This is a genomic window from Microvirga sp. 2YAF29, assembly GCF_052114605.1.
GTDB lineage: Bacteria > Pseudomonadota > Alphaproteobacteria > Rhizobiales > Beijerinckiaceae > Microvirga.
This window is the reverse complement of the sequence record NZ_JBFRFB010000016.1, coordinates 1-52,871: the sequence shown is the minus strand read 5'-3', so window position 1 is coordinate 52,871 and position 52,871 is coordinate 1. Positions and strand designations below refer to the sequence as shown.

The 52,871-nt window shown below is 63.0% G+C and carries 57 protein-coding genes and 1 tRNA gene; 35 read left to right on the top strand and 23 right to left on the bottom strand.

Translation table 11 applies throughout. The features are described from left to right. Positions 1-579: 579 nt before the first annotated feature. Complete coding sequence (locus AB4Y85_RS17330) at positions 580-2,319, top strand: cadherin domain-containing protein (protein WP_441986166.1); 1,740 nt, start codon at positions 580-582, stop codon at positions 2,317-2,319. Between the two features lie 96 nt (positions 2,320-2,415). On the opposite strand, the gene acnA is transcribed toward AB4Y85_RS17330, so the two are convergent. After that, on the bottom strand, positions 2,416-5,121 hold the full coding sequence (gene acnA / locus AB4Y85_RS17325) for an aconitate hydratase AcnA (protein WP_441986165.1): 2,706 nt from the start codon (positions 5,119-5,121) through the stop codon (positions 2,416-2,418). Between the two features lie 223 nt (positions 5,122-5,344). Here acnA and ccmA point away from each other — a divergent pair, with 223 nt between their 5' ends. From ccmA to AB4Y85_RS17310, 3 genes are read left to right on the top strand one after another with little or no spacing between them, the layout of a single operon-like run. Further along, positions 5,345-5,980: a heme ABC exporter ATP-binding protein CcmA gene (ccmA, locus tag AB4Y85_RS17320; RefSeq protein ID WP_441986164.1), complete on the top strand. Its 636-nt coding sequence runs from the start codon at positions 5,345-5,347 to the stop codon at positions 5,978-5,980. Next, positions 5,974-6,642, top strand: a complete 669-nt coding sequence (ccmB, locus tag AB4Y85_RS17315) for a heme exporter protein CcmB (protein WP_441986163.1) — start codon at positions 5,974-5,976, stop codon at positions 6,640-6,642. Before ccmA ends, ccmB begins: the two co-directional genes overlap by 7 nt. Positions 6,643-6,646: 4 nt before the next feature. Further along, on the top strand, positions 6,647-7,135 hold the full coding sequence (locus tag AB4Y85_RS17310; protein ID WP_441986162.1) for a GNAT family N-acetyltransferase: 489 nt from the start codon (positions 6,647-6,649) through the stop codon (positions 7,133-7,135). Here AB4Y85_RS17310 and AB4Y85_RS17305 read toward each other — a convergent pair. Further along, positions 7,132-8,118 (bottom strand): M23 family metallopeptidase, encoded by a 987-nt coding sequence (locus tag AB4Y85_RS17305; protein ID WP_441986161.1) that lies wholly within the window; start codon positions 8,116-8,118, stop codon positions 7,132-7,134. The two genes, AB4Y85_RS17310 and AB4Y85_RS17305, sit on opposite strands and share 4 nt — an antisense overlap. Positions 8,119-8,463: 345 nt before the next feature. On the opposite strand from AB4Y85_RS17305, the gene AB4Y85_RS17300 reads away from it, so the two are divergent. From AB4Y85_RS17300 to AB4Y85_RS17285, 4 genes are read left to right on the top strand one after another with little or no spacing between them, the layout of a single operon-like run. Next, complete coding sequence (locus AB4Y85_RS17300; protein WP_441986169.1) at positions 8,464-9,204, top strand: heme ABC transporter permease; 741 nt, start codon at positions 8,464-8,466, stop codon at positions 9,202-9,204. Next, complete coding sequence (ccmD, locus tag AB4Y85_RS17295; RefSeq protein ID WP_441986160.1) at positions 9,204-9,359, top strand: heme exporter protein CcmD; 156 nt, start codon at positions 9,204-9,206, stop codon at positions 9,357-9,359. The genes AB4Y85_RS17300 and ccmD overlap by 1 nt, the downstream gene beginning before the upstream one ends. Continuing rightward, positions 9,352-9,930, top strand: coding sequence for a DsbE family thiol:disulfide interchange protein (locus AB4Y85_RS17290; protein ID WP_441986159.1), 579 nt, complete (start codon positions 9,352-9,354; stop codon positions 9,928-9,930). Before ccmD ends, AB4Y85_RS17290 begins: the two co-directional genes overlap by 8 nt. Positions 9,931-9,963: 33 nt before the next feature. Then, positions 9,964-10,653 carry a hypothetical protein gene (locus AB4Y85_RS17285; RefSeq protein WP_441986158.1) on the top strand — a complete coding sequence of 230 codons (690 nt, stop codon included), beginning with the start codon at positions 9,964-9,966 and terminating at the stop codon, positions 10,651-10,653. Positions 10,654-10,658: 5 nt separating this feature from the next. Here the strand turns inward: AB4Y85_RS17285 and AB4Y85_RS17280 are convergent, their stop codons facing one another. Further along, a complete protein-coding gene (locus AB4Y85_RS17280; protein ID WP_441986157.1) occupies positions 10,659-11,138 on the bottom strand; it encodes a YaiI/YqxD family protein in 480 nt (159 codons plus the stop codon). A gap of 184 nt (positions 11,139-11,322) precedes the next feature. Between AB4Y85_RS17280 and AB4Y85_RS17275 the strand changes: the two genes are divergently transcribed. Continuing rightward, positions 11,323-12,699, top strand: coding sequence for an adenylate/guanylate cyclase domain-containing protein (locus tag AB4Y85_RS17275; protein ID WP_441986156.1), 1,377 nt, complete (start codon positions 11,323-11,325; stop codon positions 12,697-12,699). A 95-nt stretch (positions 12,700-12,794) separates the two neighbouring features. Here the strand turns inward: AB4Y85_RS17275 and AB4Y85_RS17270 are convergent, their stop codons facing one another. Beyond that, entirely contained in the window at positions 12,795-13,391 is a 597-nt protein-coding gene (locus AB4Y85_RS17270) for a septation protein A (protein ID WP_441986155.1), read from the bottom strand. Next, positions 13,388-14,767: a signal recognition particle-docking protein FtsY gene (gene ftsY, locus AB4Y85_RS17265; RefSeq protein WP_441986154.1), complete on the bottom strand. Its 1,380-nt coding sequence runs from the start codon at positions 14,765-14,767 to the stop codon at positions 13,388-13,390. Before ftsY ends, AB4Y85_RS17270 begins: the two co-directional genes overlap by 4 nt. Before the next feature lie 65 nt (positions 14,768-14,832). On the opposite strand from ftsY, the gene AB4Y85_RS17260 reads away from it, so the two are divergent. Beyond that, positions 14,833-15,681, top strand: coding sequence for an RluA family pseudouridine synthase (locus tag AB4Y85_RS17260; protein WP_441986153.1), 849 nt, complete (start codon positions 14,833-14,835; stop codon positions 15,679-15,681). Between the two features lie 202 nt (positions 15,682-15,883). Here the strand turns inward: AB4Y85_RS17260 and mtaB are convergent, their stop codons facing one another. Together mtaB and dapF are read right to left on the bottom strand one after the other, a co-directional pair. Further along, positions 15,884-17,155 carry a tRNA (N(6)-L-threonylcarbamoyladenosine(37)-C(2))-methylthiotransferase MtaB gene (mtaB, locus tag AB4Y85_RS17255; RefSeq protein ID WP_441986168.1) on the bottom strand — a complete coding sequence of 424 codons (1,272 nt, stop codon included), beginning with the start codon at positions 17,153-17,155 and terminating at the stop codon, positions 15,884-15,886. A 113-nt stretch (positions 17,156-17,268) separates the two neighbouring features. After that, a complete protein-coding gene (gene dapF / locus AB4Y85_RS17250) occupies positions 17,269-18,153 on the bottom strand; it encodes a diaminopimelate epimerase (protein ID WP_441986152.1) in 885 nt (294 codons plus the stop codon). A gap of 172 nt (positions 18,154-18,325) precedes the next feature. On the opposite strand from dapF, the gene AB4Y85_RS17245 reads away from it, so the two are divergent. Next, a complete protein-coding gene (locus AB4Y85_RS17245; protein ID WP_441986151.1) occupies positions 18,326-19,171 on the top strand; it encodes a GyrI-like domain-containing protein in 846 nt (281 codons plus the stop codon). On the opposite strand, the gene AB4Y85_RS17240 is transcribed toward AB4Y85_RS17245, so the two are convergent. Beyond that, positions 19,156-20,232 carry an MBL fold metallo-hydrolase gene (locus AB4Y85_RS17240; protein ID WP_441986150.1) on the bottom strand — a complete coding sequence of 359 codons (1,077 nt, stop codon included), beginning with the start codon at positions 20,230-20,232 and terminating at the stop codon, positions 19,156-19,158. The two genes, AB4Y85_RS17245 and AB4Y85_RS17240, sit on opposite strands and share 16 nt — an antisense overlap. Positions 20,233-20,822: 590 nt before the next feature. Here AB4Y85_RS17240 and AB4Y85_RS17235 point away from each other — a divergent pair. The 7 genes from AB4Y85_RS17235 to leuC all read left to right on the top strand — a co-directional run bounded on the left by AB4Y85_RS17235 (position 20,823) and on the right by leuC (position 26,861). After that, positions 20,823-21,038 carry a glutathione S-transferase gene (locus tag AB4Y85_RS17235; RefSeq protein ID WP_441986149.1) on the top strand — a complete coding sequence of 72 codons (216 nt, stop codon included), beginning with the start codon at positions 20,823-20,825 and terminating at the stop codon, positions 21,036-21,038. Between the two features lie 2 nt (positions 21,039-21,040). Then, a complete protein-coding gene (gene ffh, locus AB4Y85_RS17230) occupies positions 21,041-22,597 on the top strand; it encodes a signal recognition particle protein (protein WP_441986148.1) in 1,557 nt (518 codons plus the stop codon). Positions 22,598-22,664: 67 nt separating this feature from the next. Next, entirely contained in the window at positions 22,665-23,030 is a 366-nt protein-coding gene (gene rpsP / locus AB4Y85_RS17225) for a 30S ribosomal protein S16 (RefSeq protein WP_441986147.1), read from the top strand. A gap of 50 nt (positions 23,031-23,080) precedes the next feature. Continuing rightward, entirely contained in the window at positions 23,081-23,761 is a 681-nt protein-coding gene (rimM, locus tag AB4Y85_RS17220; RefSeq protein ID WP_441986146.1) for a ribosome maturation factor RimM, read from the top strand. Continuing rightward, positions 23,758-24,441 (top strand): tRNA (guanosine(37)-N1)-methyltransferase TrmD, encoded by a 684-nt coding sequence (gene trmD / locus AB4Y85_RS17215; protein WP_441986145.1) that lies wholly within the window; start codon positions 23,758-23,760, stop codon positions 24,439-24,441. Before rimM ends, trmD begins: the two co-directional genes overlap by 4 nt. Before the next feature lie 392 nt (positions 24,442-24,833). Beyond that, positions 24,834-25,229: a 50S ribosomal protein L19 gene (gene rplS, locus AB4Y85_RS17210; protein WP_441986144.1), complete on the top strand. Its 396-nt coding sequence runs from the start codon at positions 24,834-24,836 to the stop codon at positions 25,227-25,229. A gap of 225 nt (positions 25,230-25,454) precedes the next feature. Beyond that, positions 25,455-26,861: a 3-isopropylmalate dehydratase large subunit gene (leuC, locus tag AB4Y85_RS17205; RefSeq protein ID WP_441986143.1), complete on the top strand. Its 1,407-nt coding sequence runs from the start codon at positions 25,455-25,457 to the stop codon at positions 26,859-26,861. A 74-nt stretch (positions 26,862-26,935) separates the two neighbouring features. Here the strand turns inward: leuC and AB4Y85_RS17200 are convergent, their stop codons facing one another. Then, complete coding sequence (locus tag AB4Y85_RS17200; RefSeq protein ID WP_441986142.1) at positions 26,936-27,229, bottom strand: hypothetical protein; 294 nt, start codon at positions 27,227-27,229, stop codon at positions 26,936-26,938. Positions 27,230-27,353: 124 nt separating this feature from the next. Between AB4Y85_RS17200 and AB4Y85_RS17195 the strand changes: the two genes are divergently transcribed. The 4 genes from AB4Y85_RS17195 (at position 27,354) to AB4Y85_RS17180 (ending at position 29,333) form a co-directional block, all read left to right on the top strand. Next, a complete protein-coding gene (locus AB4Y85_RS17195) occupies positions 27,354-27,617 on the top strand; it encodes a hypothetical protein (protein WP_441986141.1) in 264 nt (87 codons plus the stop codon). A gap of 3 nt (positions 27,618-27,620) precedes the next feature. Then, a complete protein-coding gene (locus tag AB4Y85_RS17190) occupies positions 27,621-28,028 on the top strand; it encodes a metallopeptidase family protein (RefSeq protein WP_441986140.1) in 408 nt (135 codons plus the stop codon). A 254-nt stretch (positions 28,029-28,282) separates the two neighbouring features. Next, on the top strand, positions 28,283-28,885 hold the full coding sequence (gene leuD / locus AB4Y85_RS17185; protein ID WP_441986139.1) for a 3-isopropylmalate dehydratase small subunit: 603 nt from the start codon (positions 28,283-28,285) through the stop codon (positions 28,883-28,885). Between the two features lie 76 nt (positions 28,886-28,961). Next, entirely contained in the window at positions 28,962-29,333 is a 372-nt protein-coding gene (locus AB4Y85_RS17180) for a cupin domain-containing protein (RefSeq protein ID WP_441986138.1), read from the top strand. A 31-nt stretch (positions 29,334-29,364) separates the two neighbouring features. Here AB4Y85_RS17180 and AB4Y85_RS17175 read toward each other — a convergent pair whose 3' ends face one another. Then, entirely contained in the window at positions 29,365-29,895 is a 531-nt protein-coding gene (locus tag AB4Y85_RS17175; protein ID WP_441986137.1) for a dihydrofolate reductase family protein, read from the bottom strand. Positions 29,896-30,189: 294 nt separating this feature from the next. Here AB4Y85_RS17175 and AB4Y85_RS17170 point away from each other — a divergent pair, with 294 nt between their 5' ends. The 5 genes from AB4Y85_RS17170 (at position 30,190) to leuB (ending at position 35,432) form a co-directional block, all read left to right on the top strand. Beyond that, positions 30,190-31,380, top strand: coding sequence for a lytic murein transglycosylase (locus tag AB4Y85_RS17170; RefSeq protein ID WP_441986136.1), 1,191 nt, complete (start codon positions 30,190-30,192; stop codon positions 31,378-31,380). A gap of 6 nt (positions 31,381-31,386) precedes the next feature. Further along, entirely contained in the window at positions 31,387-32,010 is a 624-nt protein-coding gene (locus AB4Y85_RS17165; protein ID WP_441986135.1) for a LysE family translocator, read from the top strand. A 65-nt stretch (positions 32,011-32,075) separates the two neighbouring features. Continuing rightward, a complete protein-coding gene (locus tag AB4Y85_RS17160) occupies positions 32,076-32,816 on the top strand; it encodes a metallophosphoesterase family protein (RefSeq protein WP_441986134.1) in 741 nt (246 codons plus the stop codon). Next, complete coding sequence (locus AB4Y85_RS17155) at positions 32,816-34,225, top strand: serine/threonine protein kinase (protein ID WP_441986133.1); 1,410 nt, start codon at positions 32,816-32,818, stop codon at positions 34,223-34,225. Before AB4Y85_RS17160 ends, AB4Y85_RS17155 begins: the two co-directional genes overlap by 1 nt. Before the next feature lie 100 nt (positions 34,226-34,325). After that, positions 34,326-35,432: a 3-isopropylmalate dehydrogenase gene (gene leuB, locus AB4Y85_RS17150; RefSeq protein ID WP_441986132.1), complete on the top strand. Its 1,107-nt coding sequence runs from the start codon at positions 34,326-34,328 to the stop codon at positions 35,430-35,432. Between the two features lie 66 nt (positions 35,433-35,498). Here the strand turns inward: leuB and AB4Y85_RS17145 are convergent, their stop codons facing one another. Next, entirely contained in the window at positions 35,499-35,852 is a 354-nt protein-coding gene (locus AB4Y85_RS17145; protein WP_441986131.1) for a hypothetical protein, read from the bottom strand. A 257-nt stretch (positions 35,853-36,109) separates the two neighbouring features. On the opposite strand from AB4Y85_RS17145, the gene AB4Y85_RS17140 reads away from it, so the two are divergent. Beyond that, positions 36,110-37,240, top strand: a complete 1,131-nt coding sequence (locus tag AB4Y85_RS17140; RefSeq protein ID WP_441986130.1) for a sulfite oxidase — start codon at positions 36,110-36,112, stop codon at positions 37,238-37,240. Between the two features lie 24 nt (positions 37,241-37,264). Here AB4Y85_RS17140 and AB4Y85_RS17135 read toward each other — a convergent pair whose 3' ends face one another. Beyond that, the gene (locus AB4Y85_RS17135) at positions 37,265-38,095 is read right to left on the bottom strand and encodes a hypothetical protein (protein WP_441986129.1); all 831 of its coding nucleotides are present in this window, start codon (positions 38,093-38,095) and stop codon (positions 37,265-37,267) included. Between the two features lie 125 nt (positions 38,096-38,220). Between AB4Y85_RS17135 and AB4Y85_RS17130 the strand changes: the two genes are divergently transcribed. Then, entirely contained in the window at positions 38,221-38,703 is a 483-nt protein-coding gene (locus tag AB4Y85_RS17130) for a GNAT family N-acetyltransferase (RefSeq protein ID WP_441986128.1), read from the top strand. A 270-nt stretch (positions 38,704-38,973) separates the two neighbouring features. Then, a complete protein-coding gene (locus tag AB4Y85_RS17125; protein ID WP_441986127.1) occupies positions 38,974-40,005 on the top strand; it encodes an aspartate-semialdehyde dehydrogenase in 1,032 nt (343 codons plus the stop codon). 79 nt (positions 40,006-40,084) lie between these two features. On the opposite strand, the gene AB4Y85_RS17120 is transcribed toward AB4Y85_RS17125, so the two are convergent. From AB4Y85_RS17120 to AB4Y85_RS17105, 4 genes are all read right to left on the bottom strand, one after another. Continuing rightward, positions 40,085-41,623 (bottom strand): sensor histidine kinase, encoded by a 1,539-nt coding sequence (locus AB4Y85_RS17120; protein WP_441986126.1) that lies wholly within the window; start codon positions 41,621-41,623, stop codon positions 40,085-40,087. Positions 41,624-41,940: 317 nt separating this feature from the next. Then, positions 41,941-43,371 (bottom strand): sensor histidine kinase, encoded by a 1,431-nt coding sequence (locus tag AB4Y85_RS17115; protein WP_441986125.1) that lies wholly within the window; start codon positions 43,369-43,371, stop codon positions 41,941-41,943. Next, on the bottom strand, positions 43,368-44,030 hold the full coding sequence (locus AB4Y85_RS17110; protein WP_441986124.1) for a response regulator transcription factor: 663 nt from the start codon (positions 44,028-44,030) through the stop codon (positions 43,368-43,370). Before AB4Y85_RS17110 ends, AB4Y85_RS17115 begins: the two co-directional genes overlap by 4 nt. Then, entirely contained in the window at positions 44,031-44,582 is a 552-nt protein-coding gene (locus AB4Y85_RS17105) for a PepSY domain-containing protein (protein WP_441986123.1), read from the bottom strand. 143 nt (positions 44,583-44,725) lie between these two features. Here AB4Y85_RS17105 and AB4Y85_RS17100 point away from each other — a divergent pair, with 143 nt between their 5' ends. Further along, positions 44,726-45,385, top strand: a complete 660-nt coding sequence (locus AB4Y85_RS17100) for a hypothetical protein (protein WP_441986122.1) — start codon at positions 44,726-44,728, stop codon at positions 45,383-45,385. Between the two features lie 51 nt (positions 45,386-45,436). Here the strand turns inward: AB4Y85_RS17100 and AB4Y85_RS17095 are convergent, their stop codons facing one another. Genes AB4Y85_RS17095 through AB4Y85_RS17085 form a run of 3 tightly spaced genes read right to left on the bottom strand, consistent with a single transcriptional unit; the run spans position 45,437 to position 47,822 of the window. Beyond that, the gene (locus AB4Y85_RS17095; RefSeq protein WP_441986121.1) at positions 45,437-46,114 is read right to left on the bottom strand and encodes a carbonic anhydrase; all 678 of its coding nucleotides are present in this window, start codon (positions 46,112-46,114) and stop codon (positions 45,437-45,439) included. A gap of 14 nt (positions 46,115-46,128) precedes the next feature. Then, the gene (locus AB4Y85_RS17090; protein WP_441986120.1) at positions 46,129-47,070 is read right to left on the bottom strand and encodes a threonine/serine dehydratase; all 942 of its coding nucleotides are present in this window, start codon (positions 47,068-47,070) and stop codon (positions 46,129-46,131) included. Next, positions 47,067-47,822 carry a DUF429 domain-containing protein gene (locus tag AB4Y85_RS17085; RefSeq protein ID WP_441986119.1) on the bottom strand — a complete coding sequence of 252 codons (756 nt, stop codon included), beginning with the start codon at positions 47,820-47,822 and terminating at the stop codon, positions 47,067-47,069. Before AB4Y85_RS17085 ends, AB4Y85_RS17090 begins: the two co-directional genes overlap by 4 nt. Before the next feature lie 204 nt (positions 47,823-48,026). Here AB4Y85_RS17085 and AB4Y85_RS17080 point away from each other — a divergent pair, with 204 nt between their 5' ends. Then, positions 48,027-48,908, top strand: coding sequence for an HpcH/HpaI aldolase/citrate lyase family protein (locus AB4Y85_RS17080; protein WP_441986118.1), 882 nt, complete (start codon positions 48,027-48,029; stop codon positions 48,906-48,908). A gap of 292 nt (positions 48,909-49,200) precedes the next feature. Here AB4Y85_RS17080 and AB4Y85_RS17075 read toward each other — a convergent pair whose 3' ends face one another. The 4 genes from AB4Y85_RS17075 to AB4Y85_RS17060 are packed head-to-tail and all read right to left on the bottom strand — an operon-like array spanning position 49,201 to position 51,651. Beyond that, positions 49,201-49,422, bottom strand: coding sequence for a Trm112 family protein (locus AB4Y85_RS17075; RefSeq protein WP_441986117.1), 222 nt, complete (start codon positions 49,420-49,422; stop codon positions 49,201-49,203). Between the two features lie 8 nt (positions 49,423-49,430). Continuing rightward, entirely contained in the window at positions 49,431-50,102 is a 672-nt protein-coding gene (locus tag AB4Y85_RS17070; RefSeq protein WP_441986116.1) for an LON peptidase substrate-binding domain-containing protein, read from the bottom strand. Between the two features lie 28 nt (positions 50,103-50,130). After that, the gene (trxA, locus tag AB4Y85_RS17065) at positions 50,131-51,036 is read right to left on the bottom strand and encodes a thioredoxin (RefSeq protein ID WP_441986115.1); all 906 of its coding nucleotides are present in this window, start codon (positions 51,034-51,036) and stop codon (positions 50,131-50,133) included. Between the two features lie 39 nt (positions 51,037-51,075). Then, positions 51,076-51,651, bottom strand: a complete 576-nt coding sequence (locus tag AB4Y85_RS17060) for a prolyl-tRNA synthetase associated domain-containing protein (protein WP_441986167.1) — start codon at positions 51,649-51,651, stop codon at positions 51,076-51,078. Between the two features lie 178 nt (positions 51,652-51,829). Between AB4Y85_RS17060 and AB4Y85_RS17055 the strand changes: the two genes are divergently transcribed. The 3 genes from AB4Y85_RS17055 to AB4Y85_RS17045 all read left to right on the top strand — a co-directional run. Beyond that, positions 51,830-51,904: transfer RNA gene (locus AB4Y85_RS17055), tRNA-Gly, on the top strand. Between the two features lie 186 nt (positions 51,905-52,090). Continuing rightward, a complete protein-coding gene (locus AB4Y85_RS17050; protein WP_441986114.1) occupies positions 52,091-52,570 on the top strand; it encodes a hypothetical protein in 480 nt (159 codons plus the stop codon). A 113-nt stretch (positions 52,571-52,683) separates the two neighbouring features. Then, positions 52,684-52,871 (top strand): hypothetical protein (locus AB4Y85_RS17045; protein ID WP_441986113.1); only part of this gene is annotated, 188 nt, incomplete at its 3' end.

The following is a 52,871-nucleotide window of genomic DNA, read 5'->3' as shown; positions in this document are numbered from 1 at the left end:
CTGAGTTCTACCAGGGGCCGAAGGCGCACGATCGGGACGACCGCCTGATCTACGACAAGAAGACGGGGGCCTTGTACTACGATGCCGACGGCACCGGCGCACAGGCTCAGATCCAGATCGCCACGCTCTCCAAGAACCTCAAGATGACCGACAAGGACTTCTTCGTCATCTAAGAGACATGGCCGAAGCTCAGGGTGCAACTCCTTGAGCCTACGGTTTTCTGGAGCCCTGCCGGACTTCTCTCCGGCAGGGCTTTTCTTTTTGAGTCTACAACCCGCTCGCCATGCTCTTCTCTATGGCCTTTGGACGATCTGGCAGGAGATACCGTCAATTACCGTACCGCCCCTTTAGTGCCTTCTCATTGATAGATCACTAGTGATAGCACCCGGCCGTCTACTAGAGGTCCTTAGAATCCTGATGATTTCGCTGGATATGCAGGAGCAAAGAGGGGGAAGCGGCAAGCGTGCGACACCACACATAGTGCTGCGGCAATTGCAAAATCCTATCTGAACAGAGAGGGGATGGCCGGATCGTATTGTGTCACAGCTTCCCAATGGTCATCATTGACAGGAGAAAACTATGGCGTGGATCGAAGGTACCATCAATAACGACAAGCTTTCAGGAACAGAACTCGCGGACGGAATTTTTGGATACGCAGACAATGATAGCCTTTCCGGTGGCGATGGTAATGATGATCTAGATGGCGGTGCCGGTGCCGATACGATTAATGGTGGGAGTGGGTCCGACACTGTCCACTACAATACATCCGAGCAAGCGGTCACAGTCAATTTGACTGACAGCTCTTTAAACTCAGGAGGGGATGCTGCGGGCGATATATTCGAAGATCTGTTGGAAAACGCCGTTGGCTCGCAATTCGATGACAACTTGACCGGAAATGGCCTCGGGAACACTCTCAAGGGCGCCTATGGCCAAGACAAGTTATGGGGCTTGGATGGGGATGACTCACTTGATGGCGGTCAAGGTTATGACACCTTGGATGGCGGAGCCGGTGATGACTACCTTTTTGGTGAATCAGGTAATGACTGGCTGATAGCTGGCACAGGCAACGATACCATTGATGGTGGTGGCAACTTCGATGTCGTTGATTATTCGTCGGCCACCCAAGCTGCCGAGATTTATTTCGTAACACCAGAAAAAAACAATGGCAGTGCGTATGGCGATTACATCTTCGATGTCGAGGGAGTCATAGGATCACGATTTAATGACGCTTTCTTTGGGGATCAGTACGAGAACAGTTTGGTAGGCGGTGCCGGCAATGACACTCTGTTTGGCGCAGAAGGTGACGATACCCTCGTAGGAGGTGGCGATAACGATGTTTTAGATGGAGGCAAGGGGGAAAACACGGCCTCCTTCAGCGGAAACCTCGCCGAGTATACGGTTTCCAGAGATGAAAACGGCACTTTGACTATTACCGATAAGGTCGATGCACGTGACGGCGTCGACGTCGTTAAAAATGTTAAAAACATTCAATTCAAGGACATTACGATTCTTGCGGTCAACCGGGAGCCCGTCAACATTCGGCTGACGACGTCCACAGTGAGCGAAACCGCTCAGGCCTCGGCAATCGTGGCAAGCCTCTCTGCCGATGATGCCGATAGCGGCGACAAGATCATCTACAGCCTGGTGTCCACCGACGGCCCATTCAAGCTCGACGGCAACAACCTGATCCTGACCGGCCCGCTCGATTACGAGACCAAGACCAGCCACACAATCACCGTTAAAGCCTGGAATGGCTATGGCGCCGGCACGACCCAGACGCTGACGATCTCTGTGGCGGATGTGGTGGAGAACAACGATCCCAAGGATCCCAACAATCCGAACACACCACTGATCCTGCGAGGCACCGCGAAGAACGACGTGCTCCAAGGCCGCAACGCCAACGACATTCTGTACGGCCTAAACGGCAACGACAAGCTCTACGGCGGAGTGGGCAACGACAAGCTGTATGGTGGATCCGGCAAGGACACGTTGGACGGCGGCTTCGGTCAGGACATCTTCGTGTTCGACACCAAGCTGTCCAAGGTCAATCAGGACAAGATCCTTGACTTCAAGGTGGTGGACGACACGATCCATCTGGCCAAGTCGGTGTTCTCGAAACTGGACAAGAAGAGCGTACTCAAGAGTGCTGAGTTCTATGTCGGCACCAAGGCGCACGATGCCTCCGACAATCTGATCTACAACAAGAAGACGGGCGCGCTGTACTACGATGCCGACGGCACAGGAGCGCAGGCGCAGATCCAGATTGCCACGCTCTCCAAGAACCTCAAGATGACCTACAAGGACTTCTTCGTCATATGACAATAACGGAACAGGGCGCCCATTTCTGGAGCGCCCCGTTCATTTTTGACGATCCGCCCGCTCTTCACGTGAAAAGCGGGCGTTTTATTATGTGGTTTACGCTGCGAGCTGGCGGAGCACGTAGTGCAGGATGCCGCCGTTGCGGAAGTATTCGACTTCCTCAAGCGTATCGATGCGGCAGAGCACGGGCACGCGCTTCACCGAGCCGTCGGCGGAGGTGATTTCCATCTCCGTGATCTGGCGCGGCTTCAGGTCGCCGGAGAGGCCCTTGAGGGTGATGGTCTCGTCGCCCTTCAGGCCAAGCGAAGCCCAGGAAGTGTCGCCCTGGAACACGTAAGGCGCAACGCCCATGCCGACGAGGTTCGAGCGGTGGATGCGCTCGAAGCTTTCGGCGATCACGGCGCGCACGCCGAGCAGGTTCGTGCCTTTCGCCGCCCAGTCGCGGGACGAGCCGGTGCCGTATTCCTTGCCAGCAAGAATGACGAGCGGAACGCCCTCGTCCTTGTAGCGCATGGCGGCGTCGTAGATGAACATCCGCTCGCCGGATGGCTGGTGGATGGCATAGCCGCCTTCGACCACGTTGCCAGCATCGTCCTTGACCATCTGGTTCTTGATGCGGATGTTGGCGAAGGTGCCGCGCATCATGACTTCGTGGTTGCCGCGACGGGTGCCGTACTGGTTGAAGTCGGCAACGCGCACCTGATGCGACTGCAGGTATTCACCGGCGGGCGAAGCGGCGCGGATGTTGCCCGCGGGCGAGATGTGGTCGGTGGTGATCGAGTCCTGGAAGAGGCCGAGGATCCGCGCGTTCAGGATGTCCGTGACGGGCTTCGGCTCCTTGGTCATGCCTTCGAAATAGGGCGGGTTCTGCACATAGGTGGAACCCATGTCCCACTCATAGGTCAGGCCCGGCTCGAAGGTCACCTTCTTCCAGTTGGCGTCGCCCGAGAACACATCGGCGTAGCGGGTCTTGAACAGCTCGCTCGTGATCGTGCGGTCGATGAACTCCTGCACTTCCGCCGAAGACGGCCAGATGTCCTTCAGGTAGACCGGCTTGCCGTCCGAGCCTGTGCCCAGCGGCTCCTTCGTCAGGTCCACCAGCATGGAGCCGGCGAGCGCATAGGCCACCACCAACGGAGGCGAGGCGAGGTAGTTGGCGCGCACGTCAGGGTTCACGCGGCCCTCGAAGTTGCGGTTGCCTGAGAGCACCGACACGGCCACGAGGTCGTTGTCGTTGATCGCCTTCGAGACGTTCTCCGGCAGCGGGCCCGAGTTGCCGATGCAGGTGGTGCAGCCGAAGCCTACGAGGTTGAAGCCGAGCGCATCCAGGTCGCCCTGGAGGCCTGCCTTCTTGAAGTACTCTTCGACGATCTGCGATCCGGGCGCGAGCGAAGTCTTCACCCATGGCTTGGACTTCAGGCCCTTGGCGACGGCGTTGCGGGCGAGAAGGCCTGCGCCGATCATCACGCTCGGGTTCGAGGTATTGGTGCAGGAGGTGATCGCCGCGATCACCACGTCGCCGTGGCCGAGATCGAAGTTGGCGTTTTCCACCTTCACGCGCTGGCTGATGTCGCCGGCCTTGCGGAATTCCTTCTCCATGGCGCCGAAGAACTCGGGCTTGGAGGTGTCGAGGGTCACGCGGTCCTGCGGACGCTTGGGGCCTGCGAGCGAGGGAACCACGTCGTTGAGGTCGAGCTCGAGGGTGTCGGTGAAGACCGGGTCGGCCATGTCGGGGGTGAGCCACATGCCCTGCGCCTTGGCGTAAGCCTCGACGAGAGCCACGCGCTCGTCCGTGCGGCTCGTGGTGCGCAGGTAATCGATGGTCTTCTGGTCGACGGGGAAGAAGCCGCAAGTGGCACCGTATTCGGGAGCCATGTTGCCGATGGTGGCGCGGTCGGCCACTGACATGTCGGTGAGGCCGGGGCCGTAGAATTCCACGAACTTGCCGACCACGCCCTTCTTGCGCAGCATCTGGGTGACGGTGAGCACGAGGTCGGTGGCGGTCACGCCTTCCTTGAGCTTGCCGGTCAGCTTGAAGCCGATGACTTCGGGGATGAGCATGGAGACGGGCTGGCCGAGCATGGCGGCCTCGGCCTCGATGCCGCCCACGCCCCAGCCGAGAACGGCAAGGCCGTTGACCATGGTGGTGTGCGAATCGGTGCCCACCAGCGTGTCCGGATAGGCCACTTCCTCACCCGTGGCGACGTCCTTGCGGGTCCACACGGTCTGGGAGAGGAATTCCAGGTTCACCTGGTGGCAGATGCCGGTGCCGGGGGGAACGACCGAGAAGTTCTCGAACGCGGTCTGGCCCCACTTGAGGAAGGTGTAGCGCTCGCCGTTGCGCTGGTATTCCAGCTCGACGTTGCGGTCGAAGGCCTTGGGGGTGCCGAACTCATCCACGATGACCGAGTGGTCGATCACGAGATCGACGGGCACGAGCGGGTTGATCTTGCGCGGGTCGCCGCCCAGCGTCTTCATGGCGTCGCGCATGGCGGCGAGGTCGACCACGGCGGGAACGCCGGTGAAGTCCTGCATCAGGACGCGGGCGGGGCGATAGGCGATTTCCTTCTCGTCCTTGCCCTTGTTGTGGAGCCATTCGGCCACAGCCTGGATGTCGGCCTTGGTGACCGTGCGGCCATCCTCGTAGCGGAGCAGGTTCTCGAGCAGCACCTTCATGGAGAAGGGGAGCTTGGAGGCACCCTTGAGACCGTTCTTCTCGGCCTCTACGAGGGAGTAATAGGTGTAAGACTTGTCGCCGACTTTGAGGGTCTGGCGGGCATTGAAGCTGTTATTGAGCGTCACGGCGAATCCTCGCGTGCATTGGGTTACGAACGAACAGTTTGTTCGGCCGAAAGCGCGAAATGCGCGCGCCGCTCCGGGGGCGCCCGGACAGGGGAGAAGCGCGCGAGGCGGATTGGACGCCTTGGCGCGCGGCGCAGCCAAGGGTGCTATAGATCATTTCGAACCATCCCGCTACACGGTTTAGAACCATTCTGGGGTGCAAAGAGGGCAGGGGTCTCACGGTTTGCGTCTGAGCGTTAACAATCTGGCCTGCGAGAGAGGGGAGAGGCGCATCTTCGAGGGTGTCTCCTTTACCCTCGAGCCTGGCGAAGCCCTTGTCATCACGGGAAGAAACGGGGCCGGCAAGTCCTCGCTCCTCGAAATCCTCGCGGGGCGGCTTCGCCCTGCGGTGGGCTCGATTTTTCTGGAGAATGCAGAGGAGCGGACCCTGCCCGAATGCCTGCATTACGTGGGACATCGCGATGCGCTCAAAGCAGCGCTGACCGCCGAGGAGAATCTGCGATTCGCCCGCGATTTCCTCGGCAACCCGGACCTGTCGCCCCGTGATGCGCTTGCCGCCGTTGGACTGGTCCATGCCGCGAAACTGCCGGTGGCCTATCTCTCCGCCGGCCAGCGCCACCGGGTCGCCCTCGCCCGCCTGCTGGTGGCTCACCGCCCCCTCTGGCTCCTCGACGAGCCGACCTCGGCTCTCGACAGCGCCTCTCAGGAAACCCTGCGCCGTCTGCTGGAGGCGCATCGGGACAAGGGGGGCATGATCGCGGCTACGACCCATTCGCCGCTTTTCCTGAACGCCGCCAAGGAGATCAGAATCGAGCGCGCCGTTTCCTCTCTCTCCTCCGTGGGAGAGGTATCATGGTGAAATCCTTCCAGGCCCTCCTGATCCGCGACCTGAAGCTCGCTGCCCGCGTCGGCGGCTCCGGTGTGATGGGTCTCATCTTCTTCCTGATGATCGTGACCCTCATCCCCTTCGCGCTTGGGCCCGATCTCAACCTGCTCTCCCGCATCGGCCCGGCGATTCTCTGGATCGCGGCGCTTCTCGCCACCCTGATCGGCCTCGACCGGTTGTTCCAGGCGGATCAGGACGACGGCTCTTTGGACCTGTTGCGCCTCTCGCCAGCCCCCATGGAGGTCATCGTCCTGGCGAAGGTGCTGGCCTATTGGCTGGTCACAGGCCTGCCGCTCGCCATCGCCGCGCCTCTGCTCGGCCTCCTCGTGGCGCTCTCGCCCGAGGCGATGCTCGCCATGGTGGTGACGCTTTTAGTCGGCACTCCGGCGCTCACCTTCATCGGCGCAGTCGGGGCCGCGCTCACGGCGTCCTTACGCCGGGGCGGGCTGATCCTGGCGATCCTGGTGCTGCCCTTCATGATCCCGACCCTGATCTTCGGCGTCTCGGCGGCTAATGCGGCGGTCGGCGGGACGATTCCCTTCGCCACCCCCTTCCTGATCCTCATCGCCCTGTCCCTGATCGCGGCGGTGGTCGGAACGGTTGGCGCGGCGGCAGCTTTGCGTTCGGGGGAGTAGTGCGGTGAACGGACGCCTCGTTCTTCGCATGCGCCGCTTATTGGACGAGCCTGTGTCGCAGCCGGTGTGGCCGAAGGGCATCCGCATCGTCCCCTTCGAGCCGGAGCGGCATGCGCCCGAAATCCATGCTCTTCTCGTCGCCGCCTATGCGCAGGGTGGCGGCTATGTGGAGCCGCTCAGCATCTGGTGGCCGAGCCTCAAGGGCGATACCGAATACGATCCCGGCCTTTGCTTCATCGCCGCCGATGAAGAGGGCCGCATCGTCGGCGTGGCGCAATGCTGGACCAGCGCCTTCCTCAAGGATCTCGCAGTTAATCCAAACAGGCGGGGGCAGGGACTGGGCTCAGCATTGATCCTCGAAGCCCTGCAGGCCTTCAGGCAACGCGGCGCGCCGCATGTCGATCTGAAGGTCGAGGCGGACAACCCGTCGGGCGCCCTTCGCCTCTACCGCTCTCATGGTTTCGAAGAAGTCGAGTCCTACAGGCTGGATTAGGGCCTCAGACTGATCCCGAAAGCCTGCTCGATGGCGGGCTTGCCGCCGCGCTCCACGCGGTAGATGGCGCGGTAGAGGCCGGCTTTGAAACCGCCTTCAGGCTGCTTCACGCCTGCGAACATCATCCATTGCGCCTTGGTGCGGTCGAGAGGCGGAGCTTTGTTCTGGGCGAGCGGCTTGCCGTCCGGGTCGATGAGGGTCAGCGTCTGCACGTCGCCACCCTTCAGGGCAATCGTGCGCACATAGGCCACGAGGGCAGGGGATTTCGTCGTTGGCACATCCTGCTCCGTCGAGCCTGACTCGACCGCCTCCATGGTCACCGGGCCGAGGGCGAAGCCTTTGTTCAGCACGGTGCCAGTCTGGTAGCCGAGGGCGTTCTGCAAGGAGGCCTCCCACAAGGATTTTCCGCCGCCGCAGGATTTTTCCGGCGCGCCATAGGCAAAGGGATCGACGGGCTTGCCGTCCTTGATGAGCGTGAAGTGCAGATGGGGAAATTCGGTCAGCCCCGACAGGCCGACCTGCCCGATCTTCTCACCGGCCTTCACCTCGCGCCCCGAACGGACGGTGAGGCTGCCCTTCGCCATATGGCAATAGGCCGTGCGCCAGCCATTGCCGTGGTCGATCACCACCGCGTTGCCGCAGCCGATCTGCGAGATCTTCTCGCGGGTCTCATCCGTCACGAAGACATCGGGCACGCCCTCGCGGGTGTTCGCGACCTTGCCGTCGGCGGCGGCCACCACATCGACCCCGGCTTTCTGCGCGGGCATGTTCAGGAGGCGGAAATCGGTGCCGTCATGCTTATCGTCGCCCAGGGAGCCGCATTGGTAATCCCGAACCTCCGACGACGGGTCGTGATCCACGTATTTCTGGATGAAGCAGGTGCGCCCCAACTCGCAGGCAATCGGTAGGCGCAACGAGATGTCCTGCGCCGAAGCAAGAGCCGGCCAGGCTAAGGCGAAAAGACTCAAGGTTAGAAGGCGCATGATTGCTCCGTAACAGAGATGCGTAAGCATAGGATATTTCCGGTGGCGAATGAAAGGCGCGCTCTTTTCCCTCAACCTCAGGAAGAGGTGAAGGGGCGCTTCACTTAGAAAGCTCTCACCCAATCGCACCACCCCCACCCTGACCCTCCCCGCAAGGGGGAGGGGAGAAGTGGCGCTTCATGCCGATCTGCCGGGAATGACACCAGAGACTTCCTGCCCCTACGCAGATTTCCTGACTGCCTTTGGCCCCAAGACGCGCTAAAGAAGCCCAACTCTGGCGAAATCGTTATTCCTGCGGCGTGCGTGCGCGTTGCAGCCGCGCCCAAGGGCCGCTACATCGTGCGTATGATCCGTGAGCTTGCCAATCCGACCCGTTTCATGAGCCTCAGCCGCGCGCTTCTGCCGTGGGTGGGTGGGCTGGCGGCGATTCTGCTCGGGGTCGGCCTCTACATGGTCTGGTTCGTGGCCCCCGCCGATTATCAGCAGGGCGAGACGGTCAAGATCATGTATATCCACGTGCCGGCGGCTTGGCTGTCCCTGTTCTTCTACATGATCATGGCAAGCTCTGCTTTGGGCACACTCGTCTGGCGCCATCCGTTGGCGGATGTGTCTCAGAAGGCTGCGGCTCCCATCGGCGCGGCGTTCACGCTGATCTGCCTCGTCACCGGTTCGCTCTGGGGCAAGCCCATGTGGGGCACCTATTGGCAGTGGGATGCCCGGCTTACCTCCATGCTGGTGATGCTGCTCATCTATCTCGGCATTCTCGCGCTCTGGCGCGCCATCGAGGAGCCGAACCGCGCCGCCCGCGCGGTGTCGATCCTGACTCTCGTTGGTGCGGTGAACGTGCCCATCGTGAAGTTTTCGGTCGATTGGTGGAACACCCTGCACCAGCCGGCCTCGGTGTTCCGCATCGATGGCCCGACGATCCATTCCTCCATGCTCGTGCCGCTTCTGGTGATGGCCTTGGCCTTCACCTTCATCGGCATTGGCCTGCATCTTTCCGGCATGCGCACGGAAATCCTGCGCCGCCGGGTGCGGACGCTCACCATCCTCGAGGCCGAGCGCCTCGACGCACAGGCCGCGTGATGACGCATACCTTCTTCATCGTCTTGTCTTATCTCGTCACGGCCGTGGTCATAACCGGGCTGATCCTGCGTGCCGTCATCGACCACCGCATTCAGACCCGTTCGCTCGCGGAACTCGAAACACGCGGCGTGGGCCGGAGGTCGCGCCGTGGCTGAGGCAAGCGCATCGCCGCGTTTCCGGCTGATCTACGGTGTGCCGGTTCTCGTCTTCGTCGTGCTGGCGGTCCTGTTCTTCGTGCAGCTGACCTCGGGGCGGAACCCGTCCGAGATTCCGTCCGTCCTTCTCAACAAGCCGGTGCCGGTCTTCAATCTCGCGCCGCTCGAAGGCCTTTCCGCCAATGGCAGCCCCGTGCCGGGCTTCTCCAACGAGGACTTTAAGGGCCGCGTCACTATCGTGAATGTCTGGGCCTCCTGGTGCGCGCCTTGCCGGCAGGAGCATCCGCTCCTCGTCGATCTCGCAAAGGACCCGTCCGTGCGCGTGGTCGGCATCAACCAGAAGGACAATCCCGACAACGCCCGCCGCTTCCTCGGCGCGCTCGGCAATCCGTACTCTGCCGTCGGTGTCGATCCGAACGGCCGCGCTTCCATCGACTGGGGCGTCTACGGCGTGCCGGAAACCTTCATCGTCGGCCCCGATGGCATGATCCGCTACAAGCATATCGGCGCGCTGACGCCGGAGAATTTTTCAGCATTCAAAGAGAAGTTGCGCGCGGTCACCGCCGGGTAATAGAGTTGCTGTTCGTAGCAGCGCTCATGCCCCATGTCAGTTAACGATCCCGCTTTAGATTCGGCCCCACTTTCCGAGACGCAGATTTATTATTTTTCGCGATCTCGAATAGCTTTTGCCACAATTCTCTTCATCGCATTCACCGTTGTGCCGCCCGTAGTCCTGGCTTGGTTCAGCCTCGATCCGGATTGGATGCCGGAACAACCTAATTTCTCCCGTTGGGTCGGCAGAGGCAGGAGGGGAGCGGCAGGCCTCTTTTACGCTTTGATCTTTTGGGCCTTCTTCGTTCTGTTCATGAAGTTGCCCTTTTGGGTTAGAATCCCCTTCCTTCTTTGGTCGAGCTACAAGTTCTTGCGCTTTTTCATGCTTCGCGGATGGCGGGCATTTGATCGGAAGCCTGATTTCAGCATCTCTTCGGAAGGCATAAGCGGCTGGAGTGGCCGCACCTTTCACCATGTGCCTTGGTCGGAGATCACGAAACTCGATGTGAGAATCCACCAATCAAAATTTGGAAGTTTCGATATCGACTCTCCGAAAAGACACCTCGAATTCCAAGGGCCGGAGACGGGGCCGCGGCGCTTCTTCGATACGCTTCCCCCGAAGAAGATAGAGATCCATTACCAGCAGGGTCTTTTTCCCGAGAAGTCGGAAAACATCCTGCGTATTGTTCAGAAATACCGTCCTGATCTGGTGAATGAAGAGGACCTGTTCGAGCTTGCCTAAACCTCTCAGCCGCCAAATCCCGACCGCTTCAGCCGGTTGATCGCCACATCCAGCGCCGAAAGAAAAGCCGATCTGTCCTTGGCCGAGAACGGCTTCGGCCCGCCGGTCACGTCACCCATGGCGCGTAGATCCTCCATCAGGTTGCGGGTAGCGAGCGCCATGCCGATGGAGGCCTCCGAGAACGGCTTGCCGGTGGGGCCGATCACATCCGCGCCCGCCGTCACGCAGCGATGGGCAAGCGGAATATCGGCGGTGATCACAATAGTGCCGCGCCTTGCCCGCTCGGCAATCCAGTCATCCGCCGCATCGAAGCCGGTGCTGACCAGAACGCGCTCGATCAAGGGGCTTTGCGGCACGTTCATGAACGCGTTCGCCACCACGAAAACCTTTATGCCGTGTCGCTCCGCGACCTTGTAGATTTCCGGCTTCACCGGGCAGGCATCCGCATCGACAAAAATTTCGATCGTCTGGGCGGGCTGGGTCATGGACCTATATTCCTGGAAAGTGAGACTTTTTGAACGCGACCGTTCGGAAAGCGTTGCTTCATCGATCAGTAATGGGCGCCCGGGCACCTGTCGCTATCGAAAACACTAAAGCATCGGACCCAAAAGTGGACTTGCACTTCTGGGATCCGTCCGATGCTCTAAGAGCCGGAACATCGAGACAAAAGTGGCCCCTCCATCCCGCATCCGATCCGCCTGGATCTCCTTACGCAGAACCCGCACGGGACAGGAACTGAGCGATGCCACGCAGCGGCTGATCCGCGAGGCGGATACGGGCGCGCTTCAGCGGGCAGGCCTCGCGCGCATCGTGGTGGCGGGGCTTCTGCTGATGACGGTGCTGATCACGACCGGCAGCATCGACATCACCAATCCCGTGGCGGTCAAGCAGATCTGGGTGGCGGAGCTGACATTGGCTCTCTTCGGTGCGCTCGGCTGGGTCGGGGCATGGCTTGCCTCGAAACGCATCGCGGTGAACCGGCTGCCGACGATCACGGCGGTGATCGATGCCCTGCTGATCCTCGGCAATCTCGGCTATAGCCATTGGGGGCTGGGTGTTCCGGGCAGCTTCTTCACCATCTTTCCCGTCATCTGGGTGGTGCCCATCACCATGGCTGCGGCGGCGATCCACTACCAACCGCGCCTTCAGGCCTTCGTCGCCGCGATCTATGTGGCGGGCCTGCTTCTTCTGAGCTTCGGCGGGCCAGCCACGACCCAGACAGAGCGCAGCGAGGATCTCGCCCGGCTCTCCGGCCTGTTCTCCGATCAGGCCAATCTCGTGCGCCTCGTGATGATTCTGGCGGCGGCGCTGATCCTGATCCTCGTGGCGCGGCAGGGTCGTATCCTGCTGGAGCGGGCGGTGCGGGAAACCACCTTGCGGGTATCCCTGACTCGGTACCTGCCGACCGAACTGGCGCCGATCCTCACCGAGCAGGCCTTCTCTTCCTTACGCGAGGGACGGCGCATCCGCGTGACCGTACTCTTCGTGGACATGCGCGCCTCGACCTCCTTCGGCGAGACCATGGACCCGTCGCAGCTGGCCGTCTTCATCACCTCGTTCCGGCGGCGCGTGCTCAGGGCCGCGGCCCGGCATGGAGGCGTGATCGACAAGTTTACCGGCGACGGCGCGCTGATCCTGTTCGGCGTGCCGAATGGGGGAGAGGACGATGCGCACCGTGCGCTCGATTGCGGGCGCACCCTGCTGCGGCTCATCGAACGCTGGAACGAGAAGCGCAGATTCGATCCGCCGGTGCGCATCGGCATCGGCATCCATACGGGCGATGTGTTCTGCGGCGTGGTGGGCGATGAGAGCAGGCTCGAATTCACGGTCGTCGGCGAGACCGTCAACATCGCCGCCCGCATCGAGCAGGCGACGAAAGGCACGGATTGCGAGCTGCTGGCTTCAGTGGAAACGGTACGGGACGCAGGCGAGGATGCGTTCTGGACGGCAATCGCGCACGATCCGCTGCCGGGCGTCACGCGCAATGTGGTTCTGATGAAGCCGGTTTCCGATAAGCCGATCCAACTCCCACAAACCTCATCGTAAGAAGCCGCTGCAAGCAACTTCCCTAGGATGAGGGTGGTGAGAGTGGAAATGGAGTTTGGATCACCAGCATAAGGCCGGTGATGACGTGATGATTGTCAGACCTCGTCCGCCTTCTTGGCTTCATGCCGCAGGATAAGCGGCATCTGCGACAGCGCGAAGGCGACGGTGAGCGGCATGATGCCGAAGACCTTGAAGCTCACCCAGAAATCCGTTGTCTGCGTGCGCCATACGATCTCGTTGATGACAGCCAGCAACAGGAAGAACAACGCCCAGCGGAAGGTGAGCTTGCGCCAGCCCTCGTCGGTGAGCTCGAACACGCTGTCGAGGACGATCTGAAGCAGGGGCTTGCGGAAATAGAGCCCGCCGAGCAAGGCGATGCCGAAAAGACCGTTCACGATGGTGGGCTTCAGCTTCAGGAACGTATCGTCCTTGAGCAGCAGCGTCAGGCCGCCGAAGGCCACCACGAACACCGCCGAGACGAGCGGCATGATCGGCAGCTTGCGCACCAGCAGGTAATTGACGGCGAGCGCGATCAGCGTGGCCGGGATGAACAGGCCCGTCGCCACGAAGAAGCGCTGGTCCTCTCTGATGCCGAAGCGGTCCGCATAGGCATTGGCCATGAAGAACAGGACCAGCGGCCCGAGTTCGAGGGCGATCTTGAGGAAGGGAGGGAGGCGCTTTTCGTCTGTCATGAGGTTGCTTCTAACCCGGCAATGGCTTTCGCGAAATCCCCTGCGGTAAAAGGCTCCAGATCCTCCACGCCCTCACCGACGCCGATAAAGTGCACGGGCAGGCCGAATTTGGCGGCGAGCGCTACCAGGATGCCGCCGCGCGCGGTGCCGTCGAGCTTGGTCATGACGAGGCCCGTCACGCCCGCCGTCTTCTGGAACAGCTCGACCTGGCTCACCGCGTTCTGGCCGACGGTGGCGTCGAGCACGAGAAGGGTGGCGTGCGGCGCGCCCTCGTCGAACTTCCTGATCACGCGGACGATCTTTTCGAGCTCGGCCATGAGCCCGGCCTTGTTCTGGAGGCGGCCCGCCGTGTCGATGAGCAGCACATCGGTGCCGTTGGCCTTGGCTTCCTGCAAAGCGTCGAAGGCCAGGCCCGCCGCATCGGCACCCTGCTCGCGGGCGAGAACCGGCGCGCCGACCCGGTCGCCCCAGATCTTCAGCTGCTCGATGGCCGCCGCGCGGAAGGTGTCGCCAGCCGCCAGCATGACCTTCAGGCCTTGGTTGCGGAACTTCTGGGACAGCTTGCCGATGGTGGTGGTCTTGCCAGCGCCGTTCACGCCGACCATGAGGATCACGAAAGGCTTCTTCGCGCGGTCGATATGGAGCGGCTGGGCCACGGGCTGAAGGGTCTTCTCCACCTCGCTCGCCAGGATGGTGCGCACCTCCTGAGGAGAAATTTCCTTGTTGTAGCGCCCCGCCGAAATCGCCTCGGTGATGCGCAGGGCGGTAGGCACGCCGAGATCCGCCTGGATCAGCGCATCCTCCAAGTCCTGCAAGGTCGCATCGTCGAGCTTGCGCTTGGTGAAGAGGCCCGTGACGCTGTCCGACAGAGACGAGGAGGTGCGGCGCATGCCATCCGTCAGGCGCTGCCACCAGCCCTGGGCTGGGGCTTGCGTAGATTCAGGCGCGGGAACCGTCACTTCGGCAGGGGCAGGGGCAGGGGCAGGGGCAGGGGCAGGGGCAGGGGGGAGAGCAGGAGCGGCAGGCAGCTCGACCGCCCGGGCCTCGACAGCAGGCGCAACGTCAGGCCGAGGTTCGGGAGTCTGTTCGGTAGCAATCTGCGGGACCGGCTCCAGCGGTGCGAGACCCTCCGGCTCCATGCCTTCCACGGGCTGGAGATCGGCCCCTGCCAGTTCGGCGGGCAGCTTCTTCTCCGTATCGGGCGAGGCCGTCGTGACACTGGACGGCACAGCCGTCAGGTTGTCCGCAGTGTTGGCGGGCGGAGAGGGCATCGCCTCCGGCTCGCCCCCGGCCTTCGGAGCTTCCGGCGCGGTTTCGGCCTTGCGCCCGAAGAGGCGGGAGAAAAATCCGGGCTTGTCTGGCGTCGACTCGGCCATGCTTTGCTTTACCTCTAAAATTCTTGTGCTTGATTTAACATGGAAGCCTCGATAGCCGAGGCGTCATGAATGCGGAAGAGATAGTAAGCCGATTGCTGTATCGCGATGCCCTGATGCTCGTGATCGACAAACCCGCCGGCCTGCCGGTGCATCCCGGCCCGAAAGGTGGCGAGACCCTGTTTCACCATCTCGATTCCCTGCGCTTCGGCCTGCCGCGCCGTCCGGAGGCGGCCCACCGTCTCGACAAGGACACGTCCGGCTGCCTCATCCTCGGCCGTCATCCGAAGGCTATCGCCCGCCTCAACGAGCTTTTTCGCAGAAACGAAGTCGACAAGGTCTATTGGGCCGTGGTCGAGGGTGGGCCTGAGGCGGACGAGGGCGAGATCAAATTGGCCCTCGCGCCGAAATCACCGGATCGCGGCTGGTGGATGAAGGTAGACCCCAAGGGCCAACCTTCACTGACCAAGTGGAAAGTTCTGGGCCGCTCCATCTCCCCCTTGAGGGGGGAGGTCGCGCCGGAGGCGCGGGAGGGGGTGGGAAACGAGAGCTCCCGGAATTCAGCGCTGCCACCCCACCCCGGATCGCTGACGCGCTCCTACCCTCCCCCTCAAGGGGAGGGTGAAGGACGGCTCACCCTTCTCGAACTCCGCCCCATTACAGGCCGCACCCATCAGCTGCGGGTCCATTGCGCCGCCATGAACTTCCCGATCCTGGGCGATCCGATCTACGGCACCGCCCCGCGCTTTCATGGCCCTGGCCTGCACCTTCACGCTCGAAGCGTAAGCGTGCCGCTCTATCCGAAGAAGCCGCCGATCCTCGTGGAAGCGCCGGTGCCGGAGCATATGCGGGAGCGGGTGAGAGCCTGTGGCGTCATCCCGTACGGCGCAGCCGAGCCGGGATCGTCGGCAGAATAGGGCGTCCGAACCACAACGCTGTCATTCCCGCGAAGGCGGGAACCCAGAAACACCGAAGTTGCAGAGTGAAGCTATTCGGGTCGACGCGCTTTTCTTGCAGCATCATGGTTCTGGATTCCCGCCTTCGTGGGGATGACAATGCTTCATTCTGCATGCGATCCCGGATCTTCGCTGCGCTTCGTCCGGGATGACAATCATCCAATCATGCCGCCAGCAAACCCTTGCCGTCGTGTCCTGCGATCATCGTCGGCACGATCGTTCCCTGCTTCACCTCTCCCGTGAAGCGTACAAGCGTAAAGCCTTCCGTGCGGCCGACCTGGTTGGCTTCAATCAGCACGTTGCGCCGTGCGCCGACTTCCCCGCTCAAATGTTTCAGCAATGCAGCCTCGCCCTTGTCGCGAAGTCTTTTCGCGCGGTCCTTCACCACGTCACGCGCGAGCTGCGGCATGCGGGCGGCGGGGGTGCCGGGGCGTGGTGAGAACGGGAAGACGTGGAGATGGGTGAGGCCGCATTCCTCGACGATGTCGAGTGAGCGTGAAAACATCTCCTCGGTTTCCGTCGGGAAGCCCGCGATGATGTCGGCGCCGAAGACCATGTCGGGGCGAAGCTGCTTCACCTGCTCGCAAAAGGCGATGGCATCGCTCCGCAGGTGCCGGCGCTTCATGCGCTTTAAAATCATGTCGTCGCCCGCCTGAAGCGAGAGATGCAGATGCGGCATCAGGCGGCTCTCGTTGGCGATGGCATCGAGCAGATCGTCATCGGCCTCCACGGAATCGATGGAGGAGATGCGCAGCCGCTCCAGTTCCGGCACATGCCGCAGAATGCTTTTCACGAGCGCGCCGAGCTTCGGCTCTCCCGGCAGGTCCGTGCCGTAGCTCGTGATGTCGACGCCGGTGAGCACCACCTCGCGCGAGCCGTGCTCGACGAGGATACGCACTTGGCTGACCACCGCGCCCATGGGCACAGAGCGTGAATTGCCACGGCCATACGGGATGATGCAGAAGGTGCAGCGGTGGTCGCAGCCGTTCTGCACCTGCACGAAGGCGCGGGTATGCCCGCGTACGCCGTCGATGAGATGCATGGCGGTTTCCTTCACCGCCATGATGTCGTTGACGAGAACCTTTTCGGTCTGGCCCACGCCGAAATCGCGCATGGCGTTCCAGGTCTCAGGCCTCATCTTCTCATGATTGCCGAGAACTTGAGCCACCTCCGGCATGGAGGCGAAGGTTTCGGGCTCCACCTGCGCGGCGCAGCCCGTCACGATGATGCGGGCATCGGGCTTATCGCGCGCGATCCTGCGAATGGATTGACGCGCCTGACGCGTCGCCTCGGAGGTCACCGCGCAGGTATTGACGATGATCACCTCGCCGAGCCCCGCGTCTTCCGCGTGGCGCTGCATGGTCTCCGACTCATAGATGTTGAGCCGGCAGCCGAAGGTGACCACTTCGACGCCGGGGCGCGTCGAAGTGGTCATCCCCGGCGAGCGCAGCGAGGGAAGGGGATCCCGTTCCGTCATAGCCTCACCCGGATTCCCTTCCCCTCCAGCGGCTCTGCCGCTTCCGGCCGGGAATGACACATCACGATCCATCAGGCCGCCCCCGCGAACAGGGCCGGGGCGAAGGTGCCCTCGTGCTCCAGCTCGGTCGGTCCCGTCATGAGGACATGGTCGTCGCTCTCGCGCCATTCGATGACGAGATCGCCGCCGGGAAGCGTCACTCGCGCTTTACGGCCGGTCAGGCCCTTGCGGGCGCCGGCGACAACGGTGGCGCAGGCTGCGGAGCCGCAGGCGCGGGTGGCGCCGGCACCGCGTTCCCAGACGCGCAAGATAACGTGTTCGGGGCTGGTGACCTGAGCAAACGAGATGTTCGCCCGCTCCGGGAAAACCGGGTCATGCTCGAATTTCGGGCCAATGACGGCAAGGTCATAGGCCATCGCGTTCTCGACCCAGAAGATCGCATGCGGATTGCCCATGCTGACCACGGACGGGCCCGCGAGTTCGGGAGCCTCGGGAAGCTTGGTATCGACAGCAATCGTGCCCGTATCGGCTACGGGATCACGCAAGGGAATGTCGTTCCAGGCAAGACGCGGCGGGCCCATATCCACGGTGAACACGGTCTCGGACATGCGCTCCACCGGCAGAAGTCCTGCCTTGGTTTCGAGTATGAGTTTGCCTTGCGAGGCGCGGCCGATCACCGTGTCCGACAGCATGGCCCAGGCCACGCAGCGGGTGCCGTTGCCGCAGGCGCCGGACTCCGAGCCGTCGGTGTTGTAGATGCGCATATAGGCATCCGTGCCGGGCGTAACGGAATCGTGCAGCACCATCAGCTGGTCGAAACGCGAGCGGGGGTCGGCCGCAATGGCGCGGGCTTCCGGCGCGCTCACGCGCAGGCCGGTGCCGCGCAGGTCCAGCACGGTAATCTCGTTGCCGAGACCGTTCATCTTGAGAAAACGGAGGTTCGCCAAAGGGCTCATGGTCGTGCTCATGAGCCGTATATGGCCGAAAACTTGGGAAACCGCGAGAGGGAAGCTTTAACCCTGCTTCCATCCGTCCTCCAAAGTGACGCTTGGTCCATCTCGCGGCGGCGCACAAACCCCCTTATGCTCCCGCCCATCACCGTCTCGTGATTCGAGGTTAAGGCTTTCCATGCGGCTGCGCTCCACCACCATCTGTCTCGTGCTCGCCCTCTGCTCAAGCGTAGCCCTGGCCCAGACTCCACCGGCCGCCGATACGGCCCCGTCCGCGCCCGCAGCTTCCGAGCCTGCGCCTTCGGCTCCGCCAGCGGCAACGCCTGCCACGCCGGCAGCGCCCGCTCCTACGAGCCCGGCCTCTGCCGCTCCGGAAACGCCTGCCCCCACGACACCAGCCCCTCCCGCGACCGCTGAACCCGCTCCGGCTCCCTCGCAAACTCCAGCAACGCCCGCCCCGTCACAGGCGCAGCCTGCTCCCGCGACGCCTCCGGCAACCCCTGCGCCGGCGCAGCAGGCGGGCCGCACGACCCTGTTCCCCAACCCGAGCGACCCGACCGGCGTGGAGGAGGGCGTTCTCGTCTCCAAGCCCACCATCGTGTTCACTGGCACGAGCACCTGGGACGATGCCTTCACCAACCTCAAGAATACCTTCGCCAAGCTCGAGGACGAATTGAAGAAGGCGGGCATCGCGCCAACCGGCCGTCCGCTCACGATCTTCGTCCATACGGACGACAACGGCTTCAAATACGAGGCGATGGTCCCGATCGCGCAGATCCCTGAGGGCAAGACCGAGCTGACGCCCGAGATCAAGTTCGGCAAGACGCCGGAGGGCAAGTCCTTCCGCTTCGTGCACAAGGACGCCTATGACGAGATCGACGGCACCTACGAGACGATCACCGCCTATCTCGACATCAAGGAAATCACCGCCAAGGACGCCTTCATCGAGGAATACGTGAGCGCCTTCACGGATTCCCAGGACACCAATTTCGAGGTGAACATCTACGTTCAGCCGAAGGACTGAGGGACAGCCTGCCACACCTCGCCGGGCCGTAACGGCTTGAACAGCCCCGGCGGAATCTCCAATTGTTCAAGCGCCGTCGCCAGTTCCTGCGGCGGTTCGTCGACCGCTTCATTCGTCAGGCGGAACGTGCCCCAATGGTGGCCGAGCGCCTGTTCCGGTTCGACGATGCTGAACACCTTTACCGCATCGTCCGGGTTCATGTGCTGCGGCTCCATGAACCAGCGCGGCTCATAGGCGCCGATGGGGATATGGGCGAGGCGGATCGCGCCGAAGCGCTCGCGCACCGCATGGAAAATCTTGCCGTCGCCGAAGCCTGTATCGCCGATATGGTAGATCGTGCCGGCAGGCGTGGTGAGCAGATAAGCACACCAGAGCGCCATCCGCCGGTCGTTGATGCCGCGCGCGGACCAATGATAGGCGGGTTCCAGATGGACGGTGACGCCCTGGCCGAGATCGACCGACCCGCCCCAATCGCGGGTCTCGACCGCGATGTCGGGATGGTCTGCGTTGATAATGGTGTCGTTGCCCAGAGGCGCCACGACACGCGGGCGATGGCGTTGCCAGAGACGGCCCAGGGTCTCGATGTCGAGGTGGTCGTAATGGTTGTGCGTGATCAGCACCGCATGGATCGGCGGCAGGTCCTCGAAGGCGACGCCCGGCGGGTTCACGCGCTTCGGGCCTGAGAACGAGACCGGGCTCGCCCGCTGGGAAAACACCGGATCGGTGAGGATATTGAGCCCCGCCACCTGGATCAGGAAGGAGGCGTGCCCGATCAGCGTCACCCGCAGGTCCTTCACCTCAGCCGGAGGCTTGTCCTGAAAGGGGCTCGGGAAACTCTCCGGCCAGTCCTTGCGCCCGCCGCTCAGCTGCCAGCGCAGCAATTCGGCAAAGCCCTTGTCCTGCGGCTGATTGGGCAAAAAGAACCTCACCCCGTCGAAATGGTCGCTCACCGGCCCCTGGTAATAGCGGTTCGACGCTCGGGCGGCGGTCATCCACCCGAAGGTGCCGCCGGCGGCGATGGCGGGGAAGCTGAGGGCTTTGAGGAGGGTGCGGCGATTCATACGTCATCGAGGTCCTGAAGGAGCCTTAAGCGTGGGGGTTCGGGAGGGCTTCGGCAAGATGCCGTGGCGTTATTCTGGACGCCAGGTGTCATCCCTGACGGCATAAGCTGATCCGGGATCGCTTTCAGAGTAAGGCACACCCCTTTGTCATTCCGGGGCCGCGCAGCGGAGCCCGACCCGAAGGGCCGCGCCGAAGACGTGGAAACCCATAACCGCGACGATTGAAAGAAAGCACTTCGAGCCGGACGGCTTTATTCTGCATCTACGGTGTTTATGGGTTCCGGGCTCTCGCTAACGCTCGCCCCGGAATGACAGCGGATCGTGCTCTATCCTGCACACGATCCCGGATCGGCTGTGCCGTCCGGGATGACGCGCAAGTTCGGCTGACACGGTCAAGCTCCTTCAACTTTTCCGTTTTCTGCCTTTTCCTTGACTCTGCGTCTCCATTCCTCTATCGCCTGACCGCAAATCTGTAGAGCGAGCCCTTATGAGCCGCCGACCAGCCCGAGAGGCTGGAGGTCAACGTCCGACAGCGCGATGCGCCCTCGGGCGCGCTTTCATTTGGGTTTCGCGATTGGGAAACGTGACGGATGTCGAAAGACACATTGCGCATCGAGGACGCGGTCAACGAGACCTGCCCGTGGTCGGAAAAGCCGATCGCGGCGGATTCGCTCACCCTCTATCGCGGCGAAGTGGTCGGCTTCTGCAATCCCGGTTGCCGCGACAAGTTCGAGGCGGCAATCAACCAGTTTGAAAAGGCCATCGCGGATCGCGATGTACCACTCATTGCAAAAGGAATTGAGTGATCATGTTCGAAGGCCTTTCCGATAAACTTTCCAACATCCTGAATTCCCTCACGCGCCGCGGCGCGCTGACGGAAGAGGATGTGAACGCGGCGCTCCGCGAAGTCCGCCGCGCGCTGCTCGAAGCCGATGTGGCGCTCGAGGTCGTGCGTTCGTTTACGGACAAGGTGCGCGCCCGCGCGGTCGGTGCTGAGGTCATCAAGTCGGTCTCGCCCGGCCAGCAGGTAGTGAAGATCGTCCACGATCAGCTCGTGGACATGCTGGGCTCGGATGCGGAGGTGATCAGCCTCAACGCGGTTCCGCCCGTCGGCATTCTGATGGTGGGCTTGCAGGGTTCCGGTAAGACGACCACCACCGCCAAGATTGCCAAGCGCCTGACGGATCGCGAGAACCGCAAGGTTCTCATGGCCTCGCTCGATACGCGCCGTCCGGCGGCGATGGAGCAGCTCGCCGTGCTTGGCAAGCAGGTGGGCGTCGATACGCTTCCCATCGTGGCGGGCCAGTCGGCGGTGCAGATCGCGCAGCGCGCCATGGAGGCCGCGCGCCTCGGCGGATACGACGTGGTGATGCTCGACACGGCAGGCCGCGTGACCGTGGACGAGGCGCTGATGGTGGAAGCAGCCGACGTGCGCGCCGCCACCAACCCTCACGAGGTTCTGCTCGTGGCGGATGCGCTGACCGGCCAGGACGCGGTCAACACCGCGCGCGCCTTCGATGAGCGCCTTGGCGTCACCGGCATCGTGCTGACCCGTATGGATGGCGATGCGCGCGGCGGTGCCGCGCTATCGATGCGCGCCGTGACGGGTAAGCCGATCAAGCTCATCGGCACGGGCGAAAAGGTCGATGCGCTGGAGGAGTTTCATCCCTCGCGCGTTGCCAACCGCATTCTCGGCATGGGCGATATCGTCTCGCTGGTCGAGAAAGCCGCCGAGAACTTCGACGCGGCGCAGGCCCAGCGCATGGCCGACAAGATGCGCAAGGGCAAGTTCGACCTTGAAGACCTGCGCGATCAGCTGGCCCAGATGGAAAAGCTCGGCGGCCTTGGCGGCCTGATGGGCATGATGCCCGGCGTCGCCAAGATGAAGTCGCAGCTCGCGAACGCCAATCTCGACGACCGGGTCATCAAGCGCCAGCGCGCCATCATCGATTCCATGACGCCCGCCGAGCGCCGCAACCCGGATATCCTGAAAGCCTCGCGCAAGAAGCGCATCGCATCCGGCTCCGGTACGAAGCCCGAAGACATCAACAAGCTGCTCAAAATGCACCGCCAGATGGCCGACGTCATGAAGATGATGGGCGGCGGCAAAGGCAAGGGCATGGCAGGCCAGCTCGGCAAGATGTTCGGCATCGGCGGCGGCGGAATGGGCGGCATGCCCCAGCCGACCCCGGAGCAGATCGAGGCGCTGCAGAAGCAGATGGGCGGCAAGCTCCCCGATTTCCCCGGCGGCGCGGGCGGTGCTCTGCCTCCCATGCCGAAGGGTGTGCCGGGCCTGCCGGGTCTCGGGCCGAAGATCCCCGGACTTCCGAGCATCGGCGGTTTCCCGTTTGGGAAGAAGAAATGATTTTTCGCCGTATCGGTCGAGCCGATGCGGCACAGGTTTGATCACAGGACACTAGAAGGAGAAACCCATGTCCCTGAAGATCCGTCTCACCCGTGGTGGTGCGAAGAAGCGTCCCTATTACCGTATCGTCGTGGCCGATTCGCGCTCCCCGCGCGATGGCCGCTTCATCGAGAAGGTCGGCACCTACGACCCGATGAAGCCGAAGGATGACGCAACCCGCGTGACCCTCGACATCGAGAAGATCAAGTCCTGGCTCGCCAAGGGCGCCCAGCCGACCGATCGCGTTCTGCGTTTCCTCGACGTTGCCGGCCTCCTGAAGCGTCCGGCCCGCAGCAACCCGCAGAAGGCCGTCCCGGGCAAGAAGGCCCAGGAGCGCGCCGACGCCAAGGCCGCTGCCGCCGCTGCTCCGGCTGGCGAAGGCGAGGCTGCTTAAGCACCATGACACGGGGGCGCAACCCATCCTCCCCTCGAGGGGGAGGGTCGATGCTGCGTGAGCAGCGGCGGGGTGGGGTGGAAACACCCCGTTCTGCAAGGTCGCGCCCCCACCCCACCCCGGACCTGCGGTCCGACCCTCCCCCTCAAGGGGAGGGTAGCGGTGCGGCTCTAGCGGGAAGAACCGACCTCGTCCTCGTGGGCGAGTTCGGCCGCTCGCATGGCCTCAAGGGCGAGGTGCGGCTGAAATCCCATACCGGCGATCCGCAGGCGATTGCCGAGTACAAGCCGCTTATCGCAACGAGCGGCAAAACCTATTCCCTCAAGACTGTGCGTCAGGCTCCCGGCGGCGCGCCGGATATCCTGATCGCCGTCGTCGACGGTGTGACCACGCGCGAGGCCTCCGAGGCGTTGAACCGCGTGCAGCTCTATCTGGAACGCGACAAGCTTCCGCCGCCTGACGAAGAAGACGAATTCCTGCTCGCCGACCTGATCGGTCTGACCGTTCAGAACGAAGCTGGCAAAACCATCGGCACCATCGTGGCCGTGCCGAATTACGGCGGCGGCGATCTTCTCGAAATCGCGCCCGCCAGCAAAGGCCCGACGGCGCTACTGCCGTTCACGAAAGCCTTCGTCCCGAGTGTCGATATCATGGCTAAGCGCGTGATCGCAGCAACCCCGGACGATTTCTTCGAGATCGGCAAGCCCGAACCCGGCGAGGATAGCGCGTGAGTTTCTCCGCCACCATCCTCACGCTTTACCCTGAGATGTTTCCAGGCCCGCTCGGTATCTCGCTTGCGGGTGATGCGCTGTCGCGCGGCGTGTGGTCGTTGGAAGCGAGGAACATCCGCGATCACGGCCTCGGCCGTCACCGCACCGTCGACGATACGCCCGCAGGCGGCGGCCCCGGCATGGTGCTTCGCTGCGATGTGCTGGGCGCTGCCATCGATGACGCCGTCACGCCTGATGATCCGCGTCCAAAGCTGCTCATGAGCCCGCGCGGTAAGCCGCTTACTCAATCTTACGCACATGAACTCGCAGCCGGTCCCGGCGCCGTCATCGTCTGCGGCCGCTTCGAGGGCGTGGACGAGCGCGTGATCGAAGCACGCGGGTTGCAAGAGGTGTCCATCGGCGATTACGTCCTCTCCGGCGGCGAGATGGCGGCGATGATCGTGCTCGATGCCTGCGTGCGTCTTCTACCCGGCGTCATGGGTAAGGAGGCCTCCGGCACCGAGGAGAGCTTCGAGACGAACCGCCTCGAATATCCGCATTACACAAGGCCGAGAGAATGGGAGGGGCGCCCCATCCCCGACGTTCTGCTGAACGGCAACCACGCCCATATCGAGCGCTGGCGGCGCGAGGAATCGGAGCGGATCACGCGCGAGAGACGGCCGGATCTGCTGGAGCGGTGACCGAGAGTGTCATCCCGGACGGCAAAGCCGATCCGGGATCGCGGGCAGGATGAGGCCCCCTATTGTCATTCCGGGGCGCCGCAGGCGAGCCCGGAACCCATAGCCCCCGAATGCGCAGAAGAAGCACGCCAACACAAACAGCCTTCTCTTGTATCTGCAGTGTTTATGGGTTCCGGGCTCTCGCTAACGCTCGCCCCGGAATGACAGAGGGGTGTGCTTCATCCCGCTCGCGGTCCCGGGTTCTGCTTCGCAGCCCCGGGATGACCATCTGGCTTCTGACCGCTCGACAATCCCCCAAAACTCCTGTATAGGCGCGGCCTTAACTTAAAACAGGACGCCGAAATCCAGCTGGCTTGGGGATACCTAAGACCATGCAACGGCAGGAGTAAGACATGAACCTCATTCAGCAGCTCGAGCAAGAGCAGATTGCCAAGCTCGGCAAGACCATTCCCGATTTCCAGCCCGGCGATACCCTCATCGTCAATGTGAAGGTCAAGGAAGGCGAGCGCTCCCGCGTGCAGGCCTATGAAGGCGTCTGCATTGCCCGTAACGGCGGCGGCATCCAGGAGAGCTTCACGGTCCGCAAGATTTCCTACGGCGAAGGCGTGGAGCGTGTGTTCCCGGTCTATTCGCCGAACGTCGAGTCCATCAAGGTCGTGCGCCGCGGCGCCGTCCGCCGCGCCAAGCTGTACTACCTGCGCGACCGTCGCGGTAAGTCGGCCCGTATCGCCGAGCGCGCTGACCGCCAGGACAAGAACAAGAACAAGACCCCGGCTGCCGCCGAGTAAGGCCTGTTCTCCAATTCCCGGATTTCGGAAAGCGCGGTCGAAAAGCCGCGCTTTTTTGTTTGTCGACATAAGCGTTGCCGATGAGCATCGTTCGAAAAATTTAATTGCGCGTTCAGCTCATTCAGCTATGCGATACTTTCAAGGCGCTGCGCGTTTGGGACACCTTTTCCTGATGAGCGGGAGGCGCTAAACACGACTTTCCTTGACGATCGATGGAAGAGAAAAATGGCTGACCCGCGTACGCTCTACGACAAGATCTGGGACGACCACGTCGTCGATCGGCAGGCTGACGGGACGTGCCTTCTCTACATTGACCGCCACCTCGTGCACGAAGTGACGAGCCCCCAGGCCTTCGAAGGCCTGCGCATGACGGGCCGCAAGGTGCGCCAGCCGGGCAAGACCCTGGCCGTGGTGGACCACAACGTGCCGACCTCGGACCGCACGCAGGGCATCGAAGACCCTGAATCCGCCCTCCAGGTCGCGACTTTGGCCGAAAACGCCAAGGAGTTCGGCGTCGAATATTACAACGAGCTCGATACCCGCCAGGGCATCGTGCACGTGGTGGGGCCGGAGCAGGGCTTCACCCTGCCGGGCATGACCATCGTCTGCGGCGACAGCCACACCTCGACCCATGGCGCCTTCGGCGCGCTGGCCCACGGCATCGGCACGTCCGAGGTCGAGCATGTGCTCGCCACCCAGACGCTGATCCAGAAGAAGGCCAAGAACATGCGCGTGACTGTGGATGGGCAGCTGCCCGCCGGCGTCACCGCGAAGGACATCACGCTCGCCATCATCGGCGAGATCGGCACCGCCGGCGGCACCGGCCACGTGATCGAATATGCCGGCGAGGCGATCCGCTCTCTCTCCATGGAAGGCCGCATGACGGTCTGCAACATGTCCATCGAGGGCGGTGCCCGCGCGGGCATGGTGGCTCCCGACGAGAAGACCTATGCCTATCTGAAGGATCGCCCCAAGGCGCCGAAGGGCGAAGCCTGGGAAGCGGCCCTTCGTTACTGGGACACCCTGCGCACGGAGCAAGGCGCGCATTTCGACACTGAATTGCGCCTCGATGCCGCCAACCTGCCTCCCATCGTCACCTGGGGCACCAGCCCGGAGGATGTGATCTCGGTGGCGGGCGCGGTGCCGAACCCGGATGAGATCAAGGACGAGAACAAGCGCCTCTCCAAGTGGCGCGCACTCGAATATATGGGCCTCAAGCCCGGCCAGAAGATCACCGACATTATGCTCGACCGCGTCTTCATCGGCTCCTGCACCAATGGCCGCATCGAGGATTTGCGGGCCGTGGCAAAGGTGGTCGAGGGCAAGCAGGTTCATCAGGCCGTCAACGCCATGATCGTTCCCGGATCGGGCATCGTGAAGATGCAGGCCGAGGCCGAAGGCCTCGACAAGATCTTCCGGGCCGCTGGTTTCGACTGGCGCGAGCCCGGCTGCTCCATGTGCCTGGCCATGAACGCTGACCGCCTCTCCCCCGGCGAGCGCTGCGCCTCCACCTCGAACCGCAATTTCGAAGGCCGTCAGGGCTTCAAGGGCCGGACTCACCTCGTCTCTCCCGCCATGGCGGCGGCAGCGGCGATCGCGGGTCGGTTCGTGGACATCCGAACCTTCGGCTGATCGGCTTCCAGACCAAACAAAAAGGCTGCGGTTGAGCTCAACCGCAGCCTTTTTGATTTCAGATGGTGGCGTGCTTAGTCGACGTAGCGGCGCCCGCCCGCCACGACCTGACGGCAGACTTCGACCGGACGGCGCACGATGACGCCATTGCCGCGGACACGCTCACGGTATTCCGTCCGGCAGACGGTGCGGGCACGGGCGGGACGGACATAACGGCGCTCGACCACACGCTCACGATAAGCGGGGCGGTTCTGTTCCACACGCACGCCGCCGGGGCCGATCCGAACATCCACGCCTTGAGCCGACGCCGCGCCGGCGCCGAGAGCCGTCAGTCCGGCTACAGCCAGAACTCCAAGAATCTTACGCATTGTTGCCTCACAAAGGATTGCCTATTCGGGGGTGTTAACGGCAAACGGCCAAAGGCGTTCCGTTTATTGACCGCCCGATCAAGCTTATGGTTGCGCAATGCTTAAAGGCCGCCGGAGGGGAACCATGAACGAGGAAGAACGCCAGCGTGAAGCCCGCGAGGCCCTGGAGCGGGTCAGCCGCGAATCGGAAACCGCCGGCTCGTCATCGCTCGCCCGCATGAGCCGGCGGGCGCAGGATCACTTCTCCGCCCGCGATGCCGAAGGCACCTCGGAGGGAGGCGGCACGGACCCCATCGAGCTGTGGGGGCGGCGCATCGGGCGCAGCCTGTCCGTGATCGGCTTCATCGTCCTCGTCTTGTGGCTTCTGCTCCAGCTTGGCATTGTCTGATTCATGACCGATTGGGCCAATCTTCAAGCGCCGTCCCTGGCGGATTTCGAAACTCTCGCGCACGATGCCTATGAGCGCCTGCCGCAAGCATTCCGGCAACTCTGCGAGGGCGTCGTCATCCGCGTCGTGGATTTTCCCGACGACGAGACCATGACGGAAATGGAATGCGAGACGCCGTTCGACCTGCTCGGCCTGTTTCGCGGCATAGGCCTCGCTCAAGGGGGCGGCATGATGCAGACGGGCCAGTTTCCCAACATGGTCTGGCTCTACCGCCGCCCGATCCTCGATTACTGGGCCGAGCACGAGGAGAGCTTAGGCCACCTCGTCACCCATGTGCTCGTCCATGAGATCGGCCATCATTTCGGCCTGTCCGACGAGGACATGGAAGCCATCGAGGAAGCGGCCGCCTGATCGTCACAAAATTGCGCGAAAACATAAGTCCACGTAAAATTCTTGTCCCGCCGCGACCATCATAGGCCTAGCGCATCGCACGGAAAAGTGGATACGGTTTTCCGAAAGAGCGATGCGCCAGATTTAAACTGGAGCATAGGATTGATCCCAAAAGTGCATTCCACTTTTGGGTCCTATGCTCTAGTCCTGCCGCGAAGCCTTTGATATGAGGCAACCAAGGCGGCCCGTTGCCGGCTTGAGGGTAGGATAAGACCATGGACAAGTTCACTGTGCTTGAAAGCGTCGCGGCGCCGCTGCGGATCATCAATATCGACACCGATATGATCATTCCCAAGCAGTACCTGAAGACCATCAAGCGCACCGGGCTCGGCACGGGTCTCTTCTCGGAAATGCGCTATCGCGAGGACGGTACGGAGAACCCGGATTTCGTGCTCAACCAGCCTGCTTATCGCAATGCCCAGATCCTGGTGGCGGGCGACAATTTCGGCTGCGGCTCGTCGCGTGAGCATGCCCCCTGGGCGCTTCTCGATTTCGGCATCCGCTGCGTGATCTCCACGAGCTTCGCGGACATCTTCTACAACAATTGCTTCCAGAACGGCATTCTGCCCATCAAGGTGAGCCCGGAAGACCTGGAAAAGCTCTTCGACGACGCGAGCCGCGGCGCCAACGCCACGCTGACCGTCGATCTCGAAGCGCAGGAAGTCCGCGGCCCCGATGGCGGTTCGATCAAGTTCGATATCGATGCGTTCAAGAAGCATTGCATGCTCAACGGCCTCGACGGCATCGGCCTGACCATGGAAAAGGCCCCCGCCATCGACAGCTTCGAGAAGAAGCTCGGCGAACGCGCCTGGGCCTGAAGGCTTCGCATCGATTTCTTCATGGCCGGGCTCGTCCCGGCCATTGTCGTTTCAGGGCCGCACTTTCAGGTGAACCATGACAGACAAGAAGCCTCGGGTCCTGAACCGCTCCGATTGGGCTTCCCATCCCGAACTCTGGAAGGGCCGGGTTGAAGGACTTAACCTCGGCACGGGCGTCACGGTGCTCTTCTACACTACCAAGGAGGTCGGCGTCGGGCCGAAATGGCATGTGCATCCCTATGACGAGATTTTCATCATCCGCCAGGGACGGGCACTGTTCACTGTTGGTAACGAAAAGTTCGAGTGCGAGGCGGGCCAAGTCGTTTTCGGGCCTGCCAATGTGCCGCACAAATTCAAGAATCTCGGCCCAGGCGTTCTCGAGACCACGGATATCCATGTGAGCGACCGCTGGATTCAGACGGACTTGCCTGATCCCGAAATCGGTTGAATTCAGCGGTCCGTCAGGCTCATCGCCGCGACTATGCTGGAACGTATGTCAATTTGATCACGTCCTCGTCGATGCGATCGCTCGCCACGAGGCGCAGTGGAGGGCGCGGCCCGACAAAGAACGGCTTGCCGCCGCCGAGCACGACGGGATGGACGTACAATCGATACTCGTCGACAAGGCCGAGGTCAGTCAGGCTTCCCGCCAGCTCCGGCCCGGAAACTTCGATCACACCATCGAGCTGAGCTTTCAGCCCGCGCATTGCGGCTTCTAAGTCATCCTTGACCAGAGTGGCGTTCGGGCCAACCGACTTCAACGAGCGCGACACGACCCATTTCGGTTGGCTCCGCCACGCTGCGGCATAGTCACGCTTGGCCTCGTCCCACTCGGGATGGTCTTCGTCCCAATACCGCATCACCTCGTACATGCGGCGACCGTAAACAGTGCCGGCCAGGCCCCGCACGTCATCAATGAAATGCCGAAAAAGCGCAGGACCGGGCCCAAATGCCATGTGGTCGACATAGCCGTCCAGCGATTGGTTCAATGCAAAGACGAGCCTCGCCATACGGATCTTCCCCCTCGTTGCCTCCTCGGAGACTGCGGAGGTTAAGTGGAAACGAGGTGGGCTTCAATCCGGCTATCCACTTGCCGCCGTGACCCATCAGCAGAAGTCTTCTTTCCGGCCTTTCGCGCACAGAATGCGCTGGAACCTCACTCGAGATGCAGGTGCACTACTCTTCAGGGTGAGGGCAGAGCTTCATCGGACTACCTTGAGGCCTAACGAGGACCTACCTGACAAATCCGTGAGCACGGGCTCCGTTACCATAAGATTAACCAAATTGCTTGCAAGGTCGCGGGCATGAAACGCATCATTGTTCCCGCGCTCCTCAGCCTCGTTGCCCTTGCGGCGGCCGCTCCCGCCTCCGCTCAGGCCGATTTCCGCTCGTGCCTCTCAGGCCTGCGCGGCCAGGCCGCCGCCAAGGGCATTTCGGGCCAGGCCTTCGATGTCGCGACGCGCGGCGTCGAGCCGGATCTGACGATCCTCGACCTCATGAACAATCAGCCCGAGTTCAAGACGCCGATCTGGGATTACCTGGCGGCTTTGGTGGATGAGGAGCGGGTGCAGGACGGCCGCGGCGCCATGGGCCAATGGGGCCGGGCGCTTGCGGCGGCTGAAGCGCGCTTCGGCGTCGACCGCCATGCGATTGCGGGAGTGTGGGGCGTAGAATCCAATTTCGGCAAGGATATCGGCGGCCGCTCCCTGGTGCAGTCGCTCACGACGCTCGTCTGCTACGCTCCGCGCCGCAACGAGTATTTCAAGGGCGAGCTGATGGCGACGCTCAAGATCGTGCAGGACGGGGACATCAACCCGGCGAACTTGCGCGGCTCCTGGGCCGGCGCGTTCGGCCATACCCAGTTCATGCCCTCCACCTTCCAGCGCCTCGCGGTCGATGGTGACGGCGACGGGCGACGGGACATCATGAACTCCGTGCCGGATGCCCTTCATTCCACCGCAAACTTCCTGAAGAAGGCCGGCTGGGTGAACGGCCTTCCCTGGGGCTACGAGGTACGCCTGCCAGAAAGCTTCAAGGCGGGCCTTGCCGGTCGCAAAAACAAGAAGCCGCTCTCCGCCTGGGCCGCCATGGGCGTCACCCGCATCGACGGACGTCCGCTTCAGGGCGATTACGCCGCCGGCATTCTCATTCCGGCGGGCATCAACGGCCCGGCTTTCATCGTCACGAAGAATTTCGACGCGGTCTATTCTTATAATGCCGCCGAATCCTACGGTCTCGCCATCGCGCTGCTCGGCGACCGCCTGAAAGGCCAGCCCGGCATCCGCACCGCATGGCCGACCGACGATCCGCCGCTGTCGCGCGCCGAGCGCCGCGAACTGCAGCGCCTGCTCACCGCCCGCGGCTACGATGTCGGCGAGCCGGATGGCCGCGTCGGCTCCAAGACCCGCGAAGCCATCAAGGACGTGGAGCGCCGCATCGGGCTCGAGCCGCGCGGACGCCCCGGCGGCAAGGTGCTGCAGGCCCTGCGCGGATAAAACGGCATGACCTGGAGCACGCTTCTTCTCTTCGCACCGGCGTGCTTCGCCTTGAATCTGGCGTTCGGGCCCAACAACCTGCTGTCCCTCACTTACGGATTGCGGGACGGGGTCCGGACCGCCGTTCTCGCCTCAAGCGGGCGCCTTGCGGCCTTTGCAATCATGATCGCGCTGACCGCACTTGGCGTCGGCGCGGTGCTCGCAGCCTCCGAGATGGCCTTCACCATCCTCAAATGGGTGGGCGCGGCCTATCTCGTCTGGCTCGGCATCAAGATCCTTAAGGTAGGGGGCGCGCTCACACCCACCGGCGAAGCTGCGCCCCGACGGCCTTTGAAAGCCCTCTTGCTGCAGGAATTCTGGACTGCCAGCGGCAATCCCAAGGCCATTCTCATCTTCACGGCCTTCTTCCCGCAATTCATCGAGCCCGGTTCCTATTGGGCGAGCTTCGCCACCATGGGCGTGGTCTTTCTCGCACTCGAAGTCGTCGCCGTGTTCTTCTATGCGCAGCTCGGCTGGCGCCTGAACGTCTTGAGCCGCAACCGGCCCGTCTTCGGCTGGCTCAACCGGATCTCCGGCGCCACTATGATCGGTTTCGGCATCGCGCTGCTTCTCACGCGCCGTCCGGCCTGACGTATCCCCATTCTTTGCCAAGGAAGTGGTTGCGATGAGGATGGGTTTGGGAGTGTAGTGCGCCGATGTTGATTGCGCTGCTTACCGATATTCACGGCAACCGCGAAGCCTTTTCGGCCTGTCTCGACCATGCGCGCCTCATCGGCGTCGACCGTTTCATTTTCCTCGGCGATTACGTGGGCTACGGCGCCGATCCGGCCTGGGTGGTGGATACGGTCAGGGCGCTCGTGGACGAGGGCGCGGTCGCGCTGCTCGGCAACCACGATGCAGCCATCGACGGTTCGGACGCGGGCATGAACCCCATCGCGCAGGAAGCGATCCGCTGGACGCGCGGGCAACTCGGCTTAGGGCAACGTGATTTTCTGACGAACCTTCCCCTCATCCATGAAGAGGGAAGCGTTCTCTACACCCACGCCAACGGCTATGCGCCGAGGGATTGGGATTACATTTCGGGATTGGGTGAGGCGGTCCGCCACTTCAATCTGGTCGATGCGCACATCACCTTCTGCGGCCATGTGCATGTGCCCATGCTCTATCACATGAGCACCACCGCGAAGGTCGGCACGTTCTCGCCCGTGATCAACACCGAGATCCCGCTGCTCGCAACCCGCACATGGCTTGCGGTGATCGGCGCGGTGGGCCAGCCGCGCGACGGCGTCCCGGCGGCGAATTACGCGGTGTTCGACGATGCGCGTCAGGAGCTGCGTTACCTGCGCGTGCCCTACGATACGGCGACAGCGGCGCGGAAAGTGCGCGAGGCGGGCCTGCCCGAAAAGCTCGCGCAGCGGCTGGAGCAGGGGGCCTGATGCGGCTTCGCCTTTCGCCCGGCATGGTGATCGACGGTTTCACGCTCGAAGAGCATCTGGCGACCGGCGGCATGGCGCAGATCTGGGCGGTGACCCGCGAGAACGATTCCACGCCGCTGGTCATGAAATTCCCCATGCTCATCGACAGCGACGATCCGCTGCCCATCGTCTGCTTCGAGACCGAGCAGATGATCATGCCGCGCCTCACCGGCCCGCATGTACCGCGCTTCGTCGCCACCGGCCCACTGGAGCCGCAGGCCTATATCGTCATGGAGCGTATTCCCGGCGTCTCCCTGAAGGCGCGGCTCGAAGATGTGCCGCTGCCTTGGGCCGAGGTCGTCACGATTGGCGCGAAGGTGGCGCATGCGCTGCACGATCTGCACCGCCAGCATGTCATTCATCTCGACGTGAAGCCGAGCAACATCATGTTCCGCGAGACCGGGGAGGCGGTGCTCATCGATTACGGCTTCGCGCGCCACGAGCAATTGCCGGATCTTTTGGCGGAAGAATTCCGCGAGCCGTTCGGCACCACACCCTACATGGCGCCCGAGCAGGTGCTGGAGGATCGTTGCGATCCGCGCAGCGATCTTTTCGCGCTCGGTGTCATGCTATACTTTTTCGTCACAGGCGAGCGGCCCTTCGGCACGCCCAAAGGCGGCCAGATCCGCCGCCGTCTCTGGCAGCGCCCAGTGCCGCCACGGGCCAGGAACCCGGATTGCCCGCCCTGGCTGCAGGAGATCATTCTGCGCTGCCTAGAGGTGAACCCGGAGGATCGCTACGCCACGGCGGCCCAGCTCGCGCTCGATCTCGAACATCCCGATCAGGTGCTTCTTACGGAGCGGGCCGAGCGGCTGGAGCGCAGTGGCGGCGTGGAAACCTTCCGGCGCTGGCTGAAGGCCCGCAAAGCGCAGCCTCTCGAAAATCCGAACATCTCGAGCCAGCTCGCCCGCGCGCCGATCCTGCTCGTCGCCATCGATCTCTCGCCGAGCGCCGAGGATCTCGCCGAGGCGATCAAGGCCATGGTCCAGCGCATTCTGGCACTCGAAAGCGGTGCCCGCGTCGCCTGCCTCAACGTTCTGAAAACCTCGCGCATCGCCGTCGATGTCCTGGAGGATGCGGAGGGGCGGAGCCTGCACGTGCAGCGCCTGATCCAGCTGCGTCACTGGGGTTCGACCCTCGACGTCCCGGCGGAGCGGATTACCTACAGCGTGCTCGAAGCGCCCGATCCTGCCGATGCCCTCGTGGATTATGCCCGCCGCAACAACGTGGACCATATCGTCCTCGGCGCCCGGGCCTCCTCAGCGCTGAGGCGCTATCTCGGCAGCGTCTCGTCGCAGGTGGTGGCCCAGGCGCCCTGTTCGGTCACGGTGGTAAGGACGTCGAAGGATCGGCGGATGGGAGAGGGCTAGGGGTCTCCGCCTAACGGTCAACGCGACAAACGCTTGCCAAGCGGCTCATTCGGCTTTTTAAGAGCCCTGGATTTTCATACCGCAGACAAGGGGCCTTCCCATGGCAACGCACAAGCTTCTCCTTCTCCCCGGCGACGGCATCGGTCCGGAGGTCATGCGCGAGGTCGAGAAGATCGTGGGCTGGTTCCGCAAGCGCGGTGTCGGCTTCGAGACCGAGACGGATCTCGTCGGCGGTTCGGCCTATGATGCCCATGGCAAGTCGATCTCCGAGGAGGCCATGGGCCTTGCTCAGGCTGCCGATGCCGTGCTTTTCGGCGCGGTCGGCGGCGCGAAGTGGGACAGCGTTCCTTACGCGGTGCGCCCGGAAGCCGGCCTGCTGCGCCTGCGCAGGGATCTCGGCCTGTTCGCCAATCTTCGCCCGGCGATCTGCTATCCGGCGCTCGCCGATGCCTCCTCGCTCAAGCGCGAGGTGGTCGAAGGCCTCGACATCATGATCGTGCGCGAGCTCACCGGCGGCGTTTATTTCGGCGAGCCGAAGGAGATCGTGACGCTCGAAGACGGCTCCCAGCGCGCCGTCGATACGCAAGTTTATCACACGCATGAAGTGGAGCGGATCGCCCGCGTCGCCTTCGATCTCGCCAGGAAGCGCCGCAACAAGGTGTCTTCGGCGGAGAAGTTCAACGTCATGAAGACCGGCGTGTTCTGGCGCCAGGTCGTTACCCGCATCCACAAGGGCGAGTTCTCCGATGTGGAGCTGGAGCACGTGCTCGCCGACAACTGCGCCATGCAGCTCGTGCGTTGGCCGAAGCAGTTTGACGTGATCGTCACCGACAACCTCTTCGGCGACATCCTCTCCGACATCGCCGCCATGCTCACCGGCTCGCTCGGCATGCTGCCCTCCGCCTCGCTCGGTGCGGAAGATCCGAAGACCCGCCAGCGCAAGGCCCTCTATGAGCCCGTGCACGGCTCGGCCCCTGACATCGCCGGCAAGGGTCTCGCGAACCCCATCGCCATGATCGGCTCCTTCGGCATGGCGCTTCGCTATTCCTTCGGTCTCCTCGACGAGGCGGATCGTCTGGATCGCGCCATCGCCAACGTGCTGGCCTCCGGCACGCGCACGAAGGACATCGCGGCTCCCGGCGCGAACGCCGTCGGCACACAGGATGTGGGCGATGCCATCGTCAAGGAGCTCGAGGCTCAGTCGTAAGGCTTCCGCTCGACCATCAAAAAGCCCCGGACAATGTGCCGGGGCTTTTTTCGTTGCTGAACGCAATCAGCGGATCGATCCGGTCGCTTCTGTGTCGAGTCGCGGGTTCAGCTGGATCGGGCCGAAGGGATTGCGGGAACCGACGAAGGGGCCGTTGGTGATCGGATCGGGCAAAGTCCCCATACCGAAGCGCTCGCCATTCGGTGCATAGGGCGGGCTGAGCAGATAGGCTTGTGTTTGCCCGTAACCCGAAACGCCTGGGTTGATCGAACCCGGTGCCACGACATTGCCGGGATCGAGGAAGCTGCGGGGTTGAACGCGGAACGTGAGGGGCCGGTCTCGCGTCTGCGCTTCGGCCACCATGCTGAAAGTGGTGATCGAAGCCAGCGAAGCCAAGCCGATGAGAGCAAAGCGGCGCATGGTGAAATCTCCAGAAGTGGCGCCGCCTTTCGGCAAAGCACCGGTTTTCGCGAAACGCTAAGAACCAGCATCGGACCCGAAAGTGGATTTGCACTTTTGGGGCCAATCCGACGCTTCTCTTAAAGTGAGAGCATCGGTCGCGCGAAAAAACTGGAACCCCTTTTCGCACGATGCTCTAAAACAAAGGCGACCTGCTTGAATTGGTTCCTTTCAAACGTAGAGTGCTTCCAAAGGGTCATCGGAAGCGGAAGGGAAAAATGACGATGCAGGAGCGCGCGAAGCCGGTTTTCGATCTCTTCGGCAAGGAAGGGCTGACCCTTCTGGGTGACAAGCCGCTCGTGGCCGAAACACCGGAATTCCTGCTCGATGACGAAACAACGCCGATCTCGCATTTCTTCATTCGCAACAATGGCCTCTTGCCTGAGACGATCGCGAACCCGGAGGACTGGCGCTTCACCGTCGATGGCGAGGTGGACCGGGTGCTCGATCTGTCTCTCGCGGATTTGAAGAACGGTTTCCGGCCGAAGCACTATCGCATGGTGCTCGAATGCGGAGGCAACGGCCGTTCCTTCTTCGACCCCAAGGCTGAAGGAAACCCCTGGACGAATGGCGGCGTCGGCTGTGCGGAATGGACGGGCGTTTCGCTCAAAGATGTGCTGAAGGAAGCGGGCCTGAAAGCGAGCGCCCTGTTCACCGGCCATTTCGGAGCCGACCCCGACAAGAATGGAAGCCACGAACATCAGGCCATGTCGCGCGGCGTGCCCATCGCCAAGGCGCTTGAGGAGCATACGCTGCTGGCCTGGGCCATGAATGGTGAGAAGCTGCCGTTCATCCATGGCGGGCCGTTGCGCCTCGTGGTGCCGGGCTGGCCGGGCTCGCTCAGCCAGAAATGGCTGAAGCGGATCTGGGTCCGCGACCGTGAGCATGACGGCCCCGGCATGACGGGCCTGTCCTACCGGATGCCCGTTCGCCCGCTGCCGCCCGGTTCGGATGGAATGGGTGTGGAGCTGCGCGTTCTGGAATCCATGCCCGTGCGCAGCATCATCACGGCGCCTGCCGACGGCACCGGATTGGCCGCAGGTACGACGAGCATCGAGGTCCGCGGCGCGGCCTGGGCGGGCGATGAGGAGGTCGTGCGCGTGGATTGCACCATCGACGGCGGCGCCACATGGCTTCCTGCTACCATGACATCACCGCGCAACCGCTACGATTGGGTGCGGTGGTGCGTGGAGATTCCACTCAAAGGCGAGGGTTATTACGAGATCTTCGCCCGCGCCATCGACTCGAAAGGCAGGGCGCAGCCGTTCCATGCCGCCAACTGGAATCCCAACGGCTATGGCTGCAACGTCATGCACAAGGTGGCGGTCACGCTCGTGGCGGAGGCCTAGAGCCGCCTCCACGAGCGTGGGATTCTAGTCGTTGCTTTGCCGCATTTTCTGGCGGCGAACCGGGTCAGCTTCGCCGGAAAGCGCTTTGGAGTTTATCGAAGCCGTGCGCGCGGCAGAGCCGCAGGCCTCGATGCGGTTGCCTTCGGCGCGCGCGAAAACCGTCTTCACGGAGGGGCTGGCTGCACCCGAGAGGGCGAGCCCGTCGAGGAAGCAGGCGAGCTGCCCCTCGTCCATCGGCGCCGTCCCGCAGAGCCAGCCCTCGAAGCCGAAGCCTGCCTCGTTCTGGGAAAGGCGGAAAGCCTGGCATTCCTGTTCGCGCAGTCCGGTGAGCGTCACGGCGGCGGCTTCAAGCGGCCCGAACTTGGTGGCGACCATGCGGCTCTGGGCATTGCGCGAGACCGCAAGGCCGGCCTGCGCCGCCCGGCGCACGATATCGATGAAGAAACTTCTCGCCGGTTCGGTCGATCCCTGGAGCAAGGTGATCCGCGCGTGCCTCGCATCGCCGAGGCGGCCGAGGACCAGAGTGTCTTCCCGTGCGCCGTTGGTATGCTGACGCGCTTCGAAGGTCACGGGCAGGGTGCTTTTCTCGAAACCGTAGAGCATGGCCGCCTGCGGCAGCGGATTCCACATGGGAGCCGGCGCGGTCAGGACCGAGACCGGCACGCCCTGTCGTTGGCTGGCGGGCTTCTCGTCCGGGCCCTTGCGCGGGGCGAAATAAGCGAGCGTCGCCACGGTCAGGGACGACATCAGCGTTACGCGGAACCAGGGCAGGCGTCGCTTGCGGGCATGACGGGACGGGCGCTCGTAATCGAGCGCGTCCTCTTCATCCCATTCCGCCAAACCGGCTCTCGCCATCGCTGTTCAAATCCGTTGATCGGAGTATCCAGCATGTTCTAGCGTAGCAGATGCGGCCCTTCGAAAGATTTTGCTAAGCAAGGTGAATGGAAGGTTACCGCTCCCTCCAGCCCTAGGTGCGATTCATGCCCGTTCCCGTCATCCGTCTGGCTCGTCTCGGGGACGCTGCCGATGTCGCCGCCCTCGTGCGCGCCGTGGATCTCCACTATGCCGGTCCTGATATAGCCCGGCCCATCGAGCCGACGGTCGCTATGGTGGAGCATTCCATGCGAGAGGCGGAAGGCACGCGGTATGCCCTGGCCTTCATGGATGGTCGTGCCATAGGCCTCGCCTGTTTCGCCCTGCTGAGGCCAGGCTTCAAGCTCACGGGCCTCCTGTTTCTGAAGGAGCTTTTTGTGGAGAGCAGCGCGCGGGGGCAGGAGGTCGGGGCGGCGTTGATGCTCTGGCTTGCTGCCTATGCCCGCGAGCATGGTGTGACGCGGATCGATCTCACTACCGAAGGCGGCAACCAGGGTGCGCGGGCCTTCTATGAGCGCTTGGGAGCGGAGCAGAAGGACAAGGTCTTCTATCGGTTCAACCTCTCGACCGATGTACTGACGGAAGACTAGAAACAAAGAGACATCGAAGAGAATACTTGACGAAAGCGAGCCTTTGGTGTGTTGGATGAAGCATCGAAGCCCGACCGGGCTTGCGAATGGACGAAGGCAAATGGCGCTGCTCATTCTCACGACGAGCAAAACGAAAACCGCCACGACGGCCGTCAAAACGACGGCCGAATAAGCCTCGTCGTCCCCGGTTCTCTCTCCCCACGGGGCGAGAGGCGACACCCGAATAGGGTCTTTTTATCTCCCGGGGAGAACGATAACAGGAGAAGTCCAATGGGTTACAAGATCGCTGTCGTGGGTGCGACCGGCAATGTGGGCCGCGAGATGCTGAGCATCCTGGCCGAGCGTGCCTTCCCGGCCGATGAGGTAGTGGCGCTTGCCTCCCGCCGTAGCCAGGGCACGGAAGTGTCCTACGGCGACAAGATCCTGAAGACGAAGACGCTCGATACTTACGATTTCTCCGATGTCGATCTCTGCCTCATGTCGGCGGGCGGCGAGGTCTCGAAGGAATGGTCTCCGAAGATCGCGGCGCAAGGCGCGGTGGTCATCGATAATTCCTCGGCCTGGCGCTACGACGCAGACGTGCCGCTGGTGGTGCCGGAGGTGAATGCCGAGGCCCTGCGCGAAATCAAGAAGGGCATCGTCGCCAATCCGAACTGCTCCACCGCGCAGCTCGTCGTGGCCTTGAAGCCGCTTCATGACGCCGCCACCATCAAGCGCGTGGTCGTCGCCACCTACCAGTCGGTGTCCGGCGCGGGCAAGGACGGCATGGACGAACTCGACCGCCAGACCAAGGCGCTCTACTCCCTCCAGGACGTGCAGGAAAAGAAGTTCCCCAAGCGCATCGCCTTCAACCTGATCCCGCACATCGATGTGTTCATGGAGGACGGGTACACGAAGGAAGAATGGAAGATGATGGCCGAGACGAAGAAGATTCTCGACCCGAAGATCAAGCTCACCGCCACTTGCGTGCGCGTGCCGGTCTTCATCAGCCACTCGGAGGCGGTGAACGTGGAATTCGAGAAGCCGATCACGGCGGACGAGGCGCGCAACATCCTGCGCTCGTCGCCCGGCATCATGGTCGTCGATAAGCGCGAGCCCGGCGGCTACATCACGCCCCACGAGGCCGCCGGCGAGGACGCCACCTACATCTCCCGCATCCGCGAGGACATCACGGTCGAGAGCGGCCTGTCATTCTGGTGCGTTTCCGACAATCTGCGGAAGGGCGCCGCGCTCAACGCGATCCAGATCGCGGAAGCCATGGCCAATCGCGGCCTGCTCAAGTCGAAGAAGCAGGCGGCTTAAAAAGCTCTCGTCCGCGAAAGAAACAAGGCCGCCTTCGGGCGGCCTTTTTGCGTCGTGGAGCGTGCAACCTGAGCCCTGGTTACGCCTGCTCCTCATGCGCGTCCTGGAGCGGCGCATCGATGGTGCATACGACACCGCTCGGGGCAAAATCGATTTTCGCTTCTCCGCCAAGATGTCCCTGAGCCAGGCTGCGCTCCACGAGACGGGTGCCGAAGCCCCGGCGGGAGGGCGGAGCGACGTGTGGTCCGTCCTTCTCTTCCCATTTCAGCAGGAGATGCGGCACGTCCCGCGCTTGGTCGACGCGCCACGCGATCTCGATCCTTCCCATCTCGCTCGAGAGGGAACCGTATTTGACTGCGTTGGTCGCGAGTTCCTGAAGCGCCATGGCGAGGGCGAGGGTCGTGTTGGGCGGCAGCCTGACATCCTCTCCGTAGCAATGGATGCGGTTGTGGCCGGATGTCTGGAAGGGTTGCATCGCGTGACCGACGACCTCCCTGATCCAAGCTCCGTCCCAGTTCTCGCGGGTCAGCACGTCATGGGCGCGCGAGAGCGCGAACAGGCGCGACTCGATCGCCTCCTGCGCAGCGCGGGTCGAAGATGCCGTCCGCAGGGTTTGTGACGCGATGGATTGCACGGTCGCGAGGGTATTCTTCACCCTATGGTTCAGCTCGTTGAGCAGCAGCTGCTGATGCTCCTCCGAGCGAACACGCTCGGTGACATCGCTGCCCTCGGCGAAAATGCCTGTCACTCGCCCGCTTTCATCGCGGATCGGCTGAAACACGAAGTCGAGAAAGCGCTGCTCCGGCTCCTTGGAGGGATCCCGTTGCAGATAAACCGAGATGCCTCGACCAACGTAGGTTTCCTGTGTCCGGTAGACATGATCGAGCAGCTTGTCGAAGCCCTGGTAACCGATCTCGGGCAGAGCCTCCAGGAGCGGCTTGCCAATGATCTCGCGCCGGCCGACCAGCTGATAGTAAGCCTCGTTGACGAGTTCGAACACATGACTGGGCCCGTTCCAGAACACCATGAAGCCGGGCGCCTGCTGAAAGAGTTCCCGGAGACGGTCCTTCTCCGCCACGATCCGCTGTTCGGCCTGCACCCGCTCCGTCGTTTCCACGACGATGGCGAGAACGCCGCCGGGCTTGCCGGTCTCGTCGATGACGGGGCTGTAATCCAGGTTCATCCAGACCCGCTCGGGAACGTTGTTGCGGTGGAGCGTGAGTTCCTGATCCTGGTAGGAGAGCGTGCCGCCCGCCATGCCGACCCGCATCACGTTGGCGTTGAAATCCGCAACCTCCGCCCAGCCCTCCAGAACCTTGGAACCCAGGAGGCGCGGATGCCGCTTGCCGGCGAAGACCGTATAGGCGTCGTTGTAGATCATGATGCCGTCCGGTCCCCAGAGGAGGACCATGGGAATCGGCGAGCGCAGCATGATGCTGATGGTGGTTCGCAGGCTCTGAGGCCACGTCTCCATGGCTCCGATGGACGTGGCCGCCCAATCGAATTTTCCCATGAGGCCGGACATCTCCCCGCCGCCTGCGAGGAAGTCGGCCGGTGCCGTTCTCAAATTACCGTGCACGGGCACCGGTCCGGATGAAAGCGGAGTGTCCTCGATCATGAAGGCAAGAGCATCGTGCGCAAAAGTGGCTCCGGTTTTGCGCGTGAACGATGTTCTGACTCAGAGAGACAGCATCGGATCTATCCAAAAAGTGCAAATCCACTTTTGGGTCCGATGCTGTGGGACGTCCCAGCTTTGTATCCGGAATGATCATGAATGCCATTTCGTCGTGCGTCGGTAGAGGCGCCGAACCAAGGTCATCCTCGGATCGGCGTCGATGTTGAATATGTAACGGATACAGACAACGCCGATGCTCGACAATTGTCCCATCCTCCGGACGCCTGGCGGAGTCGATTGGCGCTTCCTAAGACGCGCGGTCAAGCCTTCGTGATTTCCCGGGATTGCGTGCTCGCGGGTCGTTCCCGATGCGCGCGAACCGTTTGGCCGGTCGGGCTGCGGGCCTCCCGTCCAAGGGGAACCTCGAACGAGATGTGGCAATGTCCGTTTCCATCGAACTGGATACCGGTTCCATACTCGGCCAGGATATCCTGAACGATGCCGAGCCCCAGCCCGCTCGAGGCCGGGTCGTTCCGGGACGGGACGCCCCGTTCGGGCAGTCCGCCATCGGTGTTTCCCGAGAAGCCGGGACCATCATCCTCGATGATGATCCGGGCCTTGCCGCCCGATGGCTCCAGCCGGATGACGACCCGGGACTTGGCCCACTTTCTGGCGTTGTCGAGGAGATTGCCCATGACCTCTCCAAAGTCATGGGGGTCCATCCCGATGCCGAGCTCGTGAGGAAGCTCGGTCTGCCAGATGAGCTGATCGCCCCTCGGCATGTGCTGCATCAGCCTCAAGAGACGGGCGACGGTCTCGTCCACCTGCGCATAATCTCCAAGACCGACCGAAGCGCCGCTGGTGCGCGCGCGGGCCACCTCGCGTTCCACATGGGTCGAGATCAGCTCCAGCTGTTCCTGCATGCGCGCTGCCGCATCGCCCAAACCAGCCTGATCGAGGCGCCGGACCTCGCCTCCGAGGATCGTCAGCGGCGTCTTCAGACCGTGTGCCAGCGCGCCAGCGCGGTCCCGCGCCTTGCGCACGAGGTTTTCCTGGCGGTCGAGCAGCTTGTTGATGCTGTCGACCAGAGGCGCGACCTCATCGGGAAATCGCTTCGTCATGCGCCGGATCCGTCCGGTCTGAACGGCATTCAGCTCCTGACCCACCGCTAACAACGGACGAAGACCGAGCCATAATTGCAGCCAGGCGAACAGCACGAGGACCATCGCAATGGGAATGAGGACGCGGGTGACATCCCATCCGAAGGCCTGCCGCAATTCCACGACCTGCTTGTGATCGAGCGCAACCGCGAGGCTGAGGATTCGGGGTCCATTCTCGCCGTCTATCGTGACATCCTTTTCCACGACATAGAGTTCCGCGCCATCCGGCCCCTCGACCTCATAGGCCTTCTCGCCATCGGAATCCTCACGCGGTCCGGCGGCGGGAAGATCCTTGTCCCAGAGCGAGCGCGAGCGCATGACCGGGCGGCCCTTCTCGGAGACCTGCCAATACGCGCCGCCATAGGGCTGGTGGTAGCGCGGATCCGTCAGCCTGTGGCTGAGACCGACTTCGCCCTCCGCGCCGAACGCGGCCGCGAGCGCCGTCCAGCGGATGTTGAGATCCTGCTCCACGTAACGCAGAACCTGCCGCTCGAAAAATACCACGAGGGACGCGCCAGCGACTCCGATCGTCACGACGATGGACATGATGGCGACAGCCAAGAGGCGAAGACGGATGGAGTTCCTTGTCATGACGACGGTGCCTCCATGATGTAGCCATGGCCACGGCGGGTTCCGATGGTGTCGGAGCCGATCTTGCGGCGGAGCCGGGCGACCAGGGCCTCGACGGCGTTGCTCTCAGGCTCGTCCGTTCCGTAGACGTGTTCCACGAGTTCGCTCTGGGGCACGACGCGGTTGCGGTTATGCGCCAGGTATCGCAGCAGGCGGAATTCCAGAGGGGAAAGCTCGATGGCCCTGCCGTTGATCATCACCCGCAGGCTGCGCGTGTCGATCCGCAGCGGGCCGACCTCGATGAGGGGCGTCACATGGCGGCCGACGCGGCGCAGCAGGGCGGCGAGCCGGGCGAGAAGTTCCTCCATCTCGAAGGGCTTGGTCAGGTAATCGTCGGCGCCCGCGTCGATTCCCTCGACCCGCTGAAGCCAGGAGCCGCGCGCCGTGAGGACGAGGATCGGAACCATGCTCGCCTCCTCGCGCAATCGCCGCACGATGGACAGGCCATCAAGCTTGGGAAGACCGAGATCGAGGATGACGGCATCGTAGTCTTCCGTCGAGGCGCGGAACCAGCCTTCTTCCCCATCGCCGGCGATGTCCACCACATAGCCGGTCGCGGACAAGGCGCTCTCGACGTCCTTGGCGATGGCCCGCTCATCCTCGACGAGAAGAACTCTCAATCAACGTCTCCTGATCTGAAGGATGCGGTTGGCACGGGCATCGACGTCGACCTCGAGGTAGTGCCGGTCCCGGGTCAGGATGAGGAATTCGTATTGCCACGCGCCGCTCCAGGTCTGGCGCAGGTCCACCTCCAGGATCTGGCCCGGGACGGCCTTGGTCACGGTGGGAAGAATGACCCCTAAACCCAGTGCCCAGCCATGGGAGACCGCGTCGCGGGCATTTTCAGGAGAGGTGCTGCCCCATCCGGTCTTGCCCTGAATGACATCGTCGCCGCCTCGCCCACGGCCTCGTCCCTGTCCGCCGTCATCGCCTCCGCGGCCTCTGCCCTGGCCGCCATCGTCGCCCCCTCGGTCATCACGGCCGCTATCGCCGCCGCCCCGTCCGCTGCTGTCTCCCCCTCGGCCGCCATCGCCGCCGCCATGGCCGCCTTCGTCACTGCCGCCACCGCCGCTGTCACCGTCCTTGGCATACGCGGCCGTCGGCCAGACGCTCTCCACGGTGGCGAAGGCCAGGGCGGTTGAGAGCAGGACAATGAGGCAACGCCGGATCATGAGCACTTCCAAAGCGCGCCAGCATAGCATGCCCAAGCTGATATTTCGCTGACAGGGCCCGTCAGGTTCGCATGCCGGCCCCTGTCTAGTCTCCCTTCCCATCGGCGCAATTCCGTCGCGCCATGGATGAAGGGAGAGAGACGATGTTGAAGCAGTTCAAGACGAAGCAGACCGCGAATGGGCCGAGCCTCCTTGTGCTCGGTGCGATGCTCATGTCGCTGACGGCGGCGAGCGTGCCCGCTATCGTCGCCGACGCGATCATGTCGCCGGCCATGGCGCGGGGTGGCGACAGTGGCGGAGATGGCGGCGGCCATGGCGGCCGCGGGGGCGACGATAGCGGCCGTGGCCGCGACCGGGGCGGCGATAACAGAGGCGGACGTGGCGGAAGCAGCGACGACAATGGAGGCGGACGGTCCTCAAGCAGCGGCGGCAGCCGGGACGACCGTGGCGGGGATGATCGTGGGGGCGACCGCGCGAGCCGGGGCTCGGGCCGTGACGACAACAGGGCGGACGATAGCGGCCGTGGCCGTGGTCGTGGCCGGGGCGGGGATAACGACCGTCAGGTCTCCCGAACCCAGGACGACAGGCGCCAGGGCCGCGGCGTCGATGACCGGACGCAAACCCGCACCCAGGATCGGACGAGGACCCAGACCCAGACCCGGACTCGCGGGGCCGACGATCTGTTCGTCAGACGCGTTCGCGGTCGCGGAGCGGACGATGTAGGCTTCGACGATAACGGCGGACGGCTCGACCGCGACGACCGCTTCGAGCCCGGCGATGATCGCAGGCTGAACGGCCAGTAAGGTCGCGATGCCGAAATTGGCTGTGGGGCTTTTTCGCCCCGCAGCCTTCGCCTACGGTTCGACCTGCCGCGCGGAAAACATCGAAAAGCGGTCCGGCACGTTTTCCACTGCCGGCTTGAATTCTCCCGTTTCAGGATCGCGCACCAGCAGCACGCCGGTGGCGACGCCGAAATAGGCGCCGTGGAGTTGCAGCTTGCCGCGCTCCACGAGAATGCGCACGCAGGGGAACGTCATGAGGTTCTTGAGGCTGTTCTCGACGGCGGCGAGTTCGAGGCGCGGCAGATATTCTTCCAGGTTGCCGTTATGCGGGCCGAGGCGCTCGCCGGCGGGCTTGATCAGGGTCATCCAGCGGCCGATGAAATCGCCGGGCGAGAGCGGAGCGGTATCGTCGGCAAAGGCGCGCACGCCGCCGCAGCGGGCATGGCCCAGCACCACGATATGCTTCACGCGAAGCGCCTGCACGGCGAATTCGAGCGCTGCCGAGGTGCCGTGATAATCGCCGCCGGTTTCGAAGGGCGGTACGAGATTCGCCACATTGCGCACCACGAAGAGCTCGCCCGGGCTCGCATCGAAGATCACCTCCGGCGAGACGCGGCTGTCGCAGCAGCCGATGACCATGGTTTCCGGCGACTGGCCTTTCTCGGCCAATGCCTCGAAGCGGCCCTTCTCACGCGGGAAGCGGTCATCCAGAAAGGCCTGGTAGCCTTCGGTCAGGCGCTGCGGAAACATGGGGTGCTCCTTCGTCATGGATGAATAATGTCGGCCAGCTTGCCGAGTTCGACATTTGCCCCGCACAGAAGCACGCCGACCCGCTCGCCAGAGCGGGGTTTATAGGCTCCCGAGACGAGCGCCGCCAGTGCCGCAGCGCCGCCGGGTTCGGAGGCGATGCGGTAATCGCGCCAGAGCAGGGCTTGGGCATCGCGGATCGCATCGTCCGTGACCAATGCCACGTGGTCGACCGCATCCTTGCAGATGGCATGGACGAGTTCGCCCGTATTGCGAGCACCGAGCGAATCGGCGGCCACCGAATCCACATCCACATCGACGGGCCGCCCGGCTTGAAGCGCCGCATGGAGCGCCCGCGAGCCCTCCGGCTCCACGCCCACCACCTTCACCCGGCCCGCCCACCAGCTCGCCACGCCGCTGATGAGGCCGCCGCCGCCCACCGCCACTAGGACGGTGTCGAGGGCGGGCGCATCCTGCTCCCATTCGAGCGCAGCCGTGCCCTGGCCCGCGATGGTGGTGTCCGCGTCGAAGGGGTGAATACGCAAGGCGCCGCTCTTGGCCACATAAAGATCGCAGGCCTCTTGCGCATCCGCGTAGCGCGCGCCGCCGATCACCACTTCCGCCCCATGGGAGCGGATGACCGCGATCTTCGCGGGGCTGGAGATTTCCGGCACGAAGATGCGGGCCTTCACGCCGAGCTGCCGGGCGGCATAGGCCACGGCTGCCCCATGATTGCCGCCTGAGGCTGCCGCTATGCCCGCATCGGACACCGGTTTCGACAAGAGGGTGTTGAAAGCGCCGCGCGTCTTGAAGGAGCCCGCATGCTGCAGAAATTCGAGCTTCAGGCTTAACCCGCCGTCATGACCGAAGGCGCGCTCCAGGTTCCAGACCGGGGTGCGGCGCACATGCGGGGCGATGCGGGCGTGAGCGGCTTCGATGTCAGTGCGGGAGATGGTCATGACGAGCTTCTGAGCGTCCAGATGGCGACGGGCAGGCCGTGGGCATCACGGCCGGGCGGGTCGGGAAAGCATTGGCCACCACCTCTCGCCATATCCAGCGCCACGGTCAACCCCGCGAGCGCGTCGAGCAGGTCATCGCTGGCCGCACCCCTTGGCGCGGGCCTGTGGACCAGCTCGTCAGGCAGTCCTGCTTTCAGGAGAAGCCTTCGGCGCAGCTCCATGCCGGGCGGATAGGGCGTGCCCTTCACCTTCTTCGGCTCGTGCAGGGCGTGCGCGCCGTTGAGCGCCCAGAAGGCGAGTTCGGGATGGACCTCGTAAACGCGGTTCATGAGGCCGGGCCGCGAGCGCAGGAGCGCGTCCACCTCGCGGATCTTGGGGAAGATCGCAAAGCCCTGGCGCGACACCTTGCGCGGTGGGTTGGAGGTGGCGAGCGAAAGTCGGCAGGCCTCGCCATAATCGAAAGCATGGACCGCCTGCCGCGATGGAATCGCGAAGACCGAGGATTGCCGTTGGCCGAGCAGCGGGCGGATCAGTTTGTCCGGTACGCGCCCTGAGCCTTCGATGGTGTCTGGCAATCCGATCGGCATATCGACCGCGATGATCGCAGGCGCTTCGGGCACATCGACGATCCTATCGAGCGTGGGCGCGATCATGATGCGGGCGGAGTTCCAGTCGCCTATCCGCAGCAGCACCGCGATCCACCCGGCTCTGCAACCATCCACGCCTGCAACCCACATTTCACGATCCTTCATTATACACCGACCCATGCGAGCCGCACGACTGAACCCTCCTCCCCCTTGTGGGGAGGAGTTGGAGGTGGGGGTGGCGGCGGCACATTCTGAGATGTTGGCGCTCACACCCCCACCCTGGCCCTCCCCACAAGGGGGAGGGAAACACGCGCTTGCAATGGCATCGCTCATCATTCCAATAAAAGGAAATACTTTCGAGGAACCAACATGCCTGCCATTCACCCGCGTCGTTCCGCCCTGTACATGCCCGGCTCCAACGCCCGCGCGGTAGAGAAGGCAAAGACGTTGCCTGCCGATGTCGTGATCTTCGATCTCGAGGATGCGGTCGCGCCCGAATCCAAGGCGCAGGCGCGTCACGATGTGTGTTCGGCGGTGAAGGCGGGCGGCTACGGCTCGCGCGAACTCGTAATCCGCATCAATGGTCTTGCGACGGCCTGGGCGGAAGATGATCTTGCGGCTGCCGCCGCTGCATCACCCGATGCGATCCTGGTTCCGAAAGTGTCGACGCCCGACGATCTCATGACGCTCGGTGCGCGTTTGAGGTCACTCGGCGCATCCGAGACGGTGCGGGTCTGGGCGATGATCGAGACGCCGCTTGCGATTCTCGATGCCAAGGCCATCGCCGCCATGGCACAGAACGAAACCTCGCGCCTTTCCTGTTTCGTCATGGGCACGAACGATCTCGCCAAGGAAACGCGCGCTCGGTTGAGCACGGGGCGCACCGCCATGATGCCGTGGCTGATGACGGCGCTCGCCGCAGCGCGCGCCTATGGCATCGACATTCTCGACGGCGTCTACAACGATCTTTCCGATGAAGAGGGTTTCCGCGCCGAGTGCATTCAGGGCCGCGATTGCGGCTTCGACGGCAAGACGGTGATCCATCCCAATCAGATCGCAGCAGTCAACGACATCTTCGCGCCGTCCGTGCAGGAAATCGAGAACGCCCGGGCCATCGTCGCCGCCTTCGAGGAACCGCAGAATGCCGGCAAGGGTGCGATCAATCTCAACGGCCGCATGGTCGAGCGGCTGCATGCGGACATGGCACGGCGGACATTGGATCTGGCGGCGGCGATTGGAGTGCAGAGGTAACAGTGGCCTGTCATCCCGGACGGCGTCAGCCGATCCGGGATCGCGTGCAGAATAGAGAAGCCAAAACTCGACGTTGTCATTCCCGCGAAGGCGGGAACCCATAACCACCGCAGATACAAAATGAAGCGAGCGGCCGCCATGGCGCGCTTTTTTTTTGGCACCGTTGTGGTTATAGGTTCCGGGCTCGCCTTCGGCGCCCCGGAATGACAGAGGGGAGGGTTTTATCTTTCACACGATCCCGGATCTGCGCTGCGCTTCGTCCGGGATGACACGTTTGAACGAGCGACCGTTCTCAATCCGTCAGAGGCCGCGCCTCTTCCGGCAGCATGATCGGGATACCGTCGCGGATCGGATAGGCGAGCTTCGCGCGGCGGCTGATGAGTTCCTGGCGCGCGGAATCGTATTCCAGCGTCTCCTTGGTGAGCGGGCACACGAGGAGTTCGAGGAGCTTGGGGTCTATGCGCGTGGCCTCGACGGGCGCGGGCGCATCCTGAGGTGTGGTGTCCGGAACCATGATTTGTCCTATTGCAGCGTCGAGTCGGTGCCTGTGGCGCCGCGGGCCAGTTCGATTTCGGTGAGCGCGATCAGCACTTCCGCGCGGGTCTTGAGGTTCGGCGCTTCGAGCAGCGCCTGCTTCTCGCGTACGCCGAAGGGGCTCATCATGCACAAAGCATTGACCAGGGCTTCGTTGGGCGCTTCCTCAATGCCGCGCCAATCCACCTTCACATGGGCCGCATCGACGAAATCGCGAAGCGCCTTCACCACGCCGCCACGATCCACTTCGGTCTCGCCCGCGCGGGCTGTGAGATCACTGGCGAAGGTCTCGAAATTCACGCGGCAGCGGCGGAACAGATCGATGGGCGGCAACTCCTCTTCCACGCGAAAGCGCGAGATGCCGATGAGTGTGATGAGATAGCGGCCGTCGCCGGTTTCCGCCAATTGCGTGATGCGTCCGGCGCAGCCCACCGAATAGAGCTTCGGTATCGAAGAGGACGGGTTGCCGTCCGCGTCGGGCTGAATGATGCCGATCACCCGGTCGGTTTTCAGCGCCTCGTCCACCATGGCGAGGTAGCGCGGCTCGAAGATGTTGAGCGGCATCTGCCCGCGCGGCAGAAGCAGCGCGCCGGGAAGGGGAAAAACGGGAATGACCGACGGGCAATCTTCAGGCCCACGGTACGCCACGTTCATTCCCATGCCGATCTCCTCGCTGGCGGTCGGGCCATCACGCGAACAGGAGCGAAGAAAGCTTCCGCCGCCCTGCAATGGTCATCTCGTCCATCGGGCCCCAGGCCTCGAAGAACTGGACGAGTTGCTTGCGCGCACCGTCGTCGTTCCAATTGCGGTCGCGACGGACAATTTCAAGGAGGTGATCGGCAGCTTCTCCGCGCCGTCCACGGCCGTTGAGTGCGACAGCCAAGTCGAATCGCGCCTGATGATCCAGCGGATCAGCTTCGACCTTGCGCTGAAGCTCGGCCGTGTCGCCGAGCGATCCCGCCTGCTCGGCGAGTTCCACGGCGGTACGCGCACCGGCGATGGCAGGATCGTTTTCCTTCGTCGGCGGCACCATGGCGAGAAAGCGCTTCGCGCCTTCGATATCGCCCACATCCACATGCAGCTTCACGAGGGCCGCGAGCGCCGCCGCATTCTCCGGGTCCTGCGACAATACGGCGGCGTAAAGCTCCGCCGCGCCCGCGAGATCGCCGGCAGCCGCAACCTGTTCGGCCTCGGCGAGAATTTCCTCCACCGCGCTCGGGCCGAGCGGGCCGACGAGACGTTCGATGAAGGCCTTGATCTGGCTCTCGGGCAGGGCACCCATGAAGCCGTCCACCGGCTGGCCGCGCTGGAAGGCGAAGACGGCAGGAATCGACTGCACGCCGAGCTGGCCCGCGATCTGCGGATGCTCGTCGATATTCATCTTCACGAGCTTCACCTTGCCGCCCGCCGCGCGCACGGCCTTCTCGATCACCGGCGTCAGCTGCTTGCAGGGGCCGCACCAGGGCGCCCAGAAATCCACGAGAACCGGCTGGTTCATGGACTCGGTCAGCACGTCCTTCTGGAAACTGGCGGTGGTCGTGTCCTTCACGAGATCGTCGGAGGGCGTGCCGGGGGAGGGGTTATCGGTCAACATGCGGTCCTCGAAGGGTGATCGTGAAAGGAAGCTTTTTAGCTAGATGGGAGCTGAACCGTTATCTGGCAATTCCGCCGCGGGCTCTGGAAGCTTCAGAACCAGCGGATCGTGGCCCGTGGAACGCAGGAATTTCACCAGATCCTCCCGCGACACGCCCGTGGTCATGGAATTGATGAGGGGATGAAAGTTCACCCGCTCGTGTTCCATGAGATTGGCATCGAGCACCATCGTGACCCTGCCTTGCGTGTCGTTGACCACCGCGAAGGCCGTCACGGAGCCGGGCTCCACGCCCAAAAGCTCCTTGAGCTGCTCGGCCGAGCCGAAGGACACGCGGCCCGAGGCACCCAGTGTCTCATGGATGCGCTTGAGGTCGATCATGGTGTCGTGCTTGGCCGAGATGAGGAAGAAGCGCCCCTTCTTGTCCTTCACGAACAGGTTCTTGGAATGGGCGCCCGGAATGACTTCCTTGACCGATTTCGACTCGGCCACCGTGAAGACCGGCTCGTGCTCCACCGTCTCGGACGGGATGCCGAGCGTGGCAAGGCGGTCCAGAAATTCCTGTGGGGACAGATGGGCCAAGGCTTGAGAACTCCAGGCTTTTTCGGCGGGCGGCATGGTCTTTGCGCTGGAGGCCGCGCGGCCTCCCGGGATCATGCTCATGATGTCCGGCTTCTACCGGGATGCTCAAGGCCGCTCAAGCCTGCGATCAAAAGTTCTTCGCGAAAGCACTTGCAATGTGAATCGTTTTGGGGCAAATCAGCGGCCTCGCAACGATGCCTCGGCATCGCGGAGCGCGGGTGTAGCTCAGGGGTAGAGCACAACCTTGCCAAGGTTGGGGTCGAGGGTTCGAATCCCTTCGCCCGCTCCATTCTCTCACAATCGAGAGTCTTACGAAGGCCCGCCGCAAGGCGGGCTTTTCGTTTTTGGGCTTGCGAGCATCGAGAAGCAGTTTGCTGTTAAGAATATCCCTCATTTAAATCTAAGCTGGTACTTTATTGCGCCGCCCCTAGAGTGGGTGACCGTCTTCACTTCACCAAGCGATTAGGTTTTCGTTGTGCTGTACCTTTCCGACATTCTAAAAACCGGGTCAGTCGCGGGCTTCAAGGTTGGAGATTCTTATCCTGCATTAGTCGAGGCGCTTGGTCCTTCAGAACTCGACACTTCATTTCAGCCTTATCTAGGTTGCCAATACGGTGACCTCGAAGTTTACTTCACCGAGCGGGGGCAGGATCTGGTTGCCCATCTGGTTTATCTGAACCGCGGCGGCGGTAAGATTCGCATCGATGCCAACTCACCCTTTGACGGTCAGGGACTCAAATGGGGCACGACCGTCAGCCAGGTCTGTGACTGGCTCGCCAAGCATGACGTTCCTTTCTCCTTTGACTTGGATCACGACCACCGTGGCGAGCCTCAAGATCCCGAGTATCCTGAAGTGCTGCTGCCGGGCGTTGGGTATTGCATAGTTTCTGCTTCCAGCGGGCTCCATGAAATCTATCTCTTTCCGGGCTCCAGATACTCCAGCACCCCATCTTGATCGGGTGAGCCGCTAGGAGGCATCCTCTCCGACTAATAGATGATCCGCCCAGCCAGATGAGACATTGGTGCGCCTGTGCTACGAGCTACAATCGCGCGAAACGGGAGGACACCATGACCGACGCAAAGCACCTTGAGATGTTGCGGGAACTCGAGCGCAAGGTGCTCTGGCTGTCCACATGGACGATCCACAATGCCAATCACCTGCGGCCCAGCGAGGACGGATTGAAGATCGGCGGGCATCAGGCGTCGTCGGCCTCGCTCTCCACCATTCTCACCGCCCTGTATTTCTCGGTGCTGCG

Bases quoted from the DNA above. Each gene is read 5' to 3' on its own strand.
- AB4Y85_RS17330 (WP_441986166.1), top strand. From the start codon at position 580: ATGGCGTGGATCGAAGGTACCATCAATAACGACAAGCTTTCAGGAACA.
- ccmB (WP_441986163.1), top strand. From the start codon at position 5,974: ATGGTGAAATCCTTCCAGGCCCTCCTGATCCGCGACCTGAAGCTCGCT.
- AB4Y85_RS17305 (WP_441986161.1), bottom strand. From the start codon at position 8,118: ATGCGCCTTCTAACCTTGAGTCTTTTCGCCTTAGCCTGGCCGGCTCTT.
- AB4Y85_RS17300 (WP_441986169.1), top strand. From the start codon at position 8,464: ATGATCCGTGAGCTTGCCAATCCGACCCGTTTCATGAGCCTCAGCCGC.
- ccmD (WP_441986160.1), top strand. From the start codon at position 9,204: ATGACGCATACCTTCTTCATCGTCTTGTCTTATCTCGTCACGGCCGTG.
- AB4Y85_RS17285 (WP_441986158.1), top strand. From the start codon at position 9,964: ATGTCAGTTAACGATCCCGCTTTAGATTCGGCCCCACTTTCCGAGACG.
- AB4Y85_RS17280 (WP_441986157.1), bottom strand. From the start codon at position 11,138: ATGACCCAGCCCGCCCAGACGATCGAAATTTTTGTCGATGCGGATGCC.
- AB4Y85_RS17270 (WP_441986155.1), bottom strand. From the start codon at position 13,391: ATGACAGACGAAAAGCGCCTCCCTCCCTTCCTCAAGATCGCCCTCGAA.
- ftsY (WP_441986154.1), bottom strand. From the start codon at position 14,767: ATGGCCGAGTCGACGCCAGACAAGCCCGGATTTTTCTCCCGCCTCTTC.
- AB4Y85_RS17260 (WP_441986153.1), top strand. From the start codon at position 14,833: ATGAATGCGGAAGAGATAGTAAGCCGATTGCTGTATCGCGATGCCCTG.
- mtaB (WP_441986168.1), bottom strand. From the start codon at position 17,155: ATGACCACTTCGACGCGCCCCGGCGTCGAAGTGGTCACCTTCGGCTGC.
- dapF (WP_441986152.1), bottom strand. From the start codon at position 18,153: ATGAGCCCTTTGGCGAACCTCCGTTTTCTCAAGATGAACGGTCTCGGC.
- AB4Y85_RS17245 (WP_441986151.1), top strand. From the start codon at position 18,326: ATGCGGCTGCGCTCCACCACCATCTGTCTCGTGCTCGCCCTCTGCTCA.
- AB4Y85_RS17240 (WP_441986150.1), bottom strand. From the start codon at position 20,232: ATGAATCGCCGCACCCTCCTCAAAGCCCTCAGCTTCCCCGCCATCGCC.
- AB4Y85_RS17235 (WP_441986149.1), top strand. From the start codon at position 20,823: ATGTCGAAAGACACATTGCGCATCGAGGACGCGGTCAACGAGACCTGC.
- ffh (WP_441986148.1), top strand. From the start codon at position 21,041: ATGTTCGAAGGCCTTTCCGATAAACTTTCCAACATCCTGAATTCCCTC.
- rpsP (WP_441986147.1), top strand. From the start codon at position 22,665: ATGTCCCTGAAGATCCGTCTCACCCGTGGTGGTGCGAAGAAGCGTCCC.
- rimM (WP_441986146.1), top strand. From the start codon at position 23,081: ATGCTGCGTGAGCAGCGGCGGGGTGGGGTGGAAACACCCCGTTCTGCA.
- rplS (WP_441986144.1), top strand. From the start codon at position 24,834: ATGAACCTCATTCAGCAGCTCGAGCAAGAGCAGATTGCCAAGCTCGGC.
- leuC (WP_441986143.1), top strand. From the start codon at position 25,455: ATGGCTGACCCGCGTACGCTCTACGACAAGATCTGGGACGACCACGTC.
- AB4Y85_RS17200 (WP_441986142.1), bottom strand. From the start codon at position 27,229: ATGCGTAAGATTCTTGGAGTTCTGGCTGTAGCCGGACTGACGGCTCTC.
- AB4Y85_RS17195 (WP_441986141.1), top strand. From the start codon at position 27,354: ATGAACGAGGAAGAACGCCAGCGTGAAGCCCGCGAGGCCCTGGAGCGG.
- AB4Y85_RS17190 (WP_441986140.1), top strand. From the start codon at position 27,621: ATGACCGATTGGGCCAATCTTCAAGCGCCGTCCCTGGCGGATTTCGAA.
- leuD (WP_441986139.1), top strand. From the start codon at position 28,283: ATGGACAAGTTCACTGTGCTTGAAAGCGTCGCGGCGCCGCTGCGGATC.
- AB4Y85_RS17180 (WP_441986138.1), top strand. From the start codon at position 28,962: ATGACAGACAAGAAGCCTCGGGTCCTGAACCGCTCCGATTGGGCTTCC.
- AB4Y85_RS17175 (WP_441986137.1), bottom strand. From the start codon at position 29,895: ATGGCGAGGCTCGTCTTTGCATTGAACCAATCGCTGGACGGCTATGTC.
- AB4Y85_RS17170 (WP_441986136.1), top strand. From the start codon at position 30,190: ATGAAACGCATCATTGTTCCCGCGCTCCTCAGCCTCGTTGCCCTTGCG.
- AB4Y85_RS17165 (WP_441986135.1), top strand. From the start codon at position 31,387: ATGACCTGGAGCACGCTTCTTCTCTTCGCACCGGCGTGCTTCGCCTTG.
- AB4Y85_RS17160 (WP_441986134.1), top strand. From the start codon at position 32,076: ATGTTGATTGCGCTGCTTACCGATATTCACGGCAACCGCGAAGCCTTT.
- AB4Y85_RS17155 (WP_441986133.1), top strand. From the start codon at position 32,816: ATGCGGCTTCGCCTTTCGCCCGGCATGGTGATCGACGGTTTCACGCTC.
- leuB (WP_441986132.1), top strand. From the start codon at position 34,326: ATGGCAACGCACAAGCTTCTCCTTCTCCCCGGCGACGGCATCGGTCCG.
- AB4Y85_RS17145 (WP_441986131.1), bottom strand. From the start codon at position 35,852: ATGCGCCGCTTTGCTCTCATCGGCTTGGCTTCGCTGGCTTCGATCACC.
- AB4Y85_RS17140 (WP_441986130.1), top strand. From the start codon at position 36,110: ATGACGATGCAGGAGCGCGCGAAGCCGGTTTTCGATCTCTTCGGCAAG.
- AB4Y85_RS17135 (WP_441986129.1), bottom strand. From the start codon at position 38,095: ATGGCGAGAGCCGGTTTGGCGGAATGGGATGAAGAGGACGCGCTCGAT.
- AB4Y85_RS17130 (WP_441986128.1), top strand. From the start codon at position 38,221: ATGCCCGTTCCCGTCATCCGTCTGGCTCGTCTCGGGGACGCTGCCGAT.
- AB4Y85_RS17125 (WP_441986127.1), top strand. From the start codon at position 38,974: ATGGGTTACAAGATCGCTGTCGTGGGTGCGACCGGCAATGTGGGCCGC.
- AB4Y85_RS17120 (WP_441986126.1), bottom strand. From the start codon at position 41,623: ATGATCGAGGACACTCCGCTTTCATCCGGACCGGTGCCCGTGCACGGT.
- AB4Y85_RS17115 (WP_441986125.1), bottom strand. From the start codon at position 43,371: ATGACAAGGAACTCCATCCGTCTTCGCCTCTTGGCTGTCGCCATCATG.
- AB4Y85_RS17105 (WP_441986123.1), bottom strand. From the start codon at position 44,582: ATGATCCGGCGTTGCCTCATTGTCCTGCTCTCAACCGCCCTGGCCTTC.
- AB4Y85_RS17100 (WP_441986122.1), top strand. From the start codon at position 44,726: ATGTTGAAGCAGTTCAAGACGAAGCAGACCGCGAATGGGCCGAGCCTC.
- AB4Y85_RS17095 (WP_441986121.1), bottom strand. From the start codon at position 46,114: ATGTTTCCGCAGCGCCTGACCGAAGGCTACCAGGCCTTTCTGGATGAC.
- AB4Y85_RS17090 (WP_441986120.1), bottom strand. From the start codon at position 47,070: ATGACCATCTCCCGCACTGACATCGAAGCCGCTCACGCCCGCATCGCC.
- AB4Y85_RS17085 (WP_441986119.1), bottom strand. From the start codon at position 47,822: ATGAAGGATCGTGAAATGTGGGTTGCAGGCGTGGATGGTTGCAGAGCC.
- AB4Y85_RS17080 (WP_441986118.1), top strand. From the start codon at position 48,027: ATGCCTGCCATTCACCCGCGTCGTTCCGCCCTGTACATGCCCGGCTCC.
- AB4Y85_RS17075 (WP_441986117.1), bottom strand. From the start codon at position 49,422: ATGGTTCCGGACACCACACCTCAGGATGCGCCCGCGCCCGTCGAGGCC.
- AB4Y85_RS17070 (WP_441986116.1), bottom strand. From the start codon at position 50,102: ATGGGAATGAACGTGGCGTACCGTGGGCCTGAAGATTGCCCGTCGGTC.
- trxA (WP_441986115.1), bottom strand. From the start codon at position 51,036: ATGTTGACCGATAACCCCTCCCCCGGCACGCCCTCCGACGATCTCGTG.
- AB4Y85_RS17060 (WP_441986167.1), bottom strand. From the start codon at position 51,651: ATGCCGCCCGCCGAAAAAGCCTGGAGTTCTCAAGCCTTGGCCCATCTG.